Source organism: Chryseobacterium sp. HNCC26DJ240 (genome assembly GCF_057180485.1).
Genome location: NZ_JBXUGK010000001.1, coordinates 1 through 57,671, shown reverse-complemented (window position 1 = coordinate 57,671; position 57,671 = coordinate 1). Strand labels below are relative to the sequence as shown.

Here is a 57,671-nt window from a genome sequence, read left to right as displayed (position 1 = left end):
TTCCAAAATAGAGCAGATTGCATAAGCGATTTCTACAGATTTGTTGACCTCGTTCAGCATTCGTTCTTTGATACTGATTGTTTGAAATTCTCTTTGTTTTCTGATAAATGTAAACGCTCCTTTTCCCTCACGAATAAAGACAACTGCCGTAGCATAATTAATGGCGTCACCATAAACGTGGGAATCTGAACCCACACAAACTTTCAGTCGGTGTCCGTTGGCTAGTTCGCGGATGATGGCTTCTTTTACCAATGTTGTGATAGAGTTTTGGAAAATCTTTCCCGTCATGTTTTGCCATGTTTGTTGTTGCGTTTCCATTTTTTCTACATTTTTTGAATTTGTTTTGTTTAATTATTAAAATTGAACTAATGTGTTTCCACAAAATTGTACGGAGAGAGGGAGTCGAACCCTCAATTTCTTGAGCCTAAATCAAGTGCGTCTGCCAGTTCCGCCATCTCCGCAGGTTTTGGTTTATAAGTTTTACTTTTAACCATTTAAAAATTTGCTGATCCATCAGGACTCGAACCTGAACTCCAAGAATCAAAATCTTGCATGCTGACCAATTACATTATGAATCAAGGTTGAAGAAAAACAAAGCCTGTCTGTAATTTTTTGTTTGATATAAGAACTTCTACGCTCGACAAACTTTTCTCTTTTCCATTTAAACCTAGTACTCTATAAGGGAATCGAACCCTTGTTTTCTGCTCGAAAGGCAGGCGTCCTGAACCGTTAGACGAATAGAGCATTTTACTTGAGAATTGTTAATAGTCAATTTACTTCGCAGTCAATTTTTATATTCACTTGCGCAACAAAATTCATTATTCACATTTCACTTTTTTGACCATCTGACCAGGAGTCGAACCTAAACAACAAGAGTATATTTCCTGCATGCTGCCATTACATTATCAGCGGTTTTTGTGGAAGTAGTAGGATTCGAACCTACTCAGCAATGAAGCAACAGATTTACAGTCTGCCCCGACTCTCCAACTTCGGCGTACTTCCCTTTTTTATAAATGATAATTGATAAGAGATAAATGATTTTCATTCTACTTCTAATTTCTAGCATCTAACTTATTTTTTGTGAAGAAAAACAAAGCCTGTCTTTAATTTTTAGTTTGATATAAGAACTTCTGCGCTCGACAAACTTTTACTTTTTCTTCGGAACTAATCTCATTTTAGTTATTTGAGATGGTTATGGGATTCAAACCCACTCAGCTTACGCAACGGTTTTGCAGACCGCCCCGACTCTTCCACTTCGGCGAACCATCAAGTTTATAAATGATCATTGATGAATGATAATCGATTTTCATTTAAATTTCAATTTCGAGTTAAGAAAAAGTCCGTCTATTGTAATTTGTGTTTTGTATAAAGAACTCCTGCTCTTGACAAACCTTTTCTTTCTCTCTTTGAAACAATTAACATTAATTAATTGTGATTCCGACAGGATTCGAACCTGTAACTTTAGGTTTAGAAAACCTATACTCTATCCGTTGAGTTACGAAATCTATTGCACTCCATAAGGGAATCGAACCCTTGTCGTTCGGTAGAAAGCCGAATGCACTAACCTCTATGCTAATGGAGCAAATTGTCTGGAAAATAGGATTCGAACCTATGACCTCCCGCGTCCAAGGCGGGTAAACTTCCACCGTTATCTTTCCAGTTTTCAGATTCACTTCAAAATTCTTTTCCGAGAGACAGTCGAAGCTAAATTTTTTCCGTGAATCTTTGTAATCCCAGAAGGATTCGAACCTTCAACCTTCGGTGTCGTAAACCGATGCTCTATCCAATTGAGCCATGAGATTTTCACATTGGGTATCTCCGGGGATCGAACCCTGTTCTCCGGTTCCACAGACCGACGCTTTACCAAATAAGCTAAAGAAACCATAAAAAAGCGCCTCTTTTCGGGAGGCGCTCTATATTTTGACATGTCAGTTCATTAACTGACGCATTTATATAAGCACCTTTTATCCATAAATTCACTATCAAGAATACACGCAAGTCTCATCGGCTCTTGTCCGTGTCGTCTTGAATACTGATTAGATATGTTATGTAATTGTTTCATTATATTCTTGTTGTTTAAAATTGTTTTTTTGAAAAGATTAAAAACGTGTTGCTTTTAATTTTCGGTTGCAAAGTAAGTATGAAATTTTTTAACTCACAAATTTATTTTTTATTTAACCACTTGAAAATCAATTGGTTAAAGCTAATATTTGGAATAGAGAATTTTTGTCCGTAATATTTTACAGATATCTTAATTACCTAAATGACTGTCTCTCATCGGGTTATTGATCACGCTTTATTTTCTTATTAATTGTTCATTGTTGATTAAATAATTTTCACTTTTATGGTTATTTTTTTTCATTCTAAATAATTTCTGCCCTAAAAACACAAAAAACGCCCCGATCATCGAGGCGTTTCTGCAGTATTTTGATTAAATTTTTACGAGTTTACAGTAAATAATTTTCAAAGCAAGCACATTTCGCCTCATCCAATATCATCCATTCATATCCAAACGATCCCTTTAGTACAGGTCGATCGCATAGATTTAAACTGATATGTGCTCTTTGTATTGTCATAATTATATTGGTGCAAAGATAAATGTTTTTCTCTTATTGTTGATAATTACAAAATTTAAGTCACGCGTTTTGATTTCCAAAAGTCATATAAAAATCTTTTGTATTTTTTAATTTTGTTTGAATTTATCACTATACACTTTATGGAATTTTTGCTAAATTATTATTCAATTGTCATTCATCCTCAAGATTCGATTATTGAGCTTTTTAAAACATATAAAAACACATTATTCAATAAAATTGGAAGTTTTGGAAGTCAAAATTCAATTGCACACATTACAATTTTAGAATTTGCAACAACGGATGAAGAATTGAAATTTGTTATTGAGAAGCTTATTAAAATTACTCAGAAAGAAATCTGTTTTGATGCAATGTTTGATACCGTTATTTATTTTGATTTATCGAAAACAATCTTTGTTTCACCTGATAAAAAAGGAAATGAACATTTCAAAAAGTTGCTGAAAAATGTCAGACAAAAAATTAAAGGAGACAAAAATAAATCCAATGCTCATTTAACCATTGGAAGAAAACTAAGTCCTGAACAAGTAGAAAATTCGAAAGATCTTTTTCCCGATGTCAATTTTAACTTTCATTGCAATCAAATTGCTTTGAGAAAATTTAATGAAAATAAAAGACAATATGAAATTGTAGAAAAATTTCTATTTTCTGGCAAACCAAATGACAGCAAACAACTACCTTTTGATTTTTAAGGGAAATTAATTCCTAAACATTTTATTCCTCCCCGTTTTATACCTTGAAATATCTTTTAAAATCACCTCATCCTGCGGATTGAAATGTTTCAGTTCGTTGATAATTGTAGTATTAGTCTCCACTTTTTCAGCAATAATTTCGTAGGCAATATTTCGGGTGGCTTCCTGAAGTTTTGGGTCTTTTTTAAACTCATGCTTCATCGCTTCAAGATAAATTAATTTCCTGTCTGAAGGTATTTTCTGATATAAAATCTGGATTTTTTGGTTTAAATCTTCCACATCAGAAACATTCACAAAATAATTGTTGAGACAGTTGAAAGCATCTTTATTTTCTTCCCAACCTTTCAGCAAAATTTTCTGTGCTTCTTCGGGAACATCCATTTTCTTTCGGTAAATCAACGAAGCTTTTACCATCTGGCTGTTACCGACATAGTCGTCAACGACCATTTGGTAATAAGAATTGGCAGATTTCGTATCATTAATTATCCTGTACAAATCTCCCACTTTCTCTTTCTGCCCGAGCTCTTTGTACAGGTCAATAGATTTTTGATATTGCTTTGCTTTTTCAAAACAGGATGCCGCTTCTGATTTGTTTTTTAATTTTTTCAGATAAACTACAGCAGCTTCGTTATACAGACCTCCATCTTCTAAAGTTTGGGCTCCGCGGTAATTGTCCTGAAGCAAATTCATGTACACTTTTGCGGCTCTGGTGTAATCTTTTTCGGCGATGTATTTTTCGGCTAATTCTTCATATTTATTTCTGATTCTGTCGAAAAGTGAACCTTCAAGGTAGAAATTTCCGCCACCACTTCTTCCTCTTCCTGACGCATCTCCTGCTTTTTCCTTGTCTTTGAGACCGGTGATGATCAGTAAAATAATGATCGCAACCACAACAAAAATGGCCAGATTTCCAATGACACTCCAGAATGTTTTCTGAAAAAGCTCTGAAAAAATTGCTATAATTTTGATGACAGCCAAAATTAAAACTGCCATGAAAAATTTCTCTGTAAACTTCTGTTTATTCATCGTCATCAGATTTTAGAATGGTTTTATCTTCCCTGAAAAGCCTGTAAAGAAGCAGTATGACGCAAATGATAAGAAGCCAAACAAACCAGTTGTAGCCAAACATCGCAATGATGGGATAGAAAATATACACCAACAAAGCCAGCAGAACGGTCATCAGAAAGATTTTTACTCCGGCCGGAACATTCTCACCTCCCGTATCCAGCGATTTCCTCTGTACAAAAAATAAATACCCGAAAATAACAGCAGTCATCAGTAAAATAAGTCCGATAATTTCTGTAAATGAAACAGATTTTTCAGGTAAAGAAAGCGGCTCCATAGTCTGAATGGAAGACGGCTCCTCCGGAATTGCAAGAGGCGGTGGTACATATTCTTTCGTTCCATAGCGGTAAGAGAGAGAATCACGCACCGGAGCCTGCTGTCGCTCAACAATTTCTGCAATAAAAACTTTGTCGTAAATCTTTGAAGAACCTGCACTTCTCAAAGAATCTGTAATTTTTTCAGTTAAAACCGCTTCATTTTCCACCAGAAAATTATCTATTTTACCATTGTAAACATTTCTCAGCGAGTCTTCTGCCGTTTTTATTCTTTTCTGTATCGCCAGATATTCCATCTGAATTTTCTCGACCGGCCGGCCGCCGTTTTTCACATATTCCTCATACAGTTTTTCACGTTTAGAACTCATCAGAAGCGTCATTGCATCACTGTTTTCTTTTCTTAGCTGATTTCTTTTGTCTCCAAACATAGAATCAATTTTCATGTCGATATCTGTCACGCCGGACTGATAAGCAATCGCAGGCGGCGGAGGCATCGGTGCATCTTCCATTATTGAAGCGTCGCTGGCGTGAAGATTTTCAGATATTTCAGACGAACTTTCTTTATTCAGGTAGAAAAATATCCTTGCAATCCCGAAAACAATCAGAGCTACATAAAAAATCCACCGGTAATTTCCTGAACTTCCGCCTTTTGACGAACCATCCCCTCCCGAAGAGGATGCTCTTCCGAAAATTTTATCAAACCAGCTTGCAAATTTATACTGGCTGAAACCATCGCCTCTCGAAGTTCCCATGATATCAAGCGGAACGCCCAATTCTACAGCTCTTTCGGGATGCTTTTCTATGTATTTCAGGTATTTTTCAATTTCTTTTTTATTCCCCGCCATCACTTTTTTCATATCGAAAGGCAGATTTTTCATCCACTCTTCTTCAGTTTGCTGCTTTTGGAGGGTTTCCAACACTTTCTCATCATCCATTTCCACTATGAAACTTTTGATTTCAGAAGGAATTTCCACTCCGTTGGACGGTTTTTTTACTTTGTCTAAACTGAGTTCAGGATTCTGAATGACTGCAAGCCAATCAATTTCCATATTTAATTTCGCCAAACCAAAATCAGGATGCATTACAATGTAATCCGCAACGATATTTTTCCAGTCTTCAGGATTTATTTTGGGATAAAAAACAGTGTTTTCGGGAATAAAAAGCTTGTCATCAACATTTTGAAAATAAGCATTTTTGCCGATTTCCGCAGGCGCGTGGTGTTTAAAAATAAGAAAACATCCGTATAGAACATTGGGTTCGTTCGACGGAATTGGATATGACTGAACTTCATTTAAATCAATCCCCAGAATCTCCATTTCCTGAAGCCACATCAGAGGTGAGGATCCTTTAATTAAAAGTCCTTTTTTGGGATAAGTATTTTTCGGAAAAGGTTTAATTCTCAGTTCCATACTGTATAATATGATCAATAAAAGGTTCAAGATAATCTGAAATCATCTCTTCAATGGTTCTGATTTTCAAAAGATGATGTTCCGGCAAATAATATTCTGAGCCACCAAATTCATTCGAGGTTGCAATGGCCAAATACTCCATCTGCACTGAAGGAATGAAAAAATGAGCTATTTCTTTATCAATGCTTTTAAAAGTTAACATTCCTCTGGAATCTGCGACAATTTCGCTGCCTTCGGAAAAAGTAAATCTGTTCTTATACTGGTTTGCAAAAATTCTTACTGCTTTTCTGTTTTTATTAAAGACCAAGGCATCATCATAATTTAGAAACAATTCCCTGTTTGAAACCACCAAATTCTGATCGGCATTAATACCAATATGATTAAAACTGCTGATGATTTTTGTTCCGTAACGCTTGAGTTTACTGAGCTCTGCTTCAACTTTAATCATGCTCTTATCAATTTCTGAAGAATGGTCTGTAGCCTCTTCCAGTGAAATATCGCCTTCAATATTTATAACGTAATTGTAGGGGATATCATTCGAATGAAGATGAAAATTTTTGTTAAAATACAGCAACTTGTGATTATGCGGAATTTGACGGCCTGCCAGATTCAGTTCTGAATATTCTCCTGTAATGATGTTTAATTTTGAAATCAATCTTTTAGCAGGCTGATATTGGCACAAAATAACCTGTTGCTGTTTATTTTTCGCCAGCGCAAACTGACCTCTCGGCTTTACAGAAATCTCCTGAAAAAGAACTTCAGCCCCGCGATGAATTTTATAATGATCGTAGTAGTCTCTGTGATAATAATTGTTGGAAAGATAGGTCTTCAGCAACTGTTTTTTAGAACTTAAAATAAAAAATTCTCCTTCATACAAAAATGTGGCAATTCTGTTTTGCGAAATCGGGAACAGCAACGGATAATTCATTGGAAAATATGCCCTGCTGCCGGTTTGAGAACTATTATTATTTTTATTCTGTCTACCTTTTGGCGGATTCGCCCATAATTCATTCAAAGGGAGCATCATTTTCTGAACGTGCTTTCTGGTTCCTTTGTGATGCTTGTAAAAATTGAGTTCACCGTCTGCAGAGGTTGTTACTAGAAATTTCAGCTGATCCCGATTTTCATGAATGACTTTCTGAAGATTTTGATTATTTAAATTATCCTGATGGGTAATAAAAAAAACTTCCAGATTTTTCTCTGTATGTTCTTCATTAAAAAACTTTTCCAACGCCTGTGAAACCTCCAGAACCGGACTCACATGATTCAGATTTTCGATCACCTCATCCACTTTATCAAGATTGATGAGAGTGGTAGATTGTCCCAAAGCAAAAACCTTACATTCCGAATGCGCTTTTGGATGTTTGATGACTGCAACCGCTGATGCAAAAGCCAAAACTTTCGGTGTTCCCCAGTTTTTCAGCGAAGTATCGATGAGAATTATTCGTTCAAAAACATTTTCTTCAGGCGGAATTTCTCTCTGAATGTATAAAGCTTCGTTGTTGGCGACACGGTTCATGAAAACCTCATCTTCATTGGCAAATTCAGACAGAAGCATTCTGCTGAAATCTCCTTTGTTGGTCATATCCGAAACCCCGCCAATCGGCTGCTCGCCGGGAGAAAGATGTCTCATCGGAATTTTCAGTCCGCTCCATATTCTTTTAATTAAACTTCCCACCTGAAAAGTTTTCGGTTCTTCAACGAGTTGCTGAATAAAATCTTTATCGGTGTCTGCAGTGGTTTCTTCTTCTACAACCTCATCTTCCAGCTCCGGAATTTCAATGACTCCCTGCAAAGCTTTTTCGATAGATTCTGTGGTCGGAAACTTTTTATTTATTTCAGCAAGTGCATTAATATCCTTTCTGAACACTTTACTGGTAAGTTCCAACACGTTGGCAGACCTCTCAATAATGTCGGGTCGGGAAACGTAATTATCACACAGTTCTTTTGATTTTGAGAAAGTGAGGCTCATCTTGTTTCCGGCAAATAAAGCCTGAATCAGAAAGACTCTGTTTCTTCCGGTTTTGTATTTACGGTCTAAAATCTCCAGTTTTTTGAGTAAAAAAACAGCTTCATTGTAAGACTCCTCTACTTCCTCTCTCGATATGTGTTTTTTCAGTTCGTCGACCAAAGTTCTCAGCTGTTTGTAGCCATCCTGAGTGGCGTACAAAACCAAAAGCAAAGCTCCAAACGGCGGCCATCCCTGCAACTGTAATTCTTTCAGAATTTCAATAATGTAAACGCGATATCCTACAACCGAGGCAACAGTTGGAAAATAAACAATGTTGTGACTTGCCACAGGGTGCAAATCATCCTGAATATCGTTATCGGTTTGCCATTCCCAGAAATAATCTTTGTAGGACTGAAAATATTCTTTTACATCCATTCCTTAGATTTTTCGGTGAGACGGAATGAACTTACGGAAAGTTTCCGGAAATCTTTCTTGTTGAGATACAAAACACTTCCATCTTCATTCCACAAAAGCCATTGATCCTGAGTTGTGTTATATTTTCTCTGCAATAATGAACTCATATTTTTAAATTCAAAATCAAAACCTGTCGGTAAAAGATGATGGTCTTTTGACCAGAACGTTTTTCCTCTCAGGCTCAACATCGGACTTCCTAAAAATAATGCTTTATCGTTGATAACAATCCAATCTAATTTTTCCAGTTTAAATTTTGGAAATGTGACAATGATGTCTTTTATTTCAGCAATTGAGCACAGCAAAGCAGTTGCAGGCTGCTCCTCTTCGCTTGGTTTTAATCTCACCTCTACTCTTTCGTCTATTCCAAAGAAATTATTATTTGAAATGGGAAAAGTCAGTTTTAAAGCTTTATCAATGACCGTCCACAGCAAAGCCGTTCGCACTTTTTTTGTGGGAACCAAAGCATTAATTCTAAATAAAAGTCCGTTTCTTAATTCGTATAAAATAAAGTTGGGCAACTGCTGAATTTCGGGCGAAACAGCCTGTTCGTCGGTGAAACCTTTCAGCCAGATCACTTCCCCATCTGTGGCGATGTGAATATTTTTCCAGTCGCGGATGGAGCCCAAAAAATCTTCGTCACCTTTTGGAATTTCTGCCCAGAATTCTTTTAAACCGCCTGAAGGATCTTTTGCCATAAGCTTTCTATTTCCTGTTGGATATATTGTTTCTGCTCAGGATTTCTGATCCAGTCGCAACGGGTTTGCAGGTATCTCAGTTTGTCTTTGATCACATTCTGCTCCTCAAAAGTTAAATTTCCGTTTTGCCATTGGTCGATTAAGATTTTTACATCTTTCATCACCTCTTCCGGATTCGGAGCTTTGTTTTGCAAAGCCTGAGGATGGGATTTTGGATTATCATCCTTTTCAATCGTTCTGTTGATGATTCCTTCCAGAATTTCAATCTGTTCTTCGGTATCCCAAATATGTTTCAGTACCCACAAATCTGAAAGAATCGCTTCGTTTCGTCCGCAAATCAAAGCACTCGCAGCAATCAGATTTTGGAGTTTCACAGCACGACGGTCGGAGATGGCAATGCCTGTATTTCGAAGGTTGATTATCGTGTTTAAATAAACTTCGTAGATTGGTTTTAAGTCAACAGTTTTACAAAGCTGCTGAAGTTCTTTGATTTCATGGGCAAGAATTTCCGGACTTTCGCTATCTGAAATATTTTCCAGTCTTCTACCTGCCAAAAGCACCTGTTGAAGGAGATCAGGATTGACATAATCAACATTGATTCTGATGAGAAAACGGTCGAATAATGCATTCAAAGCTTCATCTTCGGGAAGAACGTTGCTCGCACCCACAAACATCAGGGCAGGAAGATTTCTGGTTTCCTTTCCTCTCTTGAAAATCTTCTCATTTAAAGCCATCAAAAGGGAATTCAGAATCGCAGAATTCGCATTGAAAATTTCATCCAGAAAAACCATTGACGCTTCGGGCATCATCCCGTCGGTATTGGTAAATAGCTCTCCTTCTTTAAGTTTTCTTATATCGAAAGGACCGAAAATTTCATTCGGTTCTGTGAAACGGGTTAAAAGATATTCAAAATTTTTGCCGTCGGTTACGGTTTTCGCCAAAGTTCTTACAATCGCTGATTTTGCTGTTCCTGGAGGACCGTAGAGAAATGCGTTTTCCCTTGCCAAAAGGCAGATTCCGAGGAGATCCACGACATCGTTTTTGCCGACGAAGGTATCTTTGACGAAGGCTAAAACTTTGTTTAATTTTTCTATATTTTGAGTCATTTTTTAATATTCTGTTTAAAATAATGGGATATTGATTTTATCCTTTCAGGGATTTTTTACTTTAAGTAAAAATCTGTCACAAGGCTTTACCCTGTGCTGTTGATTTCACCATTTTGTGGCTTTTCTGATTCTGTATTTATGATTTGCAAATCTCTCCAGAAAACATCCTTGTACATCCCGAATTCTGCCATCAACAGTTGATTGATGTATGGAATTTCTGCCAGTTTGTAAGCTTTCTTTTCGATTATTCTTTCAAGGTATAATTTTCTGTAAGTTTTATCTTTTAAACCTTCTTCCCAAATTAATTTTTCGAGATTCACATCTGAACCGATGGCTGAATAATGAAACTGTACTAAAATTTCATCCAGTATTTTCACCACCGGATCCGTAGCGTCTGCCACATGAAGTGCATCCCTGATTTGCGGTAAAAATCTTAACGATAAGTCTGCCGACAGAACCGCTGAAACATCTTTCAAGCCGTGAAAAGGTGGTAATAATTTCTGTAAATCCTTCGCCGTGTCTTTTCTGATTAAGTACAGCTGGGCACTGTGATACAGCACTTTTCCAGCCCAAAGTGCAGCTTCTTTACTGAAAGGAATTTTATCTGATAAAAAATTCAGTCTTTCTTTTTCAAATTCAGATTCAAAATATGTGGCAGCATCCTCTTCTTCCTTTTTAGAAATTTCCTGAATGTCGGCAAAAATGGTCATTGTGCCTTCTTTTCTGAGCAGAAAGAGCGTATCTAAAAAAGGGGACTTATTTTCCATCATTAAACAAAAATAATGATATTTCTGAGATGAAGAAATATTGATTTACAGAAAACTAAAATAATTTTTAATAAAAATTGGCTTAAAAAACAGATGAAAGATGTAATTGTTTTGACACATGAGTCACATAGTTTTTAGTTTTAATTGTCTGCGTATATTTTTAGATCACATCAGTTTTGAAAATCTTTGATTTTCTGTCTTGTGTACTAATCCTTTGAACCATTAAGATAACTTGAGTTATTAAGTTTTTTTTAGAAAATATCTGAAGATATTCATTAAGGTGACGGCACATTTTCTAATTCAGCATGCTGATTTTCAACCTTAACCTTAACCTTAACCTAGTCTCTAATGCGCTCCGGATTTTGAGAAAAGGTTGATAATCACTACACCAGCAACGATAAGGCCCATCCCAAGAATGGCGGGTAAATCTAAAGTTTGTTTATACACAAAATATCCAACTAAAGAAATCAAAACAATTCCCACAGCAGACCAAATGGCGTACGCAATACCAATCGGAATTCCTTTTAAAGCAAATGTCAGTAGATAAAATGAGGCCGTCATTGCGACTACGAAAATGATGGTTGGCAAAGGCTTTGTGAACTGTTCGGTCTTTTTCAGGAAAGACGTTCCGATGGTTTCACAAAGAATGGCGGCGGCGAGAAAGAGGTAGTTTTTCACGGTTGTAAAAAGTTTAATTTAAATAAGTTTTGCTCCGAACGGACTTACAAATATTTTTTCATTATGAAGATTAATTAAACCAAACAGTTCTAATTTTTCTATGGTCTTCAGTATTTCCGAGGTTTTTAGAATCTTTTTATAGTGATTCTGCAATTGAAGTAAATCTGTTTGTCCTTTATTCTTATATTTTATAAAGCGCAAGATTGAATCATCACGATAGGTCATATTTTTGGAAAGATATATTTCGCATCTGAAATTTTCTTTCAAAGCATTACTGAATATTTCATAGTTCCAAAAAAGGTTGAGAATTTTTTCATGGTTTGAATTAAAACGATTCTGAAGCTCATAGGTTTCGCCGTCAAATTCAATCGGTTTTATCTCAATAAATTTAGCTTTAAACTCATCAAATTCAGGTTTTTGATAATCCTTTAATTCTTCTTTAAGAAGTTGTGCGAGATTTTCACAAAGGAAATTAATTTCGTTATTACCCAATTTGATGATACTTGGTGCATCTTCGTTAATTTGGTTTGCTGCAACTTCTTTGATGAATTTTGCAATTGTGAGACTGTCAAAGTTTGTCGTACTTAAAATATTCTCAAAGCCAGTTGATTTTACAATGTAAACATTTGTATGATCATCAAGAGGCTCTTCCCGTATGATTTTATCATCAAACATTCTTTCAATATGACAGGGATAACAAACATTTTTTGGTAAATATTCACTATCCAGAGGTATCATCGGTATTCTACAATCTTCACACTTCGGAAATTTATTTCGATCCTTCCAGTCCGGACAATCTCTGGACCACTTATCCGGAGAAGGAAAATATAATTCCACATTGTATCTGGAAACATATTCTTTGGCTATTTTGTAAGCTTCTTCCAACAAAAGTTCTGTAGAACCATAATCTGAATAACTAAGCTCGGCGATAAAAGTTTCTTTGATTTTTCCATTTACCTCACTTACAAGCGAAATGCTTAAACCTATATAATCATAATCTGAATTCCAAAGACATTGAACTGCCAATGGAATATCTTCAGCGCTATAAAATCTCTGACGAATATTCTGAAACATTAATTTAATTTAACAAAGATACAGTACAAATATATATTAAATCATCAAGAGTAAAACTGTAAAATCACCTTACACACTCCGAACAGTGAGTAATAATCTATTGATTGATATTACAATTTAACAAACTTTATTACACCGAAAAGTGTTTTATTTAATAGTTTTGCGGTGCTAAAATTCAATTTAATATAAAACTCAACTTGCATGTTCAGACCGTTATTATTAATTTCCTTCCTTATTTCAGCAATTGTTTTCGGACAGCAGAATTCTTCAAAGTCAAGCAAGAAAACGCTTAAACTGCAGAAGGAAATTTATGATCTGATTAAAAAGAAAGCTTTATACTCCGACTCATTGGATTGGGAAAAAATAGATACCGAACTACCAAAACTTTCATTAATTGAAAATGATTCGATGAGTCAGAAAATTCTGTTTGACTATTATTTGGATCAGCTTAAAGCCGCTGGTGACAACCACTCTTTTTTTATTACAAAAAGTATAATGGAAGAAAAAAGTCAGCAACCTACGATCGTAAAACCGGAAGGAAAATATCTCGGGAACGGAATTGCCATGATAAAAGTTCCGGCGTGCAGCAATTACGACAACCAGAAAGACCTTGTCTTCGCCGAAACCATCCGTTCTGAAATCAAAAGACTGGACAGCGAAAATACTGTGATGGGCTGGATAGTGGATCTCCGTAATAATATGGGCGGCAATATGTGGCCAATGGTAGCAGGTCTGAATGCCCTTACTGAAGACGGAATCGTTGGATATTTTGTTGCTCCGAATTATAAATCTCCATGGCTTACCAGAAACGGACGAATGGTTGGGAGCAAAGCAAAAATCAGTGATTATAAAATTAAAAATCTGAACTTGAAAATTGCCGTTCTCATCAATGAATATACTGCAAGCAGCGGAGAAATGACCGCCCTTTCTTTGATTGGACTGCCGAATGTAAAGACCTTCGGGAAAGATTCGATGGGATATATTACCGCTAACGGAACTTTCACGCTTTCCAACGGAGCCAATTTCAATCTGGCGACCAGTACCTCAGCCGACAGAACGGGAAAAGTGTACATAGACAAAATAAGACCTGATGTTTACGTGGAAAACCTAAAAACTACGTCCGAAGATGAAGTAATAGAAGAAGCTGAAAAATGGCTCATGATAAAATAATCTTAAAACAGACAACCGCAAAGCATCACACTTTGCGGTTGTTTGTTTTAAATTTAAAAAACTGCTATTTCAAGAGATAACCTATCGCACCACCATCAACCAGCAATTCGGTTCCTGTAATAAAGCTTGCCTGATCTGAAGCTAAGAAAAGTACAGCTTTGGCAATCTCTGAAGGATCACCCATTCTTCCCAATGCCACAGAATTGGCAAATTCATTCTGCATCTCAAGACTTGGAACAGCTTTATCAAAACCTTCCGTTTTTGTAGGTCCCGGACTCACAATATTCACTCTGATTTTTCTTTCTGCCAGCTCGTTGGCTGCAATCTGGGCAATTTTATTTACAGCTCCTTTGGTTGCTGAATAGACGCTTCCGTACATCTGTGCTGTTGTAGCAACCGTTGATGAATTAAACACCACAGAAGAACCCTCCGTAAAATGCGGAATCAGTTTCTGTAGAGTAAAATAATACCCTTTCACATTCGTATTGAACTGATAATCAAAATCTTCCTCAGTGGTCTGTTCAATCGGTGTAAAAACGGCTGTTCCTGCATTCAGAAAAAGGACATCTACTTTGTTTCCGCTTTCGGCAACGTGATTTTCCAATACGGCAATTCCTGCTAAATTTGAAGTGTCTGAAACTAAAGTTTTCAGTTTTGGATTATTGATTCTTTCTGCCGCTTTTTTCAGATTGTCGGCGTTTCTTCCTGTAATTAAAACGTTGGCTCCCGCGTCAATAAAAGCTTTGGCTGTTGCAAATCCTATTCCGGTACTTCCGCCTGTAATCACTACATTTTTGTCTGTAAAATTCATTTTGTAATTTTTTATTGTTGTTTTACAGAGCTAATGTATAAAGCTTTAGTTACTTTTAGTAACTTTGTACCGAAAAATAACAGTAACAAAGGTGTAACCAGGTAACAATATGGAGTGTCAGGCAAAAGATTTTCAGCAGGAATATAAAAAAGAAATGCGTGCAGTACAGGATTCTATGGACGTTCTTCACGGCAAATGGAAGATTGCCGTTATCTCTTCTATCTGCTATTACAACAAGAGACGGTTTTCAGATATTCTGAATGATATAGACGGAATTTCAAACCGAATGCTCAGCAAAGAACTGAAGGAACTCGAGTTTAATAAACTCATCCACAGAAACGTGCTCAGCACCCAACCCGTGACAGTAGAATATACTCTAACTGATCATGGAAACACGCTGAAAACCATTATCAATAATCTGAAGGACTGGGGGATTGAGCATAGAAAGAAAATTGTGGAGGGCTAGGAAATAAGTTTGTTTTGAATCAAAAAAAACCGCAAAACTTCTGATTTTGCGGTTTTTAAACTATCTTAACCTGAGTTCGGAATCACAAATGTTTCATGATTCAATAGGAATGGGCATGTCATCCTGAGCTTGCCGAAAGAAGCCCATTTGTGTGAAGAGATATGCATTTGGCTTTAGCCGAAATCTAATTATAAGTTTTGGCTGAAGTCATCTTATACTTATTTTTTTAACATCGGGCTAAAGCCCGACGCAACTGATTTAACTCTGAAAAATTTAAACTCAAAGCATAACCCAAACCCAAAATATCTCGAATACTGAGTTCAGCTGTTAAGCTTCATTCTGCTCAGTCGGAATTTTCGACATGTCCATAAAGAAAACCTCCCAGGTATGACCGTCAAAATCTTCGAGGGTACGTTGCTGCATAAAACCGTAATCTCTCATTTCGTTAGGCTCAATCCCTCCCGCTGAAAGACCGGCTTCCATCATGCTGTTGACCTCTTCTACGCTGTCTACAGAAAGTGAGAAAATCCCGGCAATTCCTGATTTTGTGTCAGAAAGTGGTTTATCTGTAAAAGATTTAAACTTATCATGCGAAAGCAACATCAGAAAAATGCTGTCACTCCATACCATACATTTTCCGGTATCATCCGAAAACTGAGGGTTATTTGTAAATCCTAAAGCTGAATAAAAATCCATTGATTGCTTAATGTCTTCCACAGCCAGATTGATGAAAATTTGTTTTGCCATTGTTTGTGATTGTTAAGGTTATATTACAAATTTATGGAGGTTGTGGGAATGTGGGCTTGGCATAGGGCAAGAAAAAAAATATTAATTAGCACTAGACGCTAAAAGTAATACTCCAAAAACAAAAATCATAAAGATTAAACCTACAAAAGATATTGCTAAACCTGCAATAGCAAGTCCCTTTGGCGATTTGAAAATTCCTATAAATGAAAATAGAGCTCCTAAAGCCCAAACAAACCATCCTAAAAAAGGAATCCACCCAACAAATATTGCAATTACAGCTAATACAAAACCTGCAATCCCTATCCCATTGGTTTGTCTTTCATCCTGTTTGATGTATATGGTTTGCATTTCTCGATATTCATTTGAAGATTTCTCAAAATAATTTTCTGACATGATAATTAGTTTTTTATAAAAATCTAATTTACTAAAATTCTTTAACAACGGATGATTCGAATAACTGTTTTATGATTGTCCTTTGTTAGCAATAATGTAATGTTAACTGTGTCATTATCGTTCCGTAGGAATCTAAACTAATTGATTTTTAAGGTATTGAGATTCCTACGGAATAACAAAGTGACTGCTAATTTTATTGTGATGATTAGAAACGGAAATCCATTAATTCTTTTTAATTCAATCAATTAGTGGATGAATGGTAAAACAATTAATCACTTCCCCTCTCAAAATACAGTTCCGGCAAAATAATTTTTATTTCCTGCTCGGCATTTTCCTTTCGCCAGAACACGATGAAGTTTACTTTAGCACTCTTCAGATGGTAATTTTTCGTCTTCAAGTTTTCAATCTGTGCAGCAAACAGCTTTGAGAATTTCAATACAGAATTGCCTCTGCTGTCACAGCATCCACCGTCTGCTATCGTTAGTAAATCTCCGCTTTTTAGGGCTGAAACAAAATTCTGGCGGCTGATAAAATAATCCAGCCAAACATCTTTTATTGATAAGTGCATTGCCAATTCGTTGGGCTGCAAATGAATTTCTTTATTCTCAAAACGCTCTATGTTTTCTGCGGTGAGATGATCCAGAAAAGCTGAGTTCAAATGAATGGTAAGGTTGCTTTTTGCTCTCGTCATTGCGACATACAAAAGCCTTTTAGCCTCGTCGGTAATAGAATTAAAGTTTTCCAGCATAATGAATACATTGTCAAACTCTTTTCCTTTTGCTTTATGAATGGTTGAAACATAAATGGTTTCACTATTTTCACTGTAAAAATCTTCAAGCTTAGATTCCCTGATGAAAACTTCAAGGTCAGACTTGTACTTATTTTTAGGATTGGAAGCCTCAAATTCTTTAACGATATTCCCTAAAATTTCCAGTTTTGTACTTTCCCGATATTGCCTTACAACTTCTCGCTTTGCCTGCAACCATACTTCATCACTGATTGTAAACACGTCAACGATGAAATCTTCAGCAGGGTTGTCAATACTTGGAACATCTCTTAATTTATGAGGTGTCGTTGGGAATTGATTTAATTCAAATTTTATTGTTTTATACATCGAATGTTTTTGTTTGTTCTTATCGTATTTACAATTGCTTTCAACGGTTTGGTCCGTGTCGAAGGTAGGGATTTTTAGCACAAAAGTTCAATCGAAGAACGAAAGTTGAACCTTGCACAAATATATAATAGAAGCCATTCAGCCCCGATTATGGCAATGCCTTGTTAGCTATTTACCTCTGTTGTTTTCACACAAATTCATCAGTTAAATTCATCATCATATTGTAATGTCCTTCGTGTTTTGTCAATATAAATATATCTCTAAAAACTTTTTTGTAAGCTTCTACTGTCCTGTCTTGTAATTCTACATATAAATCATCATTTACACTATGCGACCCGTCATTTATCCACGAAATCAAAGAGCGACAAATTTCTTGTTCTTCTTTCGTTCCAAATTTGAGAATTAAATCATCATCTCCATATTTGCCAAGTAATTTAAAATAATTTTCAATTATTCTGCGCATTACATTTTGAATTGTCAACGTTGATTTTACCTCGTTACTTTTCAATTCTTGCCAAAGAAGTTCATAAGATGATTGAATTGGGTTATTCATTTCAAAATTCTGTAAACTTGTAACTCTGTCGTTCTTTCTTAAAATCCAAAAAAATGTTTTATTGCAAGTTTTTGTTCTGCCGTCAATGAAAGAAACTTCTTTGTGGAAATATACGTTATGAGTTAATAAAATCAATTGTTTTACATTTCCAATATCAGCCTTGATGTGTTTGATAATATCTTTAATAAGCGTACTAACAACAAATAAAACATTACTGTCTAAACTAGAAATTGGGTCGTCAATTACTAGAATTCTTTCATTATTTACCTCGTCTTCGGAAATACCTCCTTTAGTCAATTGTAAGTAGTATAAAAAGGTAATAAATGTAATTTCTCCTTCACTCAGTGTTGTTTCTGCAATGGAACCATCTTCACGTTGAATTTGATAAAAGCCTTCTTCTTGCGTTGGAACAATTTCAAAATTCAAAAATCCGTAGGATTTTAGTATTCTGTTTATTTCGTCAATGGTAGGTTGAATACTCGTGACATTCTTATTTAGATTTTTTATTTCACCATCTAATTTTCGATATTCTTCTTGCTTTGCTTTGTGTTGCGTTTCTAAATTTTCAATTCCCTTCTCTAAACCATCTTTTTTGCTATTGAATATTGTGGTATCGCTTTTGTGGTCTTCTACTAAGAACTTCCATATTGATTTTATAAGATTGCTTTTTTCAGTTGCGTAGTTAGTTACAATACTATTATGTTTTCTTATTGTAACATTTGCTTCTTTAATTACGTCTGCAAGTAAATCTATTTGTTCTTTTAGCGAAATTAATTCAATACCTCTACTTGGCTCTTTAATTTTATTGTTTAAATATTCACTGTTTGTCGTGTTTTGACTTATCAATGTTTTCAAATAAGCCGAAAATTTGTCAATGTCAAGTTTCGTATTACTGAAAGTTCTCTGATTTGCTTCGATACCGTTTAATACATTAATAATATTTGAAGTCAGAGTATTATATTCTTGTTTTAACTCTTTGAGTACTTTGAGATCATTCAAATACGTTTCATCAAAAAAACTTTCTATTTGCTTTTTAAAATCCTCGGTAATTGTTTCCTGTTGGCAAAAAGGACAAGTGGTATGTTCAATATATTCCCGTCCTTGATTAACCCAATCATTGATATTTAGCTTTTGAATTAGTTTTGCAATATTAACATCAGCTTTTCCGACTATGATTTTTTTCCAAATTTCATTTTCTTCAATTTCTTTTAATCTTTCAAATGAAATCTCATTTATTTCATCAATTCTTTGCGGTTGTTCGCCAAATATCGTTTCTGCTTTAGATTTTAGAGTTTCAAGAGTTTCTGATTGGACATTGTTAGTAGAAAACTCTTGTAGAAGTTTGTTTTTGAAAGGTTCTTTTTGATGTGAGCCATAAGCTTCTTTGAAAACTTGTTCATACTTCTTGTAAACTTTTGTCCAAGTAATCTCTTTAAAATCGTTTTCTAATTTTTCTTTATCTTTTTTTTGTTTATCTAATGTTTCCCGTTTTTGTATTCCGTCAGCTTTAATAACTTTAAGTTCTTCAGACTTTGTCTCAATTTCTTTTATCTGGTCAGCTGTTGCTTCACCAAGTGTAAAAACTCCATTTAATTTTCCCTTTCCAAAATTTCTCTCTCTAAATTCCTTGTTGTAAACCAAGATTTTTAAAGGTAAAGCGTTTTGCCAAGTGAAGGAACAATTATTAAATTTAGGGTTTGATTGGTCTTGTATTAAGTTTGAAATTGTAGTTTTTCCACAGCCATTTGCTCCATAAATAAAATTGACCTTTTTTAAGTTGTCAAATTGCACTCCTACGTTATCGTAAGTTGCTACATTTTTTATATCAATTGATTTTATCATTTTACAGTTTTTATGGCTTTGTAGTTTGCGTGTTGGGATGACAGCTAACACCCAAATATACGCATTGAACCAAAATAAAATACATGCAGTTGCACAAATCCTTTTTCACACCACTCAAACAATTGATTATCATGTAATTATTTTTTCACTATGTTTGGTTATATCCAACTGAAAGATATCTAATAACTCATCTTTTGGGAAGTCGCACAAACATTTAAATGATCAAAGAGTTATGTGGTTACAACCACAGAAATCTCCATCCACATTGCTAACCTCATCACACTACAAATAAAAATCCTGTTTAATTTCTTGCAAATCCCAATTTCCAATTGTATCTTTAATCATCTCAACACACAATTCCTACACTCAAACAGGAAGCAACTCCATAGCAACTCCATAACAAGTCCATAGCAAGTCCATAAAAAATATGGTGTTGCTATAGATTTGATATGGATTTTTCATGTACCTTTAGTAAAGAAACAACGAAGAAACTCAAAGGAATGTTTTAATAAAGTATGCACATTTTCAACAGAATACAGAAATCAATTCCTTTCATTCGGTAAACACAGTAAAAAAAATTGTTACAACCTTAAAAACACAGTTATGGCAAGACTCAATAAAAACGGAAACCTCAGCGGGGCTATAGGAAATATTATTTTCGTGAATAACGGAGAGAAGTCTTACGCTAAAGCCAAAGGCAAAGATCCAAAACAAACTGATAACACCAAAAAATCCTATACAGCTTTTGGGATGGTAAGCACTGTGGACAAACTTTTTCGGGCAGAATTAATGGCAAAAGTTAATCTGATTACCAGTTCAAAATACGCTCCTTCTCACAGAACTCAATTACGGCGTACAGGCCGCCAAACTGATCTGGCAAAGAACAAAATAAAACTGGAATATACAGATCCACAGTTTTTGGTGGGCTACAATTTCAACAGAGATTTTAACTGGGATCAGTGCGTAAGATTCTTTCCGGAATTTAAGGAAAATGCTGATGGTAAAAAAACCATGAAAATTCCGGCACTGACCTGGGGAAAAGAAATAAAAGCACCAACGAAAGCTACGAAAGCAGAGCTGACGATCAGTGTCATCAGCACCAACCTCAATGCGTCGGTAATCAATGTGAAAAATATTGCAACTTTCACCATTCTAATCTCTGCCTCAGCGAAAACAGCAATGCAGTCTTTTGAGTTTAATACGGCAGGTGAAACCGGATGGGTGCTAGTGATGGGAAGCATCAGTTTCAGTTCGCCCCTAAATAATATCAGGACTGAACAGAAAGGTGCTTCAACATATCTGTGGGCAAAGAGTATCATATAAAATTTTTCAATGTAAGCCAGATTATTTAAAACTCCTTTGTCCATTGTCTTCAGCTTGTGATATTGTGCATACCTTCACAAATTATCACGAAAATATTTAACGTTCAAAACATTTAATTTATCACTATTTAACACACCTGAAAGTGTATTATTGCATAGTTTTGGAGAAGAAATTCTTTACAATAAAACCATGCATCTGAAAATTACGCTTTTGATTCTTCTTATTCCGTTTTCAATCTTTGCTCAAAGCCACAGGTTTTTTTATTTATATCAATTCGCCCCCAATGCTGCTAAAGCAGACAGCGTGGTTACAGAACTGACGAGACTGGATGTTTTTGCTGACCATTCGGAATTTTTGAGTGATGTGACCGCCAAAAAAGATTCTGCAATCGCTTTTGCTGTAAACAATAATCAGAGTCAGGCCAACATCAAATTACCTGATGGAATTTATCAGAATAAAACCTCTAAGACCAAAGAACTCACCTCTACAGTCGAGTACATCGGCATTCAGCCATTTAAAATTGAAATGAAAAACAATTTTAAATGGCAACTCTCAAAAGAAACGAAAACCATTGAGGGCTACCTCTGCCAGAAAGCAAATCTTCATTATGGCGGAAGAATCTGGGAAGCATGGTTTACCAGAGAAATTCCTGTTCAGCAGGGACCTTATGTTTTTTCGGGACTGCCGGGAATTATTGTTCAGATTAATGATACAAAAAATCACCATACATTTACTTTAAGAGCCAATTACAAAATACCGGCAGGCTCTACTGGCATTTACACAAGGCCTTATTTCGTACCTGTAAAAATTGATGCAAAATCTTTCAACAAAAAGTGGAATGATTACAGAAAACAGCCTTTGGGTGGAACCGAACAGTTTATGCAGATGAACCCCGGTTTGCTGAGTGGGGAAAGTTATGATGAAAATGGCAACAAATCACTCATTATCGAAAGGACAAAACAGGAAAGAGAATACGCAAAAAAACAGCTCGATCAAAATAACAATTACATCAACCTGGAATTGTACCGTATCAGTTTAAAATAATTTTGTCATCTTCATGATGTGAGTTTATAAAAAACGAATGTTCATTGGAAAAATAGTGCAGGAGAAATATTCAATTGAGATGAGAGCATATTTTTCAATTCTTTTTTCATTTCCATATCAATAACAGTTCTTTTTGGATGATCTCGTCAGGGCAAAAATTCTTTAAAAACAGCATAAATTATTATCTTTGCCATCATTAAAACAACAGTATGAGCATACACATCAGCGCTAAAAAAGGAGAAATTGCAAAAGTAGTTCTGCAGCCGGGAGATCCTTTAAGAGCGAAATATATTGCAGAAAACTTTCTTGAAAACCCAAGATTAGTCAGCCAAACCAGAGGTATTTTATATTATACCGGAACTTATAAGGGTAAGGAAATCACAGTCGGTGCCAGCGGAATGGGTTTCCCAAGCATCGGAATTTATTCTTTCGAACTTTTCACAGAATATGAAGTGGAAACCATCATCAGAATCGGGACGTGTGGAGGATATTCTTCGGATGTAGCCCTTTTTGACCTTCTGAATGTAGAAAATGCGGCCAGCGAAAGTACGTATGCAAAATATGCATGGGAATTTGAAGAAGAAATTCTTTCAAACCAAGGAAATATCTACAATATTATCAATGAAACTGCGGAAGAATTAGGTTTAAAAACCAGAGCTACGAACATCCACAGCAGCGATATTTTTTACAGAAAAGATCCTGCGGTTCCTGCGATTGCTGACAAATACAATTGCCCGGCAGTGGAAATGGAGGCTTTCGGATTATTTGCCAATGCAAAACATTTAGGTAAAAATGCAGCGACGATTCTTACCGTTTCAGATATTATTCCGACCAAAGAAATGATCTCGGCAGATCAGAGAGAAACGGCTTTGAAACCAATGATTGAGCTTGCTTTGGAAGCGGCGTGGAAAACCATTTAAGCAAAGATTGCAAACCATAAATTAGTAGCTCCATTTTATTGTGGAGCTTTTTTTAGTTTTTATAATTACTTATTTCTGGTCGTAATTTCCCAGTTTTCGTTCTGATTTACGTTGGATTCTTCAGATATTATTAACCTGAAACCCATCTTTTTATCCTTTGGAAGCGTCATCATATTTAATAAAATATTTCCTGTCTGATTCTGTGCACGCCCTTGATTAATTTCTTTAAACTCATTCTGAATCAGCCTGCTGTATTTCGAAATACCAATTTGCTCTACTAAAATATTTATAAACTGTTTTCGCAATAACGCCTCATTTTTTACGCTAAAGTCGTTAGTATCAAATTTCCCTTCAAATATCAACATTAAATTATCACATCCCGACAACTCCGCAGTTATCTCATAATTTTTTTGAATATATTTTTCAGATAAAGTTTCTGTATAATTATGTTCATCAATAGTTTTAACAGACTCAATAGGGCTTTTAAATATTTTTTTGTCCTTCCACTGTCCGAGTTTGCATTGAGAAAGATAAGACTCTTCATAAACATTGGAATCTTTATAAATGAACGACAAATCAGTAGTTTGTAAATCTTCTCCGGAAGCGGGACTGTACGTTCGGAAGTTTTGCGTAGCGGTTGCTTTCAATTTTCCATTTTCAAAAGAAATATTTCCAAGAATATTGTATGAAAATGGTGCGTACAACAAAATGCGGTGCCTTTCTTTTATGTTTCGCTTTGCATCTAAAATCAAATAAATAATCTCAGCATTTGAGTTGGCATTTCCGCCGAGGGCACCTTCAGAATCTCTTTCAACGATAAAATCAACTGTTCCGTCACCATTAAAGTCTTGAGAAGCAATTTTAGAAAAAGTAACTTCATATGAATCTCCATCATTATCAAATCTCACACTATGATTTTTCAAATCTATTTTCGCATCCTTTTCGCCATCAGCTTCTTCATTAACGAGAAAATCAAGAATATCTCCGATATTATCAGAAATAATCTCAATATCATTTTTGTTTTCGCTTAAAACAAGACTGTCTTTTTGCTGTATGGTTTGAAGATTATCGGTAGGCACATCTTTTTTTTGGTTGCATCCCAAAAGAATCATTATCGGGATTAGTAAAATCTTTTTCACAAATGACGTTTTAGTATGTTTAAAAATAGTCATAATAATTTAATTTTAAATCTATCAGACTTTTAATGTATCAAATATGAAGTAAACAGAAAATGAGTCTAAACTTGAAAAATTTGTAAACAAATTGTAACATGTTATCCAAAATCATTTATCGTATTTTTTATGATAAGGCCTTTCAATTGTTTCCTTTTTCTATTGAATAAAATTATTAAAAGTGTGAAATTCCGAGAATGTTGAAGATATTTTCCGTGAGTTGAAAATTTAATATTGGCTTTAAATTGAATTTACTTCTGATTAATATCAATTCCACAAAACACTATTAATAAAGGATTTATATAAAAACCAGATGAGAAAATTATATTTTTTTTATTAATGTTCGTTTTTTATCAAAGAATTTTTACATTTAGTTTAAACCACATCAATTTCAGGTTTTACAGAAATATAGTGTAAATTTTATGAAAAGTATTTGATAAAATAATACTGTAAAATGCAATCGGTTACAATAAAATTAAAATATAAAAAATATGTCAGTTACCACAGGAAACAAAGAGTACTTTAAAGGAATAGAAAAAATCAAGTTTGAAGGAAGAGAATCAGACAATCCGTTGGCATTTAAGTTCTACGATGAAAATTTGGTAGTTCGTGGAAAAACGATGAAAGAATATTTCAAGTTTGCGTCTGCTTACTGGCACACGTTCTGTGCGACCGGTGGAGATCCATTCGGTGCAGGAACCCAGCAATTCGACTGGTTAACCGCTTCTGATGCCAAACAAAGAGCAACAGAAAAAATGGATGCCGCTTTCGAATTTTTCACCAAACTGGGCGTTCCTTATTACTGTTTCCACGATTATGACTTGATTGACGAGGCAGATAACTTTTTAGAATCTACAAAAAGATTAGAATTCATTACCGATTATGCTAAAGAAAAACAGGCAACTTCAGGTGTGAAATTGTTATGGGGAACTTCAAACTGTTTTTCAAATCCAAGATTTATGAACGGTGCGGCTACCAATCCTTCTTTTGACGTTTTGGCTTACGCTGGCGGACAGGTAAAAAATGCTTTGGATGCAACGATCAAATTAGGCGGAGAAAACTATGTATTCTGGGGCGGCCGTGAAGGTTATATGTCACTTTTAAACACGAATATGAAACGTGAGCAGGAGCACATGGCGAAATTTTTACATTTGGCTAAAGATTATGCAAGAGCTCAGGGATTTAAAGGAACATTCTTTATTGAGCCAAAACCGATGGAGCCTACAAAACACCAGTATGATTTTGATGCGGCAACGTGTTTAAACTTCCTTCGTCAGTACGATCTATTGAATGATTTTAAATTAAATCTTGAAGTTAACCACGCAACTTTAGCACAACATACTTTCGAGCACGAACTTCAGGTTGCGGCTGATAATAATGTTTTGGGAAGCATTGACGCAAACAGAGGTGATTACCAAAATGGTTGGGATACAGACCAGTTCCCTGTTGATCTGTACGAAATGACTCAGGCGATGTTGGTGATTATTCAGGCTGGAGGTTTCCAAGGTGGTGGAGTTAATTTCGACGCTAAAATCAGAAGAAACTCAACTGATCTGGAAGATATTTTCATCGCGCACATCAGCGGAATGGACAATTTTGCAAGATCATTCTTGGCTGCTGATAAAATTTTAGAAAAATCAAAATATTCTGAAATCAGAACCAATAGATATTCTTCATTTGATTCCGGAAAAGGTAAAGATTTCGAAAACGGAAGCTTATCTTTAACCGATCTTGCCACTTACGCTCAAGGTCTTGGTGAAGTAGGAAGAGAAAGCGGTAAGCAGGAATATCTTGAGAGTATTATTAATCAGTATTTATAAAAATATTTAGGATAAATCATCTTTTAAACTAATAAAACTATTATCAAAGAATTCATCAAAAATAATTTCATCCGCGCTAAAGGTGTAATTTTGATGAATTTTAAGGACTTTTTCTTTCCTTAAGAGTTGAGGTAAGAAATAGGCTTTAAAATTTCAAGGAATTCCTGTAATTCGTAAACAATTCGTGTAATTTGTATTACAATAACAATAAAACTAAATCAAACTATGCAAATAATAGATTCCGGTCCTAAATATTCTTCAGGAACAAAGGCGCAGATCAACATGCTGTACGTTACTGTACTCACGTTGGTTGCCACTTTGGGAGGACTTTTGTTTGGATACGACACGGCAGTAATTTCGGGAGCCGAAAAATCAATTCAGGAATATCTTATTATTCCTTTGGGATTGAGTTCACTGGCGCACGGAGCCACAATCTCAAGTGCATTGATCGGATGCATCATCGGTGGCGCTATTTCCGGAATGATTTCCACAAAGCTGGGAAGAAAAAAATCATTGATGCTTTCAGCATTTCTGTTCTTCATCAGTGCTTTGGGAGCGGCGTATCCTGAGTTTTTATTCTTCAAACACGGCGAACATTCGATGGGTGTTTTGCTGGCATTTAATTTTTATAGGATCATCGGTGGAATCGGTGTGGGCTTGGCTTCGGCGGTCTGCCCGATGTACATTGGCGAGATTGCACCTGCCGAAATACGTGGTAAACTGGTTTCTCTGAATCAGTTTGCCATTATTTTCGGGATGCTCGTGGTTTACTTCGTGAACTGGGGAATCGCAAGCGGACAAACCGTAGAATGGATCAACGAAATCGGATGGAGATATATGTTTTTATCTTTGACGATTCCTTCTGCCCTGTTCGGAATTTTGCTGTTTTTCGTACCTGAAACACCGCGTTATCTGACATTCGTAAACAAAGACGCAGAAGCGCTTAAAATTTTAACCAAAATCAATGGTGAAGCCCGTGGAAAAGAAATTTTCTCTGAAATAAAAAGCACTGTCGTTGAACATAAAAGTGAAATCTTCGCTTTCGGAAAAACCGTGATTGTGATAGGAATTTTGCTTTCTGTTTTCCAGCAATTTGTGGGGATCAACGTGGCTTTGTATTATGCTCCAAGAATCTTCGAAAGCATGGGTGTTCATAAAGATTCATCGATGCTGCAGACTGTTGTGATGGGATTGGTGAATGTAATCTTTACCGTTATCGCTATTTTCACCGTGGATAAATGGGGAAGAAAACCTTTGTTAATCGTCGGTTCAGTTGGGATGGCGATTGGTATGTTTGCGATTGCAATTTTATCCTACTATCAAATCATCGGAATTGCCACTTTGGTATTCATCATCGTTTACACGGCTTCATTTATGATGTCCTGGGGACCAATTTGCTGGGTTTTAATTTCAGAAATTTTCCCTAATAAAATCAGAGGAAGTGCGATTGCAATAGCTGTTGCCGCACAATGGGCAGCGAATTATTTAATTTCATCCACCTACCCTTTTATGATGGAATTCAGTGGTGCTTTCACCTACGGATTTTACGGCGTGATGAGTGTTTTATCGTTATTCTTTGTCTGGAAATGGGTTCCCGAAACGAAAGGAAAATCTTTGGAGGAGATTGAGAAGGTTTGGGAGAAATAAATATACATATAATTACATTAAGGAGCGCCAAGTTTTTTTGGCGCTCCTTTTTTTGCTATGGCAAGTATAGAAACATTTTGCCTAAAATTAAATAATCTTTAGATTCAGCGGGCAAGTCCGAAATTTTCAACACAGCTAATTCAATTTGAGCATTAAAAAATTAATCATTACTTCAACATCATAAAACCTTGCATTTTTAAATCTCTGCCTCTATGAAGTTTTTATAAACCTATACTTACGACAGGATTTGAACAGGTTCCAGCTACATATTTATTATTCACATCGTCTTTCAAATAATCAAGTTTTTTAGTTTTCAGTTTGTAAACCAAATTAAAAGTACGGACTTTATTATTATGTGATTTTTCTGGGGTGAATGTCAAAATGTTATTTTTAATTTTATATGTTCCGTTGATAAGTTCCTCAGTTTCTTGCCACACTAAGCTATTCCCTTCTTTTTTTGCCTGTTGATCTTTTATTGGGTCATATTCTTTTGAATTGATTATTATACGGGCATTATTTTCTGACTCATCGTACTCTAAAATACTTTTGGTCTCCAATATCATTGAATTGTTTTTTGGTTCATTTGTGCTGTAAACAAAACATTTTTTTGTTTCATCCTTAGAAATCATTCTTATTTTCTGTTCTTTTATTTCCGGGGGAGTCGGGAGGATTGTTTTATTGGTTTTTTTTTGAGCCAGTGCAGTATTGTAACAGATAAATACTGCTAATAAAAAAAATAAATTCTTCATATTATAAATTGTTTTCTTTGTTAAAAATTAATTTCAGACGTAATGTAAATGCTCTTGATGGTGCAATACTTAGAAAAGGCTGTCCCAATTTTTAGAACAGCCTCTATGAGTCACTTTTTTGTTCATTTGTTATTTTTATTTCTTTTCTTTTTTCTATAACGCTTTATAAGCAGGTATATCGAGGTTGGAATCATAACGAATAAAGAAATTCCAAACGAAATAAATTCCAAAATATAATCGTACCAGCTATAGGAATACACTATAATCACATAAAAAGAACGTAGAATAAAAAGAAAATTCAGACCCGCCAAAAAATACCACAAACAACCTCCAACTGTATATTTCTCATTCTTACGATCTACATAATCATAATCTTCTCCCTGATTGAGAAATTGAAAATACACTACTAAACTTACTATCTGAATAAATATAATTAATGCAGCCATAGACTTATTTTTTTATTTCCACATCATAAAGCCTTGTGTTGCTAAATCTCTGCCTTCGGGAAGGTAAAGGGATATCTCAGGAGCAAAGTTTCCATTCTTACCATAACTTAATAGTAAAGCACTTCCACCTCTCAATTTAGGACGTTTGCTTCTATTAATTAAACGAATTAGTTTACCGTCTCCCATGAATTCTACATCATAATCTTTTATATCTCCAACTTTATATTCATACTTTTCAACATCATTTTTATATTCATCTAAAAATTCCAATACATATTGCTTGTCATTAAATGAAGATGCCATGATACGAGTGTTTGAAACATAATCTAATTTTATTAACGAATTTAAATCTTTATTTACATAGAGTTTGCCCACCATTCTGTAAAACTCTTCTGCTTTTTTGCGTACCAATTCTTGATCTAATTTTCTTAAATCCTGTCCTTTAGTCCAGCCTTCGAACGTATATGGAACTTCTGCATTAAATGTAAAACTAAACTCGTAATACTCTTTTCCCGCAACATCATTTGGGCTTACTTTTTCCACAATTACTTTTTCATCATCAAAACCCTTGTCAGATTTATTATCCATCATGACCACTGAAAGATCTACTTTTGCTTTATCTGATAATTTCGTTGCAGGTGGTTGATTTTCTAATCCCAAATCCTGGTTTATCAAATCTCCCACAGGATACATTTTTATTTTAACGGTTTGTGGACCAGACTTAAGAATATTAGTAATTTCGATCGGAGTAATGGTATTTGATAACTCGTAATCATCATAAATATTTACATCGTTTACATAAACTCTAATTAATGAATTTTGTTTTTGGATTCTAAAATAATAAACAGGTTCTTTATCATAGTGTTTTATTTGCTTATTTATTTTTTCTACAAAATTCGCTTCTGTTACATCTTTGACTTCTGGATATATGTATTGATTAATGTCGTACGTTTTCGTTGGGCTGCTCGTCGTCTGGTTTTGGTTTTCAGTTTTTTTATTCTGACTGCAAGCAACAAAGCAAAAACTACAAACCAATATGTATATAACTTTTCTCATTACTTCCACATCATAAAGCCTTGTGTTGCCAAATCTCTGCCTTCGGGTAAGTATAATGTGATGCCGGGGAAATAATATCCTTCATCATACTCTAACATTAATGCTCCTTTTCCTCTGTAGTCTTTGTCTAGTGAATTTTGCCTTAGCCTTAATAATTTACCATCTCCCATAAATTCTAGCTTATAGTTTTTTATTGGTCTTAACATCACTTTTATATTCATTTAATAATTCTTCTAAATATTGATCATCAACATAAGATGAGGACATAATTCTATTAGTAAAAGGGTATTTAAGTTTTAACCAATCATCTAAATTTTTATTTTCAAAAATTTGCCCACATATTGTGTAAAACTCTTCTGCTTTTTTGCGCACTAATTCTTGATCCAATTTTCTTAAATCCTGTCCTTTAGTCCAGCCTTCGAACGTATATGGAACTTCTGCATTAAATGTAAAACTAAACTCGTAATACTCTTTTCCCGCAACATCATTTGGGCTTACTTTTTCCACAATTACTTTTTCATCATCAAAACCCTTGTCAGATTTATTATCCATCATGACCACTGAAAGATCTACTTTTGCTTTATCTGATAATTTCGTTGCAGGTGGTTGATTTTCTAATCCCAAATCCTGGTTTATCAAATCTCCCACAGGATACATTTTTATTTTAACGGTTTGTGGACCAGACTTAAGAATATTAGTAATTTCGATCGGAGTAATGGTATTTGATAACTCGTAATCATCATAAATATTTACATCGTTTACATAAACTCTAATTAATGAATTTTGTTTTTGGATTCTAAAATAATAAACAGGTTCTTTATCATAGTGTTTTATTTGCTTATTTATTTTTTCTACAAAATTCGCTTCTGTTACATCTTTGGCTTCTGGATATATATATTGATTAATGTTGTACATTGGTTTTTCTTGTTTGTAATTTGTTGATTTTTTTTCTTGACTACAGCTAAGTAAACTAAGATTAGCCATTAGTATTAAAAATATTTTCTTCATATTATTTATCATCGCTAGGATTTTTAGTCATTTCTGTAGAATGGAATAACAGTTCGCAAGGCTCAATTAATGAAATGCTCAAATTTTCAACAAAAGTACTAGCAAGGTATTCATATAGATTAGAGCTATTACCTCGTCATGCAATATAAATAAAACGGATATCCAAACAACCACAAACTTTTATTTACTTTTTTAAGTATTAATGGTATTTCTTTTTCAGATATTTATTCTTTTGTCATGAATATTTTTTTTAAAAAAGCTTCTAATTGTGTTTTATCTTTTGGAAGTTAAAAAAGATAATTGAAAACACCTTATCCATCTTGCTTACCTTTCATTAATGGCACAACGGTACATACTGAATTCCTATATATTGACATAATTATTTAAGTCTTATTTTCATATTCTAAACTACTGTCTTAACATTGTAGAGTATTATAGCGCTCGTTTTTTTTGAAATCCTGAGAGCTAATCTAAACTGATATGTTTCGGTATCGGTTTGAATTATAAACTGATAGTATAAAAAATAAATTATAGAGCACATTAATTAAATATCCATAATTGTATTTCTTCGGAAGTAATTCAGCTCCAAAATAATGCCCTGAAATACTGATCATAATACTAATCACCAGGAGTGCTACCCAAAAGAATATAAAACTAACCGTACTTCCCTTTAGACTATCTATCACTTTTTTATCTTTTATTGAGTATGAATAGATATAATTGGGAAGCCATGAAGCTAAAGTAAATGCCATAGCGAGATTATATGATATAAAGAATGGAAATAGAGTAAATACTAATAATGCACAAAAAAAATAAATAGCTACAAACCTGTTTTTATTTTCTCTATCGTTTTCCTTATAGATAAATAAAGGAATATTCATTAAAAGTAAAAAAAACATTAACCAAAAGTTAAAGAATGAAGATTTTTCTACATTCTTATTTTCTAGGAACATATACATATTAAAGCCAGCCCACAACAAATTGACAACCATCTGCATTAGTGCAGATTTTGTTAAAGGCATTGCCTTTTTTTTATTTTCCTGATATTGTTCCTGAATTTTTTTAAGGTTGCTTAGCAGCTTTTTATTTTTATTAAACATGTATTATCTGATAATTTGCAAGCTTTGCGTTCCCTTTGGAATATATAGTACCATATCTATAAATGTCTTTCTATTCATCCCAGATTTATCAATATCTTCATATCCCAGTAAAGATTCTCCGCGATTTACACCTTCTTTAGGTTCTAGTCTTACCATTCTGTTATTGCCGTAAAATTTCATTACATAATTTTCGATGGGGTAAATAGTTTGTGAATAGGTATCAGATTCTGCCTTAGTAGTAGAAACAGATTTAGCTTTTCTGCCCTTAGTAGACTGAAACTTTGCAATCACATCTTTTGGAAAATATTCTGCCTGATACCATTCATTATCAGCATTTAAAAATACCGTATTCAGATAATCATAATTTTTTTCTTTAAAAGCTGAAGCCATATTTTTATAAAAATTGACAACCTTTGTTTCTAATTCTTTTTGGTTTAATTTAGAAAGATCTTCTCCATCCTCCCATCCTGTAAGGGTATAAGGAACTGTAGCATTAAAGCTAATCTTTGTCTTATATTCCGCTAATTTTGAGTAATCTATCTCCTGATCGTCATTTCTAAACTCAACAACCTCTTCCGGAGTTTGCAATGACCCATCATTATTCCATCCTGTTTTTTCGACTTTCAGAACAAAGTTTTCACCGTTTCCAAGATAAAGCTTCTGTACTCCGTTATTATCATATCCCGGATACAATTCAATTTCAATATTTTGTTTCCCACTCTTTAAAATAGAAGAATTGATATTAACTTTTGCTGTTCCCGGTATTTTATCAAAATTAGAATATACAGGATTTCCATTTACCAGGATTCTGAAATTATAAACAGACTGAATATCGAGTTGATAAAGTGGCTCTTTTTCAAATTTTTGAACTTTGCCGGAAAAATATTCTATTCGTTGTTGTGTTGTCATTGTTTTATCTTTTGATTCCTGTGCGCTACTTATAAGGCTTGCTGTCAATAATAATGTGAATATAAACTTTGTCATTATTTTTTATATTATAGGTAATTTCCAACCTGTTTTCCACGTATAAGGATCTAATACTACTATTTTCCCATCTGCAGTATAATGTATTCCGTCTTTTTCTTTCAATTCGCTGATATTGTCTGTTCCTGCATCATCTGCAACAAACCCTAAACTAACATTGGCTTCTAATAATAATCCTTCAAATTTCACTTCAGGTTCCACATAGATACTGTGGGTATCTGCTTTTGTAACAAACTCTAATGCTATTCCGCTTTTCACTTCGACACTTGCTTCCAGATAAGCTTTAGACTTCCAGAAAACAAAAGCTTTCATACTTCCATTTGCCTGTAAGTATCCTTTAATGGCAATTGAAACTTTTCCTCCAAACTTGCATGGGCTTCCATCATCATCTTTCATCAATCTGTTGGTAAAGTTACTCCCAGAAGCTGTATTAATGCTTCCTTTTAAAGATCCAAAAATTTCACTGTTAATAATTAAATCTAGATTAATATCAAAATTATCTCCCAATGCTTCGTCTAAAACATCTAAAATAGCAACAACAGCAAGAACAACAGGATGTTTGATCTTATATAATAATTGATACAGATCATATTTTGCTTCGATTCCAAAAAGAGGATTTAAATCAATTGCACCTTCTATTAAAGTTCCCATTTCCGGGCTTTTTAAATCTGCTGCAGCTTCTGCACACCAGCTTACAGAAAGACCAACTTTGGGAGGAGTAAGCTCAAAACTCCAGTTACTTTTCTTTTCTCCTCCTCTTTTATTCATAAGTTCCCGCAACTTGGCTTTACGATTTGTAATAGTTGCGTTACCTGTTGGAGAGCTTCTTGTAGTTTCTGTATTATTACCTTTTACAATTTTTTCAATAAGCTCTTTTAAGCTTACAATTTTATGAAGAAATTCTTTAGCTTTAACAAATTCTGAACTGAAATTTAATGCAGCATAAGGTCTGTCGAACTCACAAATCAAATTATACTCAGCATCAAGTGTTCCATGTGCTTTTTGCATAAGATTTTTTGCCTGACTTCGAACAGAGTTATTTTTTCGTGCCCTGCTTCTTTCCTGAGAAGCCTGCTGAATCTTCCGTTTGTTTTTTTTCTTTTTACTGCTGGATATATTTCCTTGTTGCTGCTCTTTTAGCTGATTGATCCGTTCATCCGCCTCAAGCTCTTTTAACTTCCAGGTTTCGTGATATTCTTCTCTTAGTTCATTGAACTCTTTCCCATCATAATTATAAGCAATTTGAAGCGTCCATTTTGTATCCGGATAAACAGCAATATATAAAGGTGTACGAAATGCACATGTATTTAAACCAATTGGGTATTTCTGAACCGCAATTCCACTATTAGGCCAAATTGTTCTTATTAAACCACTAAGCGGATTAACTGTATTACCCCAAGTATAATCATAACCTAATTTCAACTTAAGTAACTCATCTGTAGGATCTTGATACTCAAAAGGATAATAATTCTCTAATATTTTAAACCCCGATTGCATCTTTAATTTTTTACCTCCATCAATTAAAGTGATTGCCTGTGTCAGCGTACTTTTATCTTCTTCTTTTTTAGTTTGTGCTTCCCCACCGCTAAATATTTCAGAACTTTGCGCCAGTCTCCACTGTCTTTTTCGTGTTGTATTATCTGGTTTTAGTAATGATTCTATTTTTGATATATCTATTACTTTTCCTGTATGTCTTAATTTTCCTTCATGTAAACAATCAATTGAGCGAACATCTTTTAATTCAACAGTTAGCTCTTTTCTCATTTTGTCTACTCCTGCAACAATAGGAAAAACTAATTGAGTTGGGCTTGGGTTATCTTTCAGAGGAAATACCTGTATATCTACCTCTTCTTCGTTTTTTTTGTACTTACCATGAATTTCTGAATAGCCACAAGGTAAAAAATTGGCATAATTTGTCTGTACCTCTCCTATAATAGCCACTTTATTTCCTTCGGGTTTAAGAAACGAAACTTCATTACTAAGCCCTAATAATGTAATACTATTCTTATTACAGACGAGTTCTTTGTCTGAAAAAAAGATGGATGCTTTGAGCTTAATTGAATTTTGATTAAATTTATTATTTTCAGAATTAGCATAGAAACTCCAGACAGGATCTACATAAATATTAGTCACACACTTCTGGTAATTAATACCGTTCTTTAGTTCGCTATTAATTGTTTGAAAAGCGGGTTTATTTTTAGAGACAAATACACCTACTTCTCTTAATATTCTGGAAAATGAATTGGGAAGTTTATTTTTATCAATTTTCTCAAGTTCCAGACGTTCCTCTTCTTTTTTCCATTTTCCATCTTCTTTCTCATGCATCGGTAGGTCTTCAGCATTATTTTTATCATCAAACAGCAGTATTTCTATATCTTCACCAAATAATCCATCAGTATAAATATGAAGCTGAATTGTTTCGCCATATTTTACCTCTCTATTAATAACCGCCCCGTCATTACCAGCATCATATTCTCTCCATTCATATCCAAGAACTTTCGGGGTCGTTTTAACTTGTACAAATACTCCATTTTTAGTACTATTCGTGGGCTTAGACTTACCATGAATGTAAGGTTCAAGCCATCCTATTCCTCCCCAATAGATTTTTGTAAAGCTCAAGCTATGTTCATTACCTTTTCCAATCCCTAAATCTGGATTGTATGCATTTTCCTGAAAATTGGGTTTATTATTACAAATACTCCAGACCCAGGCTAAATTTTTTTGTTCCTCTACTTCCAGCTTATCCCAGTTTTGAATTTCTGCTTTTAAGGAAGCTTTACCTTCTTTTGTTGGCTCAACAAGAATATATCCGGTTCCTGCATTATATTTATCTGTAATTTGAGGATAAATTTTTATTTTCGGATTATTCATGACAGTATATTTAAATGAATTAGACTTTCTTCATCAAGAAAATTAGCAAAAGGAATCATTTCAACCAGAACCTCCTTATCTGTATTCTTCACATTTTGCGCAGATGCTTCAGCGGTTTGCCCATGATTAATAATCGTTATACAATCTGGACTGCCTACAGGGCACGTGGCCTTACTATCTTCCAACAAAGCCTTGCCTTGATTATCTTCCAGTATAATTTTTTCATAAAAACCACTCCACTGAGTTACAACTGCCTGGCAAGGATTATTATTCATTTTTTTGCAGGATCCGAAGGTATTTTTCTCAAAGGTTTGTCCAATGTCTACATGAGTAGCCATAAGCTTTTTGCTTGCATCATTGATGAAGCGTTTGCTTTGTGTTTTTACGATAAGCTTATCGGGAGTTGTACCAAATTTACATTGGCAGGTCGCTCCATGACATACTAAATGTTTTTCACTCATAGTATTTTGTGTTTTTTGATTTTACTGTTCGTATAACTGAAAATCAATTTTATATTCGGTGTTTTTATCAAATGTTGAAAGATAACCAGTAATTGAAAATACCTCTCCGGTTTCTTTGTTCAATTTATACAGAAGATTCGCTTCCCCTTTTGTTCTGTTTTTATTGAATAGATTCTCTTCTTCAGTTCCTGTTATTCTTAATGCTATTTTGTTTCCTCTTGTATATTCTCTATTCAATACAGATTCTGTTTCATATCCAATCTCTTGTGAGAGTCCTGAAAAATAGACCTCTAGATAGTTTTTTTTCAAAAATTGAGGATAACTTCCATAAACAGGTAAAAAAAACAGTTTATAAAACATATTTTTTCTAAACATCTCTTTCTTTAGATTAAGATTCGCATAGGCATTATCCATTTGTGTCAGAATCGTATCCGTAGTTTCAGATTGATAATAATCTCTCAGTTTTGGAAAACAGTCATTTTTCCAGCGGTTAGCTATTTCTTCATGGTTAATGATATTGTCGAGTCCACCATTATTGTTTGCTGAAATCTGAAGCGGATACAAAACCTGCTCTGCTTTTTCAAATAGCTGCTCTATAACCTTATCGATTTCCTGATTGTTTACATATGTTTTTTCCTTGGTCAGCTCTAAGTAAAATGGAGTTCTTTTTATTTTTATTTTGTAATGTATCTGAAGATCTTTAGGTGAAAATTTGATAACGACACCATAAATTTTCTCACTGGAAACAGCAGGCAGGTGTAATGTCGAGCTTTTTAGTAATTTGCGGTCTCTTGTCTCAAATTTATCCAAAGGAATATAAACGTATTCTACATATTTAGGTAGTGATAATGTCAATAATTCCTGAAAATTGCAATGCTTATTATGAAACGCTATAAGTTCCTCCGTAGACATTTCATATTCCGCAGACAACTCTTTAAGGTTCAGAATTCCATCTATTTTCACCTTCTTATATTCATTTGTCACTAAACTTTTCATTTCAATTGTTTCAGCTGATTCTTCGTTATCATTTACACTTATTAATTTTTATCAGCACATATTTTATTTAATTCAGAATACAAAGTGTAATTAATATTCTTCTAACTCAGAAAAACTTAAGTCCTGTATTTTAGGCAAGTTTTTGATTGGTTTTAATTTAGTGTTTCTGATATTCTTTTTGTTTGGACTAAAATCTCTGTCATATTCACTTTTAGTTCCTTTTATTAAATCTATTTCAGTTTCGGAAGTGGTTTCTTTTCCATCCCAGATTACTCTTGATATTTTAATTAATTCAAAATTATTTTGCTTAAGTCTGAATTCATATCTGCTTTTCCGGTGATCAATATCAGTAAGCATTATTAATTTTCCATTTTCAATAAAAAAATCCGGAACATTATTGCCACTAAATTCTCCATTTTTACGGCTAGGGTATTGCTCCTCAATAAGTTTTGTAGAAGAAACCACCATTTTCAGTTTCTTATCAGGTTGCGAAAGGAATATCTGTAATCTCGATGGTTGCGTCTCCTCCTTTATATCCATTTCTACCATAATCCTGTCATTACGTTTATCATTATTCAAATCTCCCACCTCTTCTTGTATCAGAGACGTATAACTGTTTTTATTAGCATTCTGTGAATACACAGAATCAATTCCTAAGAGGAAGAAAATTAAAACCATAAGTTGAGACGCTCTTTTCATAATTTATTTGTTTTTAATAATGAAAACTTGGGCATTAAAATATTTCCATCAATGATTGTAAAAAAGATTTAGGATCATCTATATGATAAAAAACCATATTAACAGTAATCCAATACACTGAAAATATCAAGAAAATGAATAAAATGAATATCAGAACTGTGAGTATAATTTTATTTTCAACTCTTTTAGTTAAATAATAAATCAGTGAAAATATAAGAGCGGGAACAACTGCTCCCACAATTCCAACATTTACAAAAACTTGAATGATACTCTTTGCATTTATTAATTCTTCGAATCTGTGCAAGATAATATACCAACACGATAGAATAACTACAGATAAAACATAAATACATAAACTTACCGTAATATTTTTTCTCATCATGACTTCTTTTTATATCCCGGATTTTTTCCAGAGCTAAATGTATTTTTCAATCCTTCTTCAACTTTTACCCAAAATTGGGTGTGACTTAAGCTATGAGACGCCATAGCCAAATAAGGCAATGTTCCGGGTCTTTTCAATATATCATCATAGCCTGCTTCATCCTGAGGTGTAACCAAATCTGCATAGTATTTTGAAACAAAAGAATCATATCTCTCTAAATTTCCTCTTAAAACTTTTAGCTCTTTATCTAAATTTCCCGTTACAACATACTCAGCATTATCAATGTAACCGATAATTTTCTTCAACTGCGGCGGTTTAATAAACTGACTGAATAATCTCATCAACATATCTTCTAACTCTCTTGTATGTACGGCATTTTGTGCGCCTTTCAAAAAATCAGCAAATTGTTTTTTCTTATTTCTTGAATTGTAAGGATCACTATCAGTGATGGTCACGTCAATAATAGTAAGACCCTTAGTTTGTTTTTGGGGAGACCACAAGGTTTCGTCAATACTGTCTGTTATACCTTTACTTTCGCCGAATACACCCGCCAATAAACTCAACAGATAACTGTCTTTAGGGCTGCTTTTAATGGCAAACAAAACATTCAGAACTTTTAAACCTTGGGTAAGCTTCAGATTTTTCACCCAGGTTGCTTTATCATAGCCTCCACTGATGGATGCATAATTTTGATGCACATCATAAGTCCATTGCTGCAGGTTTTTCAAAAGGGAAACAAAAGAATCTTTTTCTTTCTGCAGATTCGAATTTTCTATTTTTAAGGAATTAATGTATTTGATAAATTCAGCAGTGATTATATTAAATCCTAAAAACGCCTTTGACATTTCCCGCCAAGCTAAAATGGCTTTATTTTTAAAATCCTGCCAAATGAAACTTTTCAGATACGTTGTAATGGCATCAGTTTGTACACCTTTTACAGTTTTTATGCCTGTATCAAATCTTTCCATTTTAAAAGATTTCAATAAACCTTCCAGATTGTTCAGACTAAAATTTGCCACAAGCTGTTGGGTTAGGTCATACTCATTATGTACATTGATGATTTTACAATCTTTATGTAACTTACCATGATTGAGCTGATGCTTTTTCTGAAAAAAAGGAGTAGACAGATAAGTGATACTTTTAACTTTCCACAGTTTAGGAAACTCTGTAATTTTTCGAGGTTTCAGAATCGTTGATTTTGCAATCATTTCTTTGCTTGAAACAAGTTCTGTGAATTGATTAATCACATTTCCACCGTGTGAATGCCCAATTAAATGTAAATGCACTTCCTGATTTTTCCATCCGGAATATACTCTCAGTAATAAATCAAACAGTCTCTCTGAAGCTTGGGTTCTTTGTTTGGTGTCATTATCACCAGACCAACTGAAAAATTCACCTTCAATATGCAAATCCAAAAATTGAGGTTTAAGTTTTTTGATGTTATTCCACAGATTATTTAAGCTCTGCTCAGTTTCCTGCTTTGTTTTTTCATCGATGTACTTCCAATAAGATGTATTGGCATGATGATTTTGTCCGTCAGTATTTATAGGATCTGTAGTTCCCGCTACGAACATCACTATATCAATGATTCTTCCTTCTGATTTAGGAGGGTCTTCGGGGTTATTTCCAAACAGTTTTCCATTTTCTGCGGTCGTTATTAATCTTTTGGATGAGGAATACGTCATTTTACCAACATACTCAGTATGCTGCCCTTTTACAATCTCAATAGAATCGCCTTCTATAATACTTATTTTTGCAACATTATCGTTTGACATGACTAATGCATATTGGTTTTTTCGCTGGCTTGTCCATTAATCTCTGTTTGAGAGTGAATCTTGTGATCCTTCTCGCTGTGAATCAATCTTTCTCCCTTTACTACTTTCTGGCTATCCTGTTCAACTTCACTTTCTTTATTGCCTTTTATAAATTCTATCATTTTACCTACAACATTGGTCATAAAGTTCCCTCCAATTGTCACATTCTTCAGCGCTCCCACACTCTGTGAGCTATTCATGGTAATACTTTCTGTTTTATTCATACCAACAGTATTACTCTGATCTGCACCTACAGAAGTGCTCATATTTTGTCCTACATTGATATTCAAATTTTCTCCGGCATTGAAAGTCATATTTTTTGGAGCAGTCACTGTAATATTCCCTTTCCCATCCATAAAGTAGGTATTTCCGCTTGGGTCTAAAATCGTTACACTCTTTTCATCATCATTCATCAAAACTCTGATCCCACTTTTTGTCTGAATAGAGCGCATGTGATTATTGATTCCACCACCTAAACCAACACCTCCGTGAAACATTCCTCCCATTACAAAAGGCCTGTCCGGATGATTATGAACGAAATTCACCATTACCTGATCGCCAACTTCAGGAATTGCTATAAAACCTCGGTTTTGTGTGATTTGGTCGGTACCTCCAGCGTCTGGGCTCATCATTCGGATAAAATGCGTTGTATCATTCGTCTGCCAGTCGAATCTCACCTGAACTCTTCCCTGCCCCTCAGGATCTGTGTTGGAAATAACAGTAGCAATCTGTGGTTGAGCAATGGGAGTGATAAAATCTGGTTTTGGTAAAAAACCTGTATCTGAAGCAATGCCAAAGAAATTTCCCGAGTAATGACCGATGGTGTCAATCTCGTGCACGGTTTCGGTAATCATAATTTTGGTAAAATAAGAACTCTCATTGCTGTCTTGCTTTCTCATATGAATATCTACAACACAACCCGGATGCAGAAACGGAACCGTGGTAGTACCCGAAATATTAAAAACATTTACTGCTTCGCTTCCTGAGGTACTTTTTTGGGAATATTCCACGTCAAGATGTGTAGTAGCTTTTATAGGAGCTACTCTTAAAGATGGTGTTTTGTAGATATTTTCATTATTTTGATAAGCCGTTTTTGCCAGATTACTAATGTGCTGAATGGGCGTTGACCCCGATTTTAAAACTTCATTTTTATTGCTGTTATAGCCGTAAAACTGTGGTTTTGTGTGTACAGCTTTTAGTTCGACTTTAATATCATTGGCGCTGCTTCCGTAGATTAATTTGATGGGTTGGTTTTGTTGTGGCAATTTCCCGAAGTGAAGAACTTCACCATCGTAGTAAAACTGTTCACCGTACGCTTCGGCCATTCTCGCCAGATAATTGTAATGGGTTTCGTCGTATTGGCTGCTGTAAATAATTTGAGAGTAGTCATTTGCATCAATTCTTACATCAAATTTGCTGGTATCTAAACCTTGTTTGATGACTTCTTCCGCTATAATTCCGATGTTGACAGATTGTCCACCACCAAAACTTTGAATATGTGGCGCACCGTCGAGCAAAACTGTAGGGCTGTGACCGGAAAGTACTATATTTCCCAGGCTCATTTTTTCCTGACTGAAACCTACCCCGGTGATTACACCAACAAACGTTCTCTCAGGGCTATTTTCGACATCTTTATAGGAAATAACTGCCGTTAAACGTTTACCTAAAAATTCATTAGCTTGTTCTAAACTGTGATTTTGCTGACTATCAATGGCGTCATGCGCCAAAGTAAGGCTAAACTCATGATGCCGCTGTGCACTTTGGCTGAGTTTAAAGTTTTTGTAATATTTAATTACTTTTCCTTCAACTACCAAAGATAGTTTTACCAGACGGTTGATGCCTTGGTGATGATTTTGCGAAACTCCTGCCGCATTCTGAGACGGACGGAAATTTTGCCCCCGGTTGATTTCTGAGGATTTCATATCAATGTTTTTAATGTAAAATGGTGTTTCTGACTCAGCAAAAAAAATGCTGAAATTTTATTTTTCCTGTCTGTTTCAAAATTTAATTTTAAAACATAACTGGGGCAGAAAAGACCGTCACTGAAGACAGCCTCTTTCCTTTTTCTAATTCATTTATCAATTAACTTGATGGCCAAAGCCCGTCGTAAGCTGAATTTCCGTAGCTGATCTGTTCTGCGCTAATCACAAAACTGATGTACATTGAGTTTTCGTCTGTTGCATCAAAATCTACTTCATGCTGAATCACATAGCCATTTTCCCAGTTTAAAGTAATCAAAGTTCCTTCCTCGTGAGATTTGTTGAATGTGATTTCCCCTTTTGTAGGTTTATATTTCCCGTTGAGCAAGCTCTCCAGAATATCTGATTTTTCAGTTGCTTCCACCGTCACTCTGATGATAGCGTTGGAAGGATCTGAAGCTACACGCCCAGAAACATCCGTAGATCGGGATACGCTATAGTTCATTTTTAATAATTTCTGACCTTCCCCGCCATTGAATTTTAAGATTCCTCTTGAATTTGCTGCCATATCAGTAATTTTTGTTTAGTAGATGAATTTTTATATCTATTCATTTCAAATATAGAATTATTAAAACTTAGATAAAAATATAATACCACAAAACTGTGAAATTGTAGTAATACTACGACTCTTTTAACCCTAAATTTTAACAAAAATTCCAAAAACAACATTTCATATTTACTATGATTAATTTTTCTTAATAAATTAAAGATGAGCGCAATGCATTGCATAAATGGTGAAAACGTGTCAATCAAGAAATCAAACATCTTTCAGAAAAACCTATTTTCTTTTTTAAGTTTAAACCTCAATACAATTAAAATATCCTCAAAACAATACTTTTTCATCTTTTGGTATACTCAAAATACTTATATTTACGTTTTATCACCCTCTTCGAACTTTGAGGAAATTTTAAGTGATTTTAGCAGAATATGACAAAAAAGAATGCCACCATTTATGATATATCGAGAAAGCTGAACGTAAGTGTGGCAACGGTTTCAAGAGCATTAAACAACCACCCGAGAATAAGCCAGGCAACCAAAGAGCTTGTAGTAAAAACCGCCAAGGAAATGAACTATAAGCAGAATAATCTCGCCAAAGCCCTCAAAAGTGGAGAAACAAAAAACGTAGGAATTATTGTTCCCTACATCAATACCAACTTTTTCTCATCCGTCATCCGAGGAATTGAAGAAGAACTTTCGCTTCACGGTTATCATGTAATCATCTGCCAAAGCCATGAAGATGTGTTAACGGAAAAGAAGCATCTCAATACTTTACTGAACGCTCAGGTTGACGGTATTTTTATGTCTGTTTCCCGAACTACAGTAGACACATCCCATATTCAGCAGATTTTAGACACTTCAAATACTCCGATTATATTTTTCGACAGAAAGAAAGATATCTCAGGCATAAGTACAGTGACCATTGATGATTACCGTGGCGGATATATGGCGACTGAACATCTGATTTCCGAAGGTTATAAGAATATCTGTCATTTTTCCGGTGATCAGAATCTTGAAATCTATCAAAACCGTCTTAATGGCTACAAACAGGCTTTAGCAGACCATAACTTTCAGATTAAAGAAGAAAATATCATTTCCACAGGAAGTTCTATCGATGCAGGAATTGAAGCCATAAAAACTTTGTGGGATAGCCAATCTATTCCCGACGCTATATTTTCTGCCAGTGATTTCGCAGCACTTGGTGCCTGCCAGGAACTAAAGAAGCGGAAAATAAAAATCCCTCAGGAAGTGGCTGTAATAGGTTTCTCAAACGAACCTTTCACTCAGTTTATGGAACTTCCGATGAGCTCGGTGGACCAAACGCCTGTGATTATGGGAAATATGGCGGGGCAGGTTTTTCTGGATCACGTAAAAGACAATTCTTCTGGAGTTTCTATTGAAAAGAAAGTGGTTTTGGCACCGCAGATTTGTGTGAGAAAGTCTTCAAAGAGGAAATAAAATCAGACTTTTCTTTGATACAGTATGAAAAAAGCAAAAAAGATAATTGGGATTCTTATTATTCTGTTTGTGCTTTTATGTACCGAATACAGAGGCTTTTCAAGAGGCTATCAGGATTTGCTTTTTACTACCAAGGACAAAACCGACAGAAGCAATGACAAAATTGGAGGCTACACTTTCAAATTTGGCGGTAATGTAGACGATGTTGAGTCGTGGGAAAGATACAGAATCGGCTATCCTTTGAGTGCCATAACCATCGACCATAATGAGAAATCCCAAATAATTCAGGGCAGAATTGAGACCGATGCTGTCCTGCTCAATTTAATCTTTGGTCTCATTGCTTTTATACTGTGCATTTTTTTACTAAAAATCATCAAAGCTTTAAAAACCGTGGTTGATAACTCCAGAATTTTTGAAAGAGGTAAACAGTAAGAACTGGTCAAAAATCAGTTAAATTTTGTTGACCTTTTTTAACATTAATTTTCTAATCTCCTTTTCTTATAATTCATCAGGTAAGCACCTTTTTCTGAACTTTTTGAAAAGTTGGTTCCGAATTCCCAAAATAACCTTGCATTTTTTCTGGCATCTTCATTAGTGAAATTTTCGTATTCAATTCTGTAGATGGAGCTGAACAAACGGGAACGCCCTACCCCATGATGACAGTGAATCAAAACCGGATAATTTTCTGGATCATCCATTATTGCTAAAAACTTATGCACCGTAGAATCCGTAGGAAGCTGGTCTGTAGGAAGGTTATAATACTTGATTCCCGAGATTTTGTTTGCTGCCAACTCTTCTGCATTCACCTGATTTTTGCTTTCAGGATTAAGTTCAGTCTGAATCAAACCATCCCTCAAATCGACAATCGTTTTAATTTTATGGTCATCCACAAAATCTTCCAACTGATCCGGAGGAACAACTCCCGAATTATAAACCTTATTTTCTGAAATGGTCACCAGATTGTAACGCATTTTTTTCTGGTAAAATACAAAAGCTAAAATCCCGACAGCCACAATGAACAATGGAATCAATACTTTTTTCAATACTTTAGTTTTAATACCTGGCTTCATTGGTTAAATTTAAAATTTGGATGTTGCGAAACTACAATGTTTTTGGGTAAAATGAAATGGATAATGAAAATTTAAAAAATAGTACAACTATGATTTAGCGGAAATCCACTTCATCCCCATTCCCAAGCATTCTGAAAACGTACTTTAATGGTCGGATGAGGTTTTACACACATTCCGATACGTTCACCAATGTTTCGGAGACGTCTTTGATACATCTTGTGACATCTTGTGATGACCGGGTACGGTTGCGGAGCATGCCAGATACATTCAACAGACCTCCGGAGCAGTCTTTTACCCATCGGAACTTATCTTTAACCACTCGGGACAGGTTGCACAACCTATCTTGAGGCTTCGACAACCCCGTCTGAGGCATCAGCAACCCCACCCGACTTCTGCTGAACGTATCGGGAAAGGTTGTACAACGTATCGGAATCTTAACAGAACGTGTCAGGATATGTGAAGGACGTGTCGGGAGAGGTATTGAACGTATCGGATGGGGTTCAGAACGTATCGCTTGCAGTTTGGAACTTGGATTTTGTTTTTTATAAATTAATGTTTGTTGCTTGTTTTTATTTGTTTATTTTTAAAATGAATATCCGTTTTAGTCACAACAGTAAAATCATCAGTCATTTTGTCATTCCGGAGGAATCTAGACTACTTTATTTTCAGCATGTTGAGATTCCTTCGGAATGACAAACACCCTTTAAAAGCTAATTTTTTTCTAATTACGTAGATTCATAATTTTTAATGAATAATAGTTGGATAGACGTATTGTGTGAAACAATATGTTGACTACCATTTAATGAACAACCTGCAAATGAAACATTCAAAAGATTTTTTAATGAAATTAGCCAATGGAGAAGTTACAGGCGGCTTTTTTCCTTTTGACACAGGTGACATTGACAAAGTGGAAGATTATATTAAACAAATAGTTGATAGGCTCAAAAATAATCATACAATCAATGTCGAACCAGATTTTAACTACTACGGAAGTGGCTTTGCTTCATACATTTCCATTCGCATTTCGAAACGAGATAATTCTGACAGCATAATAAGAACAGAAAAAAACCTAATAACCAAAGAGACAAAAGGAATTTTACTTTATATTTCTAACTTGACACCATATTGGTATTATGGAGGTTCTGAATGGTCAGCATCAACTGAAAACGGAAAATTCAAAAATGGTTCAAGTGGTTTTATTTCTCCAAACGATATTAACAGATATGATACAACAAAATGGAATAATGACATTGAAAAAATAAAGCATGTACTAAGTCATTTTAACTATAATTTATTGACAAAAGAGGAATCAGAAAAAGTTTTGGACTTTAAAATAGATATTGCCAGTAATTTAATTGATGGAAAACCAAGAGTGTTTGACTGCTTTTTCCATTGGGAAGACTAAAAAAAGGATGTAAGAAAAATTAGAATGACATCGAAATGAAAGAACTAATTCCAACAATAAATGAAATTGTTAAATATGGTTTACAGCCAAACATCAAAGCAACTGACAAAGAAAAACTGTTAGAAAGACACTTGGTGAAAATTTACAGTTTGTATTTTGACATCGAATATAAATATGATGAAACAGACTATCCTGACTTTGACAAATCTCTACTTCCAGATATCATGCAAAATGTTGCAAGTAATTTTGAAGACTTCGGCTATTATAAAACAATCCTCGACATCCATGATATCAATAATTTGAAAGATAATGCATTAGGAGATGCGGTTGACAACCTCTCAGACATTATCATTGACCTTTTAGAAATTAAATGGAGAATTGAAAATAACAGTTTAGAAAACGGACTTTGGTATTTCCAACTCATTTTTTATGGACATACTCAGAAACACATTCTTGACTTACTCAACTTTATAACGCAAAAGAACGGATAGAAAACGATTAGATAACAAGGCTTTGATTAGGCATTTTTATAAAATTTAAAGGCTGTTCTTCGATTGAGTTTTCGTAAAAAATAAAACTTTGTAAAACATAAGACTTTTCTTAGCTTCCAATTATTCATTCCAACAAAAAAACTCAGAGAAAACCCTGAGTTTTTAAATTATTTTTTACCAATTGCTTTCGCAAAATAATCACTTTCATTGCCAAGCCTATCTATTGCTTTTATAGCTACAGCATTTAAAGTTTTGCCATCTTTATTTTTGGGGATTTGCTGTGAGAAATTTTCTAAAGTAAGAATTTCGGTTTCCCAAACGCCGTTGTACTGTTTGAAAAGTACCCATTGCGAAACAGAAGCTATCTTTTTTGAACTCCATGAGGCATTGATTACTGAACCAAGGTCATTGATGAAAAGTGTTGGTTTTTCTACGGCAACAGTTTTGATCCAGGGACTTTTCGGGACTAATGCTTTTTCTGCGTACGGACCGTTTTTAAGGGTCGGCAACATATTGGCATTTTTGGTCAGGCCGGCAATACTGTAATGAATTTCGCCTGCGTCATTACCTAGAATCTGCCTGGAAAGTTCGATTTGGTTTTTTATTTCCGTCGGTCTGTCTGAAACTTTTATATCAACAGTATTCAATCCCGGCCAAAGGTGTCGGTTCATGGTGTTTTCAGATTTCCACCATTCGAGTAGCGGACCGAAAGCCTGACCTTTTGATTCTATTGGCCAGTATAATTGTGGGGAAAAGTAATCTACCCAGCCTTTATTTAACCATAATTTAGCATCAGCAAATAATTCGTCATACTGCGAAGACCCTACAATTCCTGCAGGATAGCCTGGCTTCCAGATTCCAAACGGACTGATTCCGAAACGGACGTGATTTTTTTCAGCATGAATTTCCTTATAAATTCTTTCCACAAACTGATTTACACTATCTCTTCTCCAGTCTGCCCGTGAAAGTGTTCCACCGGAATTTACATAAGCGTTCCAGCTCGCGGAATCCGGAAAATCTCTTCCGTTATTGTAAGTCGCATAAGGATAAAAATAATCATCAAAATGAATGGCATCCAAATCATACCTTTTCACAATATCTTTTACTACATTCGAAACATGTCCCTGAGTTTTTGGGTTGGCAGGATCAAACCAGTACATCCCGTTTCTTAATCTTATAGTAATATCAGAAAGTTTGTTTGCCATTGAAAGACTCGTCACTGCCCCACCGTTGGAGTGATGCGCTCTGTAAGGATTGAGCCAGACATGCAGTTCCATACCTCTTTTGTGAGATTCTTCAATCCAAAACTGTAGCGGATCATAATTCGGATAAGGAGGTTCTCCGGTTTTTCCTGTTAAGAAATACGACCATGGCTCCAGTTCGCTTGTGTACAAAGCATCTGCAGAAGGACGTGCCTGAAAAATAACGGCATTGAAATTATTTTCCTGAAGCATATTGAGCATATTGATAGCTTCTGCTTTTTGCTGCTCAACTGATAAATTATTTCTTGAAGGCCAGTTGATGTTGGCAACACTCGCAATCCACGCACCACGAAACTCCCGTTTGATGGCTGGAAGATTTACTTTTAAATCTTCTTCAACCACTTTTGGAAGAGTATTAACTGTGATAGAATCTGAAGGTTTTGAAATATTTTTAACAGGTTTTGCAGTTGAAGACGATGCTTTCACTGCATTATTTTTTGCAGCACAGGAAATGCTCAGTGATGCAGACAAACCTAATATTGTGACTAATTTTATTGTAGAGATTTTCATAATAGACTCAGTGGAAGAATTTCTGAATTGATAAAACACAAAACTAATGATATAAAGATAATTTTGAAGAATCTGAATGCGAAAATTTCGTTTCTTAACAAAAAAAAGTGCAGACAAACGCTGCACTTCAGTTAAATAGGATAAAATGAATAATTTAAATTTCTGACAGATTTCCGTTGCTTTTTTGACCATTGGCAGTATCGATATTTTCCTCTTCCGTTAAATCTGTTTTATAGGTTTCAGGAACAAATAAAACATTGACTATAATCGCCAAAACTACCAGAAAAACAGGATAGATAAGTCCGATAAACGGAGCCATAAAAGCACTTACCACGAATGAAGTCTTAATCAGTTCAGTGACAAATGTAGTTGCTCCACCGATGAAACCGTTCCCCATATTCTGCGCAAATCCCATACTTGTATAACGGATTTTTGTAGGGAAAATCTCAAGCATGAAAGCTCCTAAAGGTCCGTAAGTCGCCGCTCCTGCAACAGAAAGAAGGAAACTGATTCCCATAATTTTTAAAGTTGCTTCAGTGCTGATGGCGTGAACTACTGTTAAGCCATCCGGATTTCCGATTTGCATAAATAAATAGAACGAGGTCGGAATTAAAATTAAACTTGAAATCAAGCCTCCAATCAACACTTTTTTACGTCCGATTTTATCACTTAATGCTCCGAAATACTGATAGAAATAGGCACTGCAAAGTGTTACAACTCCCGTAATCAGTAAAACTGTTGTCTCTTCAATTTTTACGGCACGCTGCATGAAGAAAAGGGTTACAAAAAGACTGGTCTGCATTACAGAACTTTGCGCTGCATTACCACCGAAGATCGCTTTCAACATTAATTTCACATTTCCTTTTGTGGTAAATGCTTCCTTTACTGGAGCTTTACTTGTTTTTCCTGCTTTTTTAAGTTCTTCAAAAACCGGACTTTCATGAAGTCTTTTTCTGGCGAAATAGCTTAATAAAACCAACACTGAACTTAATAAGAAAGGAATTCTCCATCCAAAACTCGTGAAATCTGCCTCAGACATAGACGTTCTTGTGATAAAAATAACACTCAGACAAACCAAAAGTCCAATAGGAACAGTTGCCTGAATGAAACCTGTGTAGAAACCTCTCTTGTTTGCCGGAGCATGTTCTGCAACGTAAATTACAGCACCTGCATATTCACCACTGATTGCCAAGCCCTGCATTAATCTGCAGACTAAAAGTAAAATTGGTGCGGCCCAGCCAATGCTTTGGAAATTAGGAATACATCCAATCAAAAAAGTTGAAGCACCCATCAGAATTAATGATAAAAGGAAAGAATATTTTCTCCCGATTTTATCTCCGATATTTCCGAAAATCAATGAACCGATGGGTCTGAACATAAATGATGAAGCGACCACCGCCAATGTTTCGAGAAAATGCGACGACCCATCAGCCGGAAAAAGATTTACCGAAAGTGCTCCTGCCAAAATGATGGCCAGAAACATGTCGTACCATTCAATCAGTGTTCCTGCTGATGAGGCAATAATCACTGTGAGGATATTGTTTTTAGGTTGTTGTATTGTATTATCCATATAATTAGTTTTTCATTTAAATTTTAATAATTAGACTCTTTAATAATGCTTAATTTTAACGCAAAGTGCAAAAAGATTCTTTCAATTGCTATATGCTTTTAAGCTACACAAAGCCGTTTCACTTATTAAAGCTCCTAAAGTTCTTATTAGTTTTAAAAAATTGCCAAAATCAAAATTTCAGAAATTACTTTTAGAACATAAAGAAAGTTGCGACGTGAAAACGGTTGTTTCTTGCGTTGTATTCATTGCCAATTCCTCTTCCGTTGGCTTGTGCGTCGCCCCAGGTTGCTACAGTATTTTCGACCTCAAATCTCAGGCGGATGGCTTTGCTTAAATTCCAGTCTACACGGGGAACCACTCTCCACAAATGATCTACACTTCGCCCTCCCGGAGTTGCCGAAATAGCTCCCCAGGAAGATGTTACGCCATAGGTCGTTGCCACTCTTCCGGCAACAGGATCATCTGCGCCCATGTTTTTGACATAGCCTGCGAAAAGTCCGAAAGCAACTTTCTTTGTAGTGGTTTGCTGAAGATCAATCCAGCCGCTTCGTGTATTCATCGTTCTGAAAACATCTGCCTGTCCCGGTGTTGCGTCACCTACAAATCCTCCCAACATTACCAATGAAGATGCATTTTGAGCCATCATGGCTGATGCACTGATCATCAAAGGTTTTGTGATTACTCTCGCATAAGCCATTGTTGTTAAACTTTTCACACGATTGTTGTTTACAATTGGAGGAGTTCCTGATGATAACTGAGGTCTCAGTTCTTCGTACTGTCCGGCAATTCCAGCCACAAAGCTTTTAGATTTAAACTGAAACTGTAAATGGGTAGATGGCATTCCGCTGTCACGGTATGGTGCGGTATTTGGAGTAAAGTCACGTTGCGAATTGATGGCTGCAATGACTTTAAATTTATCTGAAAGTTTATGCGTCAGCCTCACCTGTGGATTTCTGTTTAAAGCAAAAATCGGCGAGCCTGTACTGTAGTTGACAACATTTGGAAGACAGTCTAAAATCACCATCGGATGCCAATACTGCCCTACTCCCAACTGTGTTTTTTCCCAGTCTAATGTGATGTAAGCATGTCTAAGACGAAATTCGTTAATTCCGCCTTCTGTGGCGCCAAAAAATTCACCTTCGAGAATTCCTGCGGTTTTTGCTCCTAAAACATCGGGACCTTTTACGGTAATTCCGGCTCTGGAAACTACTGAAAGCATGTGAAACTTAGGAGAATCGTTGATGTCTTCACCATTTACATCTAAAGCACGGTCTCTTGGATAAAGCGGAACGATATTTTCTCCTGCGCCAATATTCTGCCTCGTATCGTAAAAAATATCATTACGGATGAAGCCGTAAAAATCGACTTTTACTTTTCCTTCTTTTGGCTGCTCTGTAACTACAGGTTTTGGTTTTGCCAGTGAATCGGTTATTGTTTTCTCAGACAGAATTTGCTGCGCAGACATACCAACAGATGCACTCAGCAACAAACCTGCTAAGGTTGTTGTAAGAATTTTCCCCCTTTCCATATCATTAATTTTTCAACGAAGCTTCTATTGCTTCGGTTTCAAACATACAATAATTATTTAAACTAACAAATGTTAGTTAGTAAAAAAGAGAAAATGTATTTATTAAAATTTAACCATTTTAGAGTTTACTCACATTAAACAGATAACGAAATACCTTTAAAACTATTGAATTTACATACTTTAAATAAAAACATCATCAATCATAATAATTTAATTAAAACTATATCAAATTTGCAAATTTATATATTTCCCTAAGCTATTTTAAAGCAATGATTAAACATTTAAACAAAAAAAAGCCCCGAAAAATCGAGGCTAAATTATATTTTAAGAATTTTAGATTAAGCTTTCGCTCCTCTTTCGATTCTTTTTCTTTCTTCTTCAGAAAGTACTTTCTTTCTCATACGGATGAAGTTAGGAGTTACCTCGATTGCTTCATCAGCTTGGATATATTCCATACATTCTTCAAGAGAAAATAAGATTTTTGGTGCTACACCAGTATCTTTATCTTTACCTGAAGCTCTCATGTTATTCAACTGTTTTGCTTCAACGATGTTTACAACTAAATCTCCCGGCTTGTTTTGCTCACCGATAACCATACCTGCATAGATTTCCTCGCCCGGATCAACATAGAACTTACCTCTATCCTGTAGTTTAGCAATAGAATATTCAGTTGCTGGACCTTGAGTTTTAGAAATCAATACCCCATTACTTCTTCCAGGAATCGCACCTTTGAAAGGTTTGTATTCTGTGAAACGGTGTGCCATAATAGCTTCACCTGCAGTAGCTGTCAACATCTGAGAACGCAATCCGATCAAACCTCTTGAAGGAATTTCGAATTCCATGTGCTGCATTTCACCTTTAGTTTCCATAATGTGAAGATCACCTTTTCTCTGAGTTGCCAAATCGATTACTCTAGAAGCAAATTCGTCTGGTACATCAACAACCAAAGATTCGTAAGGCTCCAATTTTTGACCATTTTCATCTTCTCTCAAGATAACCTGAGGCTGTCCGATAGTCATTTCATACCCTTCTCTTCTCATTGTTTCAATTAAAACTGACAAGTGAAGAATACCTCTACCGAAAACCAGGAATGTGTTTGCATCATCAGTCTGTTGAACTCTTAATGCTAAGTTTTTCTCTAATTCTTTTGTTAATCTTTCTTTTAGGTGGTTTGAAGTAACATATTTACCGTCTTTACCGAAGAAAGGTGAATTGTTGATTGAGAACGTCATGTTCAACGTTGGCTCATCAATTGAAGTTCTTGGCAATGGCTCTGGATTTTCGATATCTACGAAAGAATCTCCAATTTGGAAAGCATCAAAACCTACAACAGCACAGATATCTCCAGCTAATACTTCGGTTACTTTTTTCTTTCCAAGACCTTCAAAAACGTATAATTCTTTGATTTTTCCTTTTACTATTTTTCCGTCTGCTTGTGCTAAACCAATCCACTGGCTTTCTTTAAGACTTCCACGGATTACTTTACCAATCGCAATTCTTCCTAAGAATGAAGAGAAATCCAGAGATACAATCTGCATCTGTAGATTACCTTCTTCTACTTTAGGCTCAGGAACATATTCTAAAATACCATCCAACAATGGGAAGATATTATCAGTCTGCTCCAATGAAGTGTTGAACCAACCTTGTTTAGATGAACCGTAGAATGTTGGGAAATCCAATTGCTCTTCAGTAGCATCAAGTGCAAAAAACAAATCGAATACTTTGTCATGAACTTCTTCAGGACGACAGTTTGGTTTGTCTACTTTGTTAATAACAACCAAAGGTCTAAGACCTAATTCTAAAGCTTTCTGCAATACGAATCTTGTCTGAGGCATCGGTCCTTCAAATGCATCTACCAAAAGAATTACACCGTCTGCCATTTTCAAAACACGCTCTACTTCACCACCGAAATCGGCGTGACCTGGAGTGTCGATTACGTTAATTTTAACGTCTTTATAGTTAACAGAAATATTCTTAGATAAAATGGTAATACCTCTTTCTCTTTCAAGATCGTTATTATCCATTATTAATTCTCCACTTTCCTGATTTTCTCTGAAAATGTTTGTAGCATGAATAATCTTATCAACCAAAGTAGTTTTACCGTGGTCAACGTGTGCGATAATCGCAATATTTCTAATGTTTTGCATGAATGATTTTTACGGATGCAAAAGTAGTGATAATTTATGAATAACTAAAAAATTGTTTTGATATTTAACAAATTCATAATGAGCAAGTTTGGAACATGAACGATTACTGCTTTGAAATGTACTTGTTGTAATAAGAATCCTGTTTAAATGTTTCTGTACGTTTATTATAGAGCATTCGCTAAATCGGGAAATTACTGTAATAGAATTCAACTTAGTCAGTTTTGCTCATCACTTTTCTGAAAAGACTTTTGATGTGATCAATTTCATTTTCGTAAATAGTTTTCTTGCGGCAACCGAAGTAAAGTGTGTTTTCAAGTTTTTCTTTCCCTTCCCAGATGAGTTTGATTTCACCGTTTTCAATTTCGTTTTTACAGAGAAAATCTGGAACTACGGCAAGACCATTACCGCCTTTCAGACAGCGGATGATGGAATTGAGGTTCGGAACAATATAGTTGGGTCTGAACTTTGGTTTATGCCCGAAATTTAAAAGCCAAAACTGAAAAAGATGCTCCATATCGCCCGTTGTGCCGTACCATTTTTCAAGTTTCAGCCAATCTTCAATATTTTGCAGGTTGCCTGTTTTTAAAACTTTATCAAATTCATCTACATCCACATTTTTTCCACCAACCAAAACAATCTGTTCTGAAGAAAAGGCTTCATGAAGAATATTCGGGGAACTGCCTTTTTTAGGGGTAATAATTAAATCTAAGATACCTTTATCCAATTGATCGAGCATTTCTGGATATTCGCCAAAACTGATAATTAAATTAAAATCTAAAGTAGAAACGTATTGCTCCAGTGTTGTCTGAAAAGTTTCAAAACACATTCCTACACTTATAGTTGGTGTATTTTTCTCAGTAGATTTCTGAAAATTCTTTTCTACCTCTTCAAGTTTAGACAAGTGTTCGGAAACTGCGTTAAATAAAACTTTTCCTCTTTCTGTCGGTATCATCTTTCTTCCGGTTCTATCAAACAGTTTATAGCCTACATAAGCTTCCAGAGAACCCAGGTGCAGACTTACTCCAGGCTGAGAAATAAATAAAGCATCAGCAGCTCCCGTTAAAGTTCCTGCTTTATAAATTGCTTTAAAGGTTCGATACCATTCGAGATTTACCATAGTGTTAATTACAATTCAAGATTCACGATTTAAAATTTAAGATCCATCATCCATCAGAAATATAATACAAAGCTATGAATTATATTATTTTAATAATAATGTTTTCCTTTATAAATTTGCACTGTTAAACTTAAACAATCATATCATTATGAAAAAAGTACTCATCATCAACGGTGGACAGAACTTCGGACATTCGGGAGGAAAGTACAATCAGACTATCGCAGAAAACACGATGGAGGTTTTAGAATCTTTTGGAAATATTGAAATCAAAACGACAAACACAAGCGGCTCGTATGATAAAAATGAGGAAGTTGCGAAATTTGTGTGGGCAGATTATATTATTTACCACACGCCCATCTGGTGGTTTCAGCTGCCAAATGGTTTTAAAAAATATATCGATGAAGTGTTCACTGCCGGTCATGCCAAGGGAATTTATATGAGTGACGGGAGAAAATCTGATAATCCACAAATCAACTACGGAACCGGCGGCATGCTTGGAGGAAGAAAATACATGGTAACCACAAGCTGGAACGCTCCAGAAACTGCTTTTACGCTTCCCGGAGAATTCTTTAATGAAACCAGTGTTGACAATGGTCCTCTGTTCGGGTTTCACAGAATGAATGCTTTTGTGTCACTAGAAAAAATGGACAGTTTCCACTTTCACGATGTGGAAAAAAATGCCAATATAGAGAGAGATATGAGTATTTACAGAGAGCATCTTCTTAATGTCTTTGCCAAGGAACTGAAATCTGAACTGGTTTAACAGATCTTTTCACTGCAAAAGCCACAATTCGTTTGGGTTTAGAATCTGTTTAAAAAAATGTCTTTGGCTCATCCTTTTTGGTTCAGAACTGTCATTGGCCAGGCAAGATCTAAAAGATTATGAATTTATTTAAAAACATTACTGCGGTTTTTGACATACCCCTGCTTCAAAAAGGGTAGACCGACTCAATGGAAATTATACGACGAGACAAACTAAAAACTACAGTGAAAAGTCGAACAGCCTACAAACGCCAATGATTCACAACTCGACCGTTTAAGTCAAACACAGCCATAGTCAACAAAGATGATTATCATTTACATTGTACAAGGTTCGAAGGCTTTAGTATATAAATAAAAAATCGGTATCCAATGATTGAATACCGATTTTATTATTTTAAATCTCTCTGAATTAAACAGTTTGCCCACTGTGTTTTCCTTCTTTGATTTCCTCAACAAGCTTAGCATTAAAGGCAGGCAAATCTTTCGGAGTTCTGCTCGTCACAAGACCTTCGTCTACCACGACTTCAGTATCTTCCCACTGGGCTCCCGCATTCTTCAAATCTGCACTGATTGAGTTTACAGACGTAAGCTTTCTTCCCTCCACTACCTCGGCATTTATCAAAATCTGTGGACCGTGACAAATTGCTGCCACAGGCTTATGCTGTTGAAAGAAATCTTTTACAAAACCTAAAGCTGATTCGTTGGTACGCAGTTTATCAGGGTTAATCACTCCGCCTGGAAGAACAAGTGCATCATAGTCTGATGCTGAAACCTCATCCAATGTTTTATCTACAGGATATTCTTTTCCCCAGTCCTTTTCTGCCCAAGCCTTAATACTTCCGCTTTCAGGACTTACAATGTGCGCCGTCCAGCCCTGTTGTTCGAGATGCTCTTTCGGAGAACTTAATTCACTTTCTTCAAAACCGTGGGTAGCCAGAATTGCAATTTTCTTTGACATAATATTCTATTTTTGGTGTTAATGCCAAATACTAAGAAAATATAATGCCGTGGAGGGTTTTGTGGTATTTAAAAAGTGTTAAAAGAGGGTTGGGTGATGGTGGTTCACCAATGGTGCAAAAAGAATATAATGAGTTTGTATGCATACTACCTTTCCAGGGTAGTTCTTTATTTCTAATTTGTTATTAATCAGAAACACAACGTGACTTAAAGATTTTATTTATCTGATTTATTATGAACTAACTCCTCAAGCTCAAAAACTTTATCATATTCTTTACTATGAATTTTACCACTGGTGTAATCAATTTGTACAGTTTCTAAAAATTCTTTAAAGTCATTATTCATTGCCAATTTGTTGATCGTCTCAAAATCTAAACCCTTTTTATATTTCGCAGGCACTACTAATTCAGAAGAATGAGGATCCTCCATATCTGATTCGATAATGGATGTACTAATTTAGTGTCCAGTTAAAGTTAAGCATAAAACCTTAATTTTAACCTATGAAACGAGAGCGAAAAATTTATGATCCTGCTTTTAAAACCAAAGCCGTTC

50 protein-coding genes and 10 tRNA genes (1 of these 60 running past the window's edge) are annotated in these 57,671 nt (G+C 35.1%); 13 read left to right on the top strand and 47 right to left on the bottom strand.

Annotated features, from left to right (window positions below):
• The 11 genes from AC2A1G_RS00300 to AC2A1G_RS00250 all read right to left on the bottom strand — a co-directional run.
• Positions 1–318: the 5' portion of a ribonuclease H-like YkuK family protein gene (locus tag AC2A1G_RS00300; protein WP_484044968.1), read on the bottom strand. 168 nt of this gene lie to the left of the window's left edge; 318 of the gene's 486 nt are visible here — the first part of the coding sequence; its start codon is at positions 316–318; its stop codon lies beyond the left edge, outside the window.
• Between the two features lie 69 nt (positions 319–387).
• Positions 388–461: transfer RNA gene (locus AC2A1G_RS00295), tRNA-Leu, on the bottom strand.
• A 44-nt stretch (positions 462–505) separates the two neighbouring features.
• Positions 506–578 (bottom strand) — tRNA-Gln (locus AC2A1G_RS00290).
• A 93-nt stretch (positions 579–671) separates the two neighbouring features.
• A tRNA-Glu gene (locus tag AC2A1G_RS00285) sits at positions 672–744 on the bottom strand.
• 174 nt (positions 745–918) lie between these two features.
• Positions 919–1,002 (bottom strand) — tRNA-Tyr (locus AC2A1G_RS00280).
• Positions 1,003–1,186: 184 nt separating this feature from the next.
• Positions 1,187–1,268 (bottom strand) — tRNA-Cys (locus tag AC2A1G_RS00275).
• Between the two features lie 164 nt (positions 1,269–1,432).
• Positions 1,433–1,505, bottom strand: a tRNA-Arg gene (locus AC2A1G_RS00270).
• 5 nt (positions 1,506–1,510) lie between these two features.
• Positions 1,511–1,582 (bottom strand) — tRNA-Glu (locus AC2A1G_RS00265).
• A gap of 6 nt (positions 1,583–1,588) precedes the next feature.
• Positions 1,589–1,660 (bottom strand) — tRNA-Pro (locus AC2A1G_RS00260).
• Positions 1,661–1,728: 68 nt separating this feature from the next.
• Positions 1,729–1,802 (bottom strand) — tRNA-Arg (locus AC2A1G_RS00255).
• Positions 1,803–1,809: 7 nt separating this feature from the next.
• Positions 1,810–1,877: transfer RNA gene (locus tag AC2A1G_RS00250), tRNA-His, on the bottom strand.
• An 839-nt stretch (positions 1,878–2,716) separates the two neighbouring features.
• Between AC2A1G_RS00250 and AC2A1G_RS00245 the strand changes: the two genes are divergently transcribed.
• Positions 2,717–3,283, top strand: a complete 567-nt coding sequence (locus tag AC2A1G_RS00245; protein ID WP_484044967.1) for a 2'-5' RNA ligase family protein — start codon at positions 2,717–2,719, stop codon at positions 3,281–3,283.
• Between the two features lie 6 nt (positions 3,284–3,289).
• Here AC2A1G_RS00245 and AC2A1G_RS00240 read toward each other — a convergent pair whose 3' ends face one another.
• The 8 genes from AC2A1G_RS00240 to AC2A1G_RS00205 all read right to left on the bottom strand — a co-directional run bounded on the left by AC2A1G_RS00240 (position 3,290) and on the right by AC2A1G_RS00205 (position 12,777).
• Positions 3,290–4,309 carry a tetratricopeptide repeat protein gene (locus AC2A1G_RS00240; RefSeq protein WP_484044966.1) on the bottom strand — a complete coding sequence of 340 codons (1,020 nt, stop codon included), beginning with the start codon at positions 4,307–4,309 and terminating at the stop codon, positions 3,290–3,292.
• Entirely contained in the window at positions 4,302–6,032 is a 1,731-nt protein-coding gene (locus tag AC2A1G_RS00235; RefSeq protein ID WP_484044965.1) for an APC family permease, read from the bottom strand. The genes AC2A1G_RS00240 and AC2A1G_RS00235 overlap by 8 nt, the downstream gene beginning before the upstream one ends.
• A complete protein-coding gene (locus tag AC2A1G_RS00230; protein WP_484044964.1) occupies positions 6,016–8,418 on the bottom strand; it encodes a hypothetical protein in 2,403 nt (800 codons plus the stop codon). The genes AC2A1G_RS00235 and AC2A1G_RS00230 overlap by 17 nt, the downstream gene beginning before the upstream one ends.
• Positions 8,409–9,152 (bottom strand): hypothetical protein, encoded by a 744-nt coding sequence (locus tag AC2A1G_RS00225; RefSeq protein ID WP_484044963.1) that lies wholly within the window; start codon positions 9,150–9,152, stop codon positions 8,409–8,411. The genes AC2A1G_RS00230 and AC2A1G_RS00225 overlap by 10 nt, the downstream gene beginning before the upstream one ends.
• Positions 9,125–10,258, bottom strand: a complete 1,134-nt coding sequence (locus AC2A1G_RS00220) for an AAA family ATPase (RefSeq protein WP_484044962.1) — start codon at positions 10,256–10,258, stop codon at positions 9,125–9,127. The genes AC2A1G_RS00225 and AC2A1G_RS00220 overlap by 28 nt, the downstream gene beginning before the upstream one ends.
• A gap of 86 nt (positions 10,259–10,344) precedes the next feature.
• Positions 10,345–11,025 carry a hypothetical protein gene (locus tag AC2A1G_RS00215; protein WP_484044961.1) on the bottom strand — a complete coding sequence of 227 codons (681 nt, stop codon included), beginning with the start codon at positions 11,023–11,025 and terminating at the stop codon, positions 10,345–10,347.
• Positions 11,026–11,370: 345 nt separating this feature from the next.
• Positions 11,371–11,703 (bottom strand): DMT family transporter, encoded by a 333-nt coding sequence (locus AC2A1G_RS00210; protein ID WP_484044960.1) that lies wholly within the window; start codon positions 11,701–11,703, stop codon positions 11,371–11,373.
• Positions 11,704–11,721: 18 nt separating this feature from the next.
• A complete protein-coding gene (locus AC2A1G_RS00205) occupies positions 11,722–12,777 on the bottom strand; it encodes a hypothetical protein (RefSeq protein WP_484044959.1) in 1,056 nt (351 codons plus the stop codon).
• A gap of 201 nt (positions 12,778–12,978) precedes the next feature.
• Here AC2A1G_RS00205 and AC2A1G_RS00200 point away from each other — a divergent pair, with 201 nt between their 5' ends.
• The gene (locus AC2A1G_RS00200; RefSeq protein ID WP_484044958.1) at positions 12,979–13,947 is read left to right on the top strand and encodes a S41 family peptidase; all 969 of its coding nucleotides are present in this window, start codon (positions 12,979–12,981) and stop codon (positions 13,945–13,947) included.
• A 64-nt stretch (positions 13,948–14,011) separates the two neighbouring features.
• Here AC2A1G_RS00200 and AC2A1G_RS00195 read toward each other — a convergent pair whose 3' ends face one another.
• Complete coding sequence (locus AC2A1G_RS00195) at positions 14,012–14,758, bottom strand: SDR family oxidoreductase (RefSeq protein ID WP_484044957.1); 747 nt, start codon at positions 14,756–14,758, stop codon at positions 14,012–14,014.
• A gap of 109 nt (positions 14,759–14,867) precedes the next feature.
• Here AC2A1G_RS00195 and AC2A1G_RS00190 point away from each other — a divergent pair, with 109 nt between their 5' ends.
• Positions 14,868–15,224 carry a winged helix-turn-helix transcriptional regulator gene (locus AC2A1G_RS00190; protein ID WP_484044956.1) on the top strand — a complete coding sequence of 119 codons (357 nt, stop codon included), beginning with the start codon at positions 14,868–14,870 and terminating at the stop codon, positions 15,222–15,224.
• A gap of 327 nt (positions 15,225–15,551) precedes the next feature.
• Here AC2A1G_RS00190 and AC2A1G_RS00185 read toward each other — a convergent pair whose 3' ends face one another.
• The 4 genes from AC2A1G_RS00185 to AC2A1G_RS00170 all read right to left on the bottom strand — a co-directional run bounded on the left by AC2A1G_RS00185 (position 15,552) and on the right by AC2A1G_RS00170 (position 19,873).
• Positions 15,552–15,971, bottom strand: coding sequence for a VOC family protein (locus AC2A1G_RS00185; protein WP_484044955.1), 420 nt, complete (start codon positions 15,969–15,971; stop codon positions 15,552–15,554).
• A gap of 81 nt (positions 15,972–16,052) precedes the next feature.
• A complete protein-coding gene (locus tag AC2A1G_RS00180; protein ID WP_484044954.1) occupies positions 16,053–16,364 on the bottom strand; it encodes a hypothetical protein in 312 nt (103 codons plus the stop codon).
• Between the two features lie 268 nt (positions 16,365–16,632).
• Complete coding sequence (locus AC2A1G_RS00175; protein WP_484044953.1) at positions 16,633–17,478, bottom strand: 3'-5' exonuclease; 846 nt, start codon at positions 17,476–17,478, stop codon at positions 16,633–16,635.
• Between the two features lie 187 nt (positions 17,479–17,665).
• Positions 17,666–19,873, bottom strand: a complete 2,208-nt coding sequence (locus AC2A1G_RS00170; protein ID WP_484044952.1) for an AAA family ATPase — start codon at positions 19,871–19,873, stop codon at positions 17,666–17,668.
• 603 nt (positions 19,874–20,476) lie between these two features.
• Between AC2A1G_RS00170 and AC2A1G_RS00165 the strand changes: the two genes are divergently transcribed.
• The 3 genes from AC2A1G_RS00165 (at position 20,477) to deoD (ending at position 23,160) form a co-directional block, all read left to right on the top strand.
• The gene (locus AC2A1G_RS00165; protein ID WP_484044951.1) at positions 20,477–21,196 is read left to right on the top strand and encodes a hypothetical protein; all 720 of its coding nucleotides are present in this window, start codon (positions 20,477–20,479) and stop codon (positions 21,194–21,196) included.
• A 150-nt stretch (positions 21,197–21,346) separates the two neighbouring features.
• The gene (locus AC2A1G_RS00160; protein WP_484044950.1) at positions 21,347–22,240 is read left to right on the top strand and encodes a GLPGLI family protein; all 894 of its coding nucleotides are present in this window, start codon (positions 21,347–21,349) and stop codon (positions 22,238–22,240) included.
• Positions 22,241–22,449: 209 nt separating this feature from the next.
• A complete protein-coding gene (gene deoD / locus AC2A1G_RS00155) occupies positions 22,450–23,160 on the top strand; it encodes a purine-nucleoside phosphorylase (protein WP_484044949.1) in 711 nt (236 codons plus the stop codon).
• A 65-nt stretch (positions 23,161–23,225) separates the two neighbouring features.
• Here the strand turns inward: deoD and AC2A1G_RS00150 are convergent, their stop codons facing one another.
• A complete protein-coding gene (locus AC2A1G_RS00150; RefSeq protein WP_484044948.1) occupies positions 23,226–24,299 on the bottom strand; it encodes a hypothetical protein in 1,074 nt (357 codons plus the stop codon).
• 524 nt (positions 24,300–24,823) lie between these two features.
• Between AC2A1G_RS00150 and xylA the strand changes: the two genes are divergently transcribed.
• Both xylA and xylE read left to right on the top strand, forming a co-directional pair.
• Positions 24,824–26,152, top strand: coding sequence for a xylose isomerase (gene xylA / locus AC2A1G_RS00145; protein WP_484044947.1), 1,329 nt, complete (start codon positions 24,824–24,826; stop codon positions 26,150–26,152).
• A gap of 225 nt (positions 26,153–26,377) precedes the next feature.
• Entirely contained in the window at positions 26,378–27,799 is a 1,422-nt protein-coding gene (gene xylE / locus AC2A1G_RS00140) for a D-xylose transporter XylE (RefSeq protein WP_267265545.1), read from the top strand.
• Between the two features lie 221 nt (positions 27,800–28,020).
• Here the strand turns inward: xylE and AC2A1G_RS00135 are convergent, their stop codons facing one another.
• The 13 genes from AC2A1G_RS00135 to tssD form a co-directional block, all read right to left on the bottom strand.
• Positions 28,021–28,548 (bottom strand): hypothetical protein, encoded by a 528-nt coding sequence (locus AC2A1G_RS00135; protein ID WP_484044946.1) that lies wholly within the window; start codon positions 28,546–28,548, stop codon positions 28,021–28,023.
• 458 nt (positions 28,549–29,006) lie between these two features.
• Positions 29,007–30,050 (bottom strand): hypothetical protein, encoded by a 1,044-nt coding sequence (locus AC2A1G_RS00130; RefSeq protein WP_484044945.1) that lies wholly within the window; start codon positions 30,048–30,050, stop codon positions 29,007–29,009.
• Positions 30,050–30,259 carry a hypothetical protein gene (locus tag AC2A1G_RS00125; RefSeq protein WP_484044944.1) on the bottom strand — a complete coding sequence of 70 codons (210 nt, stop codon included), beginning with the start codon at positions 30,257–30,259 and terminating at the stop codon, positions 30,050–30,052. Before AC2A1G_RS00125 ends, AC2A1G_RS00130 begins: the two co-directional genes overlap by 1 nt.
• Positions 30,231–31,058, bottom strand: coding sequence for a hypothetical protein (locus tag AC2A1G_RS00120; protein ID WP_484044943.1), 828 nt, complete (start codon positions 31,056–31,058; stop codon positions 30,231–30,233). Before AC2A1G_RS00120 ends, AC2A1G_RS00125 begins: the two co-directional genes overlap by 29 nt.
• A gap of 470 nt (positions 31,059–31,528) precedes the next feature.
• Positions 31,529–32,158, bottom strand: a complete 630-nt coding sequence (locus AC2A1G_RS00115) for a hypothetical protein (RefSeq protein WP_484044942.1) — start codon at positions 32,156–32,158, stop codon at positions 31,529–31,531.
• Positions 32,159–32,161: 3 nt separating this feature from the next.
• Positions 32,162–33,142, bottom strand: coding sequence for a hypothetical protein (locus tag AC2A1G_RS00110; protein ID WP_484044941.1), 981 nt, complete (start codon positions 33,140–33,142; stop codon positions 32,162–32,164).
• A 6-nt stretch (positions 33,143–33,148) separates the two neighbouring features.
• Positions 33,149–36,013, bottom strand: a complete 2,865-nt coding sequence (locus tag AC2A1G_RS00105; RefSeq protein WP_484044940.1) for a hypothetical protein — start codon at positions 36,011–36,013, stop codon at positions 33,149–33,151.
• Positions 36,010–36,474: a DUF4280 domain-containing protein gene (locus tag AC2A1G_RS00100; protein WP_484044939.1), complete on the bottom strand. Its 465-nt coding sequence runs from the start codon at positions 36,472–36,474 to the stop codon at positions 36,010–36,012. Before AC2A1G_RS00100 ends, AC2A1G_RS00105 begins: the two co-directional genes overlap by 4 nt.
• Positions 36,475–36,495: 21 nt before the next feature.
• Positions 36,496–37,470: a hypothetical protein gene (locus AC2A1G_RS00095; RefSeq protein WP_484044938.1), complete on the bottom strand. Its 975-nt coding sequence runs from the start codon at positions 37,468–37,470 to the stop codon at positions 36,496–36,498.
• 90 nt (positions 37,471–37,560) lie between these two features.
• Entirely contained in the window at positions 37,561–38,169 is a 609-nt protein-coding gene (locus AC2A1G_RS00090) for a hypothetical protein (RefSeq protein ID WP_484044937.1), read from the bottom strand.
• A 378-nt stretch (positions 38,170–38,547) separates the two neighbouring features.
• Positions 38,548–40,326, bottom strand: coding sequence for a hypothetical protein (locus AC2A1G_RS00085; protein ID WP_484044936.1), 1,779 nt, complete (start codon positions 40,324–40,326; stop codon positions 38,548–38,550).
• A 2-nt stretch (positions 40,327–40,328) separates the two neighbouring features.
• Entirely contained in the window at positions 40,329–42,287 is a 1,959-nt protein-coding gene (locus tag AC2A1G_RS00080) for a type VI secretion system Vgr family protein (protein WP_484044935.1), read from the bottom strand.
• 160 nt (positions 42,288–42,447) lie between these two features.
• On the bottom strand, positions 42,448–42,852 hold the full coding sequence (gene tssD, locus AC2A1G_RS00075) for a type VI secretion system tube protein TssD (RefSeq protein ID WP_484044934.1): 405 nt from the start codon (positions 42,850–42,852) through the stop codon (positions 42,448–42,450).
• Between the two features lie 419 nt (positions 42,853–43,271).
• Between tssD and AC2A1G_RS00070 the strand changes: the two genes are divergently transcribed.
• The gene (locus tag AC2A1G_RS00070; RefSeq protein ID WP_484044933.1) at positions 43,272–44,300 is read left to right on the top strand and encodes a LacI family DNA-binding transcriptional regulator; all 1,029 of its coding nucleotides are present in this window, start codon (positions 43,272–43,274) and stop codon (positions 44,298–44,300) included.
• Between the two features lie 24 nt (positions 44,301–44,324).
• Entirely contained in the window at positions 44,325–44,732 is a 408-nt protein-coding gene (locus AC2A1G_RS00065) for a hypothetical protein (protein ID WP_484044932.1), read from the top strand.
• 44 nt (positions 44,733–44,776) lie between these two features.
• On the opposite strand, the gene AC2A1G_RS00060 is transcribed toward AC2A1G_RS00065, so the two are convergent.
• The gene (locus AC2A1G_RS00060) at positions 44,777–45,370 is read right to left on the bottom strand and encodes a dual specificity protein phosphatase family protein (RefSeq protein WP_484044931.1); all 594 of its coding nucleotides are present in this window, start codon (positions 45,368–45,370) and stop codon (positions 44,777–44,779) included.
• A 110-nt stretch (positions 45,371–45,480) separates the two neighbouring features.
• Positions 45,481–45,669 (bottom strand): hypothetical protein, encoded by a 189-nt coding sequence (locus tag AC2A1G_RS00055; protein ID WP_484044930.1) that lies wholly within the window; start codon positions 45,667–45,669, stop codon positions 45,481–45,483.
• Positions 45,670–46,187: 518 nt separating this feature from the next.
• On the opposite strand from AC2A1G_RS00055, the gene AC2A1G_RS00050 reads away from it, so the two are divergent.
• The gene (locus AC2A1G_RS00050) at positions 46,188–46,775 is read left to right on the top strand and encodes a hypothetical protein (protein ID WP_484044929.1); all 588 of its coding nucleotides are present in this window, start codon (positions 46,188–46,190) and stop codon (positions 46,773–46,775) included.
• A 35-nt stretch (positions 46,776–46,810) separates the two neighbouring features.
• Entirely contained in the window at positions 46,811–47,266 is a 456-nt protein-coding gene (locus tag AC2A1G_RS00045) for a DUF5063 domain-containing protein (protein WP_484044928.1), read from the top strand.
• Positions 47,267–47,433: 167 nt separating this feature from the next.
• Here AC2A1G_RS00045 and AC2A1G_RS00040 read toward each other — a convergent pair whose 3' ends face one another.
• From AC2A1G_RS00040 to AC2A1G_RS00020, 5 genes are all read right to left on the bottom strand, one after another.
• Positions 47,434–49,038 (bottom strand): glycoside hydrolase family 10-like protein, encoded by a 1,605-nt coding sequence (locus AC2A1G_RS00040; protein WP_484044927.1) that lies wholly within the window; start codon positions 49,036–49,038, stop codon positions 47,434–47,436.
• A 154-nt stretch (positions 49,039–49,192) separates the two neighbouring features.
• Positions 49,193–50,608, bottom strand: a complete 1,416-nt coding sequence (locus AC2A1G_RS00035; RefSeq protein WP_484044926.1) for an MFS transporter — start codon at positions 50,606–50,608, stop codon at positions 49,193–49,195.
• 190 nt (positions 50,609–50,798) lie between these two features.
• Positions 50,799–52,136: a DcaP family trimeric outer membrane transporter gene (locus AC2A1G_RS00030; RefSeq protein WP_484044925.1), complete on the bottom strand. Its 1,338-nt coding sequence runs from the start codon at positions 52,134–52,136 to the stop codon at positions 50,799–50,801.
• A gap of 338 nt (positions 52,137–52,474) precedes the next feature.
• Positions 52,475–54,283, bottom strand: a complete 1,809-nt coding sequence (gene typA / locus AC2A1G_RS00025) for a translational GTPase TypA (RefSeq protein WP_484044924.1) — start codon at positions 54,281–54,283, stop codon at positions 52,475–52,477.
• Between the two features lie 211 nt (positions 54,284–54,494).
• Positions 54,495–55,400, bottom strand: coding sequence for a LysR family transcriptional regulator (locus tag AC2A1G_RS00020; protein WP_484044923.1), 906 nt, complete (start codon positions 55,398–55,400; stop codon positions 54,495–54,497).
• 148 nt (positions 55,401–55,548) lie between these two features.
• Here AC2A1G_RS00020 and AC2A1G_RS00015 point away from each other — a divergent pair, with 148 nt between their 5' ends.
• Positions 55,549–56,163 (top strand): NAD(P)H-dependent oxidoreductase, encoded by a 615-nt coding sequence (locus AC2A1G_RS00015; protein WP_484044922.1) that lies wholly within the window; start codon positions 55,549–55,551, stop codon positions 56,161–56,163.
• Between the two features lie 408 nt (positions 56,164–56,571).
• Here the strand turns inward: AC2A1G_RS00015 and AC2A1G_RS00010 are convergent, their stop codons facing one another.
• Positions 56,572–57,120, bottom strand: coding sequence for a type 1 glutamine amidotransferase domain-containing protein (locus tag AC2A1G_RS00010; RefSeq protein WP_484044921.1), 549 nt, complete (start codon positions 57,118–57,120; stop codon positions 56,572–56,574).
• Positions 57,121–57,335: 215 nt separating this feature from the next.
• Positions 57,336–57,548 (bottom strand): hypothetical protein, encoded by a 213-nt coding sequence (locus AC2A1G_RS00005; RefSeq protein ID WP_484044920.1) that lies wholly within the window; start codon positions 57,546–57,548, stop codon positions 57,336–57,338.
• Between the last annotated feature and the right edge of the window lie 123 nt (positions 57,549–57,671).

Excerpts from the sequence above, each read along its gene's own strand:
- AC2A1G_RS00135 (WP_484044946.1), bottom strand. The coding sequence starts at position 28,548 with ATGAAGAATTTATTTTTTTTATTAGCAGTATTTATCTGTTACAATACT.
- tssD (WP_484044934.1), bottom strand. The coding sequence starts at position 42,852 with ATGGCAGCAAATTCAAGAGGAATCTTAAAATTCAATGGCGGGGAAGGT.
- AC2A1G_RS00010 (WP_484044921.1), bottom strand. The coding sequence starts at position 57,120 with ATGTCAAAGAAAATTGCAATTCTGGCTACCCACGGTTTTGAAGAAAGT.
- AC2A1G_RS00195 (WP_484044957.1), bottom strand. The coding sequence starts at position 14,758 with ATGAATTTTACAGACAAAAATGTAGTGATTACAGGCGGAAGTACCGGA.
- AC2A1G_RS00045 (WP_484044928.1), top strand. The coding sequence starts at position 46,811 with ATGAAAGAACTAATTCCAACAATAAATGAAATTGTTAAATATGGTTTA.
- AC2A1G_RS00085 (WP_484044936.1), bottom strand. The coding sequence starts at position 40,326 with ATGTCAAACGATAATGTTGCAAAAATAAGTATTATAGAAGGCGATTCT.
- AC2A1G_RS00130 (WP_484044945.1), bottom strand. The coding sequence starts at position 30,050 with ATGAGAAAAGTTATATACATATTGGTTTGTAGTTTTTGCTTTGTTGCT.
- AC2A1G_RS00070 (WP_484044933.1), top strand. The coding sequence starts at position 43,272 with ATGACAAAAAAGAATGCCACCATTTATGATATATCGAGAAAGCTGAAC.
- AC2A1G_RS00185 (WP_484044955.1), bottom strand. The coding sequence starts at position 15,971 with ATGGCAAAACAAATTTTCATCAATCTGGCTGTGGAAGACATTAAGCAA.
- AC2A1G_RS00205 (WP_484044959.1), bottom strand. The coding sequence starts at position 12,777 with ATGTTTCAGAATATTCGTCAGAGATTTTATAGCGCTGAAGATATTCCA.
- AC2A1G_RS00105 (WP_484044940.1), bottom strand. The coding sequence starts at position 36,013 with ATGAATAATCCGAAAATAAAAATTTATCCTCAAATTACAGATAAATAT.
- AC2A1G_RS00100 (WP_484044939.1), bottom strand. The coding sequence starts at position 36,474 with ATGAGTGAAAAACATTTAGTATGTCATGGAGCGACCTGCCAATGTAAA.
- AC2A1G_RS00050 (WP_484044929.1), top strand. The coding sequence starts at position 46,188 with ATGAAACATTCAAAAGATTTTTTAATGAAATTAGCCAATGGAGAAGTT.
- deoD (WP_484044949.1), top strand. The coding sequence starts at position 22,450 with ATGAGCATACACATCAGCGCTAAAAAAGGAGAAATTGCAAAAGTAGTT.
- AC2A1G_RS00030 (WP_484044925.1), bottom strand. The coding sequence starts at position 52,136 with ATGGAAAGGGGGAAAATTCTTACAACAACCTTAGCAGGTTTGTTGCTG.
- AC2A1G_RS00020 (WP_484044923.1), bottom strand. The coding sequence starts at position 55,400 with ATGGTAAATCTCGAATGGTATCGAACCTTTAAAGCAATTTATAAAGCA.
- AC2A1G_RS00015 (WP_484044922.1), top strand. The coding sequence starts at position 55,549 with ATGAAAAAAGTACTCATCATCAACGGTGGACAGAACTTCGGACATTCG.
- AC2A1G_RS00245 (WP_484044967.1), top strand. The coding sequence starts at position 2,717 with ATGGAATTTTTGCTAAATTATTATTCAATTGTCATTCATCCTCAAGAT.
- AC2A1G_RS00090 (WP_484044937.1), bottom strand. The coding sequence starts at position 38,169 with ATGAAAAGAGCGTCTCAACTTATGGTTTTAATTTTCTTCCTCTTAGGA.
- AC2A1G_RS00200 (WP_484044958.1), top strand. The coding sequence starts at position 12,979 with ATGTTCAGACCGTTATTATTAATTTCCTTCCTTATTTCAGCAATTGTT.
- AC2A1G_RS00190 (WP_484044956.1), top strand. The coding sequence starts at position 14,868 with ATGGAGTGTCAGGCAAAAGATTTTCAGCAGGAATATAAAAAAGAAATG.
- AC2A1G_RS00065 (WP_484044932.1), top strand. The coding sequence starts at position 44,325 with ATGAAAAAAGCAAAAAAGATAATTGGGATTCTTATTATTCTGTTTGTG.
- AC2A1G_RS00235 (WP_484044965.1), bottom strand. The coding sequence starts at position 6,032 with ATGGAACTGAGAATTAAACCTTTTCCGAAAAATACTTATCCCAAAAAA.
- AC2A1G_RS00225 (WP_484044963.1), bottom strand. The coding sequence starts at position 9,152 with ATGGCAAAAGATCCTTCAGGCGGTTTAAAAGAATTCTGGGCAGAAATT.
- xylE (WP_267265545.1), top strand. The coding sequence starts at position 26,378 with ATGCAAATAATAGATTCCGGTCCTAAATATTCTTCAGGAACAAAGGCG.
- AC2A1G_RS00240 (WP_484044966.1), bottom strand. The coding sequence starts at position 4,309 with ATGAATAAACAGAAGTTTACAGAGAAATTTTTCATGGCAGTTTTAATT.
- AC2A1G_RS00230 (WP_484044964.1), bottom strand. The coding sequence starts at position 8,418 with ATGGATGTAAAAGAATATTTTCAGTCCTACAAAGATTATTTCTGGGAA.
- AC2A1G_RS00040 (WP_484044927.1), bottom strand. The coding sequence starts at position 49,038 with ATGAAAATCTCTACAATAAAATTAGTCACAATATTAGGTTTGTCTGCA.
- AC2A1G_RS00175 (WP_484044953.1), bottom strand. The coding sequence starts at position 17,478 with ATGTATAAAACAATAAAATTTGAATTAAATCAATTCCCAACGACACCT.
- AC2A1G_RS00165 (WP_484044951.1), top strand. The coding sequence starts at position 20,477 with ATGGCAAGACTCAATAAAAACGGAAACCTCAGCGGGGCTATAGGAAAT.
- typA (WP_484044924.1), bottom strand. The coding sequence starts at position 54,283 with ATGCAAAACATTAGAAATATTGCGATTATCGCACACGTTGACCACGGT.
- AC2A1G_RS00120 (WP_484044943.1), bottom strand. The coding sequence starts at position 31,058 with ATGAAGAAAATATTTTTAATACTAATGGCTAATCTTAGTTTACTTAGC.
- AC2A1G_RS00215 (WP_484044961.1), bottom strand. The coding sequence starts at position 11,025 with ATGGAAAATAAGTCCCCTTTTTTAGATACGCTCTTTCTGCTCAGAAAA.
- AC2A1G_RS00080 (WP_484044935.1), bottom strand. The coding sequence starts at position 42,287 with ATGAAATCCTCAGAAATCAACCGGGGGCAAAATTTCCGTCCGTCTCAG.
- AC2A1G_RS00220 (WP_484044962.1), bottom strand. The coding sequence starts at position 10,258 with ATGACTCAAAATATAGAAAAATTAAACAAAGTTTTAGCCTTCGTCAAA.
- AC2A1G_RS00115 (WP_484044942.1), bottom strand. The coding sequence starts at position 32,158 with ATGTTTAATAAAAATAAAAAGCTGCTAAGCAACCTTAAAAAAATTCAG.
- AC2A1G_RS00055 (WP_484044930.1), bottom strand. The coding sequence starts at position 45,669 with ATGGGTAAAAGACTGCTCCGGAGGTCTGTTGAATGTATCTGGCATGCT.
- AC2A1G_RS00005 (WP_484044920.1), bottom strand. The coding sequence starts at position 57,548 with ATGGAGGATCCTCATTCTTCTGAATTAGTAGTGCCTGCGAAATATAAA.
- AC2A1G_RS00180 (WP_484044954.1), bottom strand. The coding sequence starts at position 16,364 with ATGTCAGAAAATTATTTTGAGAAATCTTCAAATGAATATCGAGAAATG.
- xylA (WP_484044947.1), top strand. The coding sequence starts at position 24,824 with ATGTCAGTTACCACAGGAAACAAAGAGTACTTTAAAGGAATAGAAAAA.
- AC2A1G_RS00095 (WP_484044938.1), bottom strand. The coding sequence starts at position 37,470 with ATGAAAAGTTTAGTGACAAATGAATATAAGAAGGTGAAAATAGATGGA.
- AC2A1G_RS00060 (WP_484044931.1), bottom strand. The coding sequence starts at position 45,370 with ATGAAGCCAGGTATTAAAACTAAAGTATTGAAAAAAGTATTGATTCCA.
- AC2A1G_RS00170 (WP_484044952.1), bottom strand. The coding sequence starts at position 19,873 with ATGATAAAATCAATTGATATAAAAAATGTAGCAACTTACGATAACGTA.
- AC2A1G_RS00110 (WP_484044941.1), bottom strand. The coding sequence starts at position 33,142 with ATGACAAAGTTTATATTCACATTATTATTGACAGCAAGCCTTATAAGT.
- AC2A1G_RS00035 (WP_484044926.1), bottom strand. The coding sequence starts at position 50,608 with ATGGATAATACAATACAACAACCTAAAAACAATATCCTCACAGTGATT.